The sequence below is a fragment of the Bacillus sp. EB106-07-01-XG149 genome, from assembly GCF_058791555.1.
The window spans coordinates 173,351-231,021 of record NZ_JBYTDP010000004.1; the positions used below are offsets into that span (position 1 = coordinate 173,351).

Genomic DNA, 57,671 nt, shown 5'->3' on the forward strand with positions numbered 1-57,671 from the left:
GAAAAAGGAAAGTAAGCAATTAGCTGCAGCGAAAACTTATACAATTGCTGAATTAAATCAATTAAGCAATCAGCAGTTAGTAGATTTACTTGTAACAATCAATTGGGAGCAAATTACGGGTCTATTTCAGTTTAATAAGGATAGTCTTGCATTCTATCAAAATGATAGTAGGATGCAGGCAATTATTGATAAATTGAAGCAGCAAGGACAAGCTTATACGAAAGATGATTCCAAAGGGATTGAGACTTTAGTAGAGGTATTACGTTCAGGGTTTTATTTAGGATTTTATCATACAGAATTAAGTAAACTAAATGAGCGGAGCTATCATGATAAATGCTTACCTGCATTAAAAACGATTGCGAATAACCCGAATTTTAAACTTGGTACGTTAGAACAAAATAGAGTTGTATCATCATACGGAAAATTAATAGGAAATGCTTCGAGTGATGTGGAAACGATAACATCAGCTGCAAAGATTTTCAAACAATATAACGATAATTTTTCTACATTGGTAGACAATCTATCAGCTGGAAATGCGATTTACGATATTATGCAAGGTGTTGATTACGACATTCAATCGTATTTGTACGATACGAGAAAAGCACCGAAAGATACAGTATGGTACCAAAAAATTGATAGCTATATTAATGAATTAAGTCGTTTTGCTTTAATTGGAACGGTGACAGAGAAGAATGGTTGGTTAATTAATAATGGTATTTATTATACAGGTAGAGTTGGTACGTTCCATAGTACAGGAACGAAAGGATTGCAAGTTGTAACAGACGCGATGAAAATGTATCCGTATTTAGGAGAGCAATATTTCGTAGCGGCTGAGCAAATCGCGACGAATTATGGCGGGAAAGATGCAAATGGAAATGTTGTTAATTTAGATCAAATACGAGAAGATGGGAAGAAAAAGTATTTGCCGAAAACGTATACGTTTGATGATGGTGCAATTGTTTTAAAAGCTGGAGATAAAGTGACAGAAGAAAAGGTAAAACGTCTATATTGGGCGGCAAAAGAAGTGAAGGCACAATTCCATCGTACGGTTGAAAGTGATCAACCTTTAGAAAAAGGAAATCCTGATGATGTATTAACGATGGTTATTTATAATAGTCCAGCTGAGTATCAATTTAACCGTCAATTGTACGGGTATGAAACGAATAACGGAGGTCTTTATATAGAAGGAACAGGTACGTTCTTTACTTATGAACGTACGCCAGAAGAAAGTATTTATAGTTTAGAAGAATTGTTCCGACACGAGTTCACGCATTACTTGCAAGGTAGATATGAAGTACCAGGGCTTTGGGGACAAGGTAAGATGTATGAGAACGAGAGATTATCCTGGTTTGAAGAAGGGAATGCGGAGTTTTTTGCAGGGGCAACGAGAACAGATAATGTTGTACCGAGAAAGAGTATTATAGGAGGGATATCTTCAAATCCAGCAGAACGTTATACGGCAGAGCGAACGTTAAATGCAAAGTATGGAACGTGGGATTTCTATAATTATTCCTTCGCTTTACAATCGTATATGTACAATAAGAGATATGATATGTTTGACAAAGTTCATGATCTTATTAGAAAAAATGATGTAACAGCATATGATGCATACCGCTCTGCATTAAGTAAAGATACGAATTTAAATAAAGAGTATCAAGACTATATGCAAATGTTAGTCGATAACCGAGAGAAATATAATGTTCCATTAGTATCAGATGATTATTTAGCAACTCACGCACCAAAACCAGTTTCAGATATTGCGGCAGAAATTACAGCAGAAGCAAAATTAAGTAATGTGTCAGTTAAGAAAAATAAATCACAGTTCTTTAATACATTTACACTGCAAGGAACGTATACAGGTACTACTGTAAAAGGGGAATATGAAGACTGGAAAACAATTACACAAAACGTAAATGATACGTTAAAACGTTTAAGTGCAAAAGAATGGACAGGTTATAAAACAGTAACAGCTTATTTTGTGAATTATCGTGTGAATGCATCAGGACAATTTGAATATGATGTTGTATTCCATGGTATGAATACAGAAGAAGGTGCTGTGAATAAAGCACCAGTTGCGGTTATAAATGGTCCATATAACGGAAATGTAAATGAAGCAATTTCGTTTAAAAGCGATGGATCAAGAGATGAAGATGGGAAAATTGTTGCTTATAAATGGGAGTTTGGTGATGGTACTGTAAGTAATGAACAAAATCCGACCCATGTATACACAAAAGAAGGAACATATACGGCAAAATTAACAGTAACAGATGACAAAGGATTAACGAATACGGTTACAACGAATGTAACGGTTCAAAAGAAAGAAGATAACAGTGTCGAAAAAGAGCCAAATAACTCATTCCAGACAGCGAATAAACTGCAATTAAATCAAGTTTTACGTGCTAGTTTAGGAAATGGTGATACGAGTGATTACTTTGAAATAAATGTGGAAACTGCGAAAAACCTACAAATTAATGTAACGAAGGAAAATAATATCGGAGTAAACTGGGTTCTTTATTCAGAAGCGGATTTAAATAATTATGTTACGTATGCCCAGCAAGACGGGAATAAGTTAGTAGGAAGTTACTACACATATCCAGGAAAATATTATTTACATGTGTATCAGTATGGCGGAGGAACAGGGGGTTATACGGTAGAAGTGAAATAGCAAAAGAGAAATTGTCTTTCAATGAATGGAAATCAATTTAAGTCTATATCAAGTAATACAGGTTACAATATCAGTTATGAAGATATTGTATCTTTACGAATGTTAAAAATTTAATATTTAAAATAAAAAATAACTATAGGTAATGTATCTAATGATATTAAGAAATCAAGTATTAAGAGACCTTATCTTGAAGTTAAGTAGACCTAATCAGTAAATGAGATACAATCGATGAATTATGATTTCATAGAGATGTGAGCAAAATAATAAAATTTAAGTATGTTTGATTTAATTAAAGGACTAGAGTTTATCAGTAAAAACAGATATACTCTGGTCCTTATTACGTTTAACTTATTACGTCATATTAGCAGGGGATACTAATGGAAAATCGTGTACCTTGACCTAATTTACTCTCTATTTCTATATCACCGTTTAATTCTTTAATAATACTATAGGCAATCATAGTACCAAGCCCAGTTCCTTTTTCTGTTGTTGAATAGAATGGTAAAGCAATCCGCTTTATTTGTTGAGAGGACATTCCAACCCCTGAATCAATAATATCGATTATAATATTACCTTTAATTTTCTGTATATTTATTTGTAATACTCCACCATTTATCATGGCCTCAATTCCGTTTTGTATGATGTTGTTTAGACAGATCCTGAATTTTTCGGGGTCTCCATTTATATAAAAGGAATTTGTACTATTTTGTATTATTTCAACTTTGTATGATAGAGCGAGTGGTGAAATAGTGTCTTTCACTTGATTTAAAATATGATTAATATCTATTTTCTCTTTTAGGGTGTTCTGTGGTTTTGTTAAAGATAAATAGTTATTAATAGTAGATTGTATATGTTGCATTTCAATTAACATGATTTCTAAGTACTGATCCTGAGGTAGCTTAGAGGCATGTTTTTCATTTAACAATTGAGTGAATCCGTGTACTGTGGTTAGTGGATTGTGGATTTCGTGTGCAATGGACGCGGCTAGTTCGCTAGCTATATAAAATTTTTCAGCCCGTTGCAGCTTTTCTTTCATTTTATATTTCTCGATCATTCCCTCAATTAAATACACTGATAATAATACTGTAAATATATTAATGATTATATAATTTAATAAAAATTCTATGAGAGTAGAGTCAATTTTACCACCTGTATTTATTTGAGTTACAATACCGCAGATAGAAAGTGAAGTTGTACATACTAAAATAAGAAGCAAGCTTAATAATATCTTTTTTTCTTTAACATACATTGGTAATAAGTAACGAAAGAGCATTGTTATAACAGAAATAATAGTAAAGATAATAAATGATGGAAGAACTCCATTTCCGCCTAAGAAAAATCGATAAGAAAGATATAAAATTCCTATAAAAACAATGTTTTTTGTATTTCCATATAGAAAAACTAATATGATAGGAATAAAACGTAAATCATAAATAAATCCAGCATGTAGATGAAAAGGAAAAGTCATGCAAAAAATAATAGCAATGGAGGAAAGGATAGAAATCAATATATTATTACATGTTATTTTTTCTTTAAATTCTAGCCAAAATACGTGGTAGCTAAGGATACAAATTATTATTATAAAGGTATTTAATAAAAGAGTAGATATTCCCATAGTTTTGCATCTCCGATAGTTTGTATATTGGGTTATGTATGAGTTAAACTTAGATGTTTAGTATCAGTAGACTTTTTATCTAAAAAAGGAAGGGCACTTGAAAAGTACTATTATATTAATCGTATTAGAATTGATAAGGAAGTTAGGAAAAATAATAGATAAAAAACCTACTTAGATATTTATACATATGAAACTAGTAATTGACTTTTGTATAGGTAAAACTGGGATTGAGTTACTAATAAAATAATGGGTTTTTAAGTATGGATATTCTGTGAAAAAATATATCTTGTGAATCATATTTTGTAGCCTACGTTATATTAACATGGAATATATCAAATTATAAAGTGGAAATTTCAAAATTTTTCATTAGTATATTTTATCTAAAATGGAAATGCTATTTATTTGAGTGCTTTGGTACTTAGTTGTATGAATTTTTGTTAAAAAGGACTTTGAAATTTGCATGTTCTTTTTTAGTATCATAATACTGTAGCTTTATCAATGTGAGTTTTTCAATAACTATTAAGGTATAAAGTTAAAATATATAGGTTTAAAGATATGAATTATTACATAAAAACGCACTTGAAAAAAAAGGTATGATGGTAATAGATTACAAACATCAAGGGGGAACTTAAAATGAAGTTAAATAAACTAGTGCTTAGTTGTGGAGTAATTTCAGCATTAACACTTGGTGTGTTAGGAAATAATACTTATGCTGAAGAAATACACAAAACGAATGATACAATTCATATAGTCGAACATGTTCCTGTAGACTTATTATTAACTCAAACAATGGATTATAGTGGAGAGGCTGTAACTTCTTTTGTATATAATGGGAGTGAAAATTTAAGCTTCTTTATGAAAAATAATGGACAAAATACAATGGGATATAGTGTGAAAGGTCCAAATATGGAGCTAATCGTTGGTGGTTATATAAAACCTGGAGAACAAAAAATTAATGTTACAAATGTACGGAATGCTTTATCTCCATTACCAATTGGAACGTATAAAATTTACGTTTCAAATGATGATGGTTCTAAGGGACAATTCCAGGTTGCAGTAAAATCTATAAATTAAATTTAAAAAGCCTTGTTTATAAGTTAATTTAGTTTTTACTTACTAGAAAGTAACTATATTAAATCGAGAATTACACATGAAAATAAAAACGAGCACCTTATGTAATTACGAGAAGGTGCTCGCTTTTTACTATTAAACAGAAGGGAATTGTTTTCAACAATTTATAAATACATTTTGATATTTTTATAGCTAATTTACTAGTTTGTGTAAAAAAAGAGGATGTCGGTTGTGAGTAATCTTAAAATAAAAATAACTCAGTATTCAGCTGAATTACATAGGAAGCTAGAAAAATCCCCTTATATAAGTGGTTTTTTCTAGTTTTAGGCTATACATTTAAAATTAGGCTAAGTTAAAGTAATAAGCATTTTATTTGTTTTGATTATTTGGTTCTGGATAATGATTGTAGTACGAAATTCTAATAAATTCTTGGTATACATTTGTTAATTTAGCAGCTCTAAGGGCATCATTGAATTTTTGCATACGGACACTACCTTGAGCATAGCCTCCACCAGGAACATAAGGATTTCTAGCTTCAAAGTCATCCATAAAGGCTTTTAATTTTTTATAGTCCTGAGATTGATAAAAAGCAGCTGCTTCTTCGGGAGTGACATCAAAGTAAGAAGATGATGTTGAGTTATAAGAAGCTGCTTGAGCAGTAGGTGTTTCTAGCATAGTTGCAGCCCCACCCAACATAGTAAGCGCCATAGAAGATACAATAATTTTTTTAAACATAATAAAACCTCCACGTAGAGTATTTGGATTAATAGCATTACTGTAATCAGTATAGTTACAACGAAAATAGTTATCAAATGCAATGATGCATAATTTATTATTTGAACGAGAAGTCTCCCTTATCTCTACATGAAGGAGCGTAATAGGGGATTAATAGATTAAAAGAGGTTTACATATCATTGGGGTTAACAAGATAATGAAATAAAAAGGATATTTTAATTGAGGAAAGTTAAAAAGCCCTGTAATTAAAGAAAAGGGTCTTTTAAAAAGGAATGACAGCTACCATCTGGAGGTACCATTATAGGGGATTTAGCTACGTTTATTGGTGTTGAGAAATACATAATATATGCTGTATAAGATGAAATGAAGAAACATTTCATCTTAATTTTACAATGTGAGAAAGAAAAATCAGAATTTAAATTTGTACTTAAACTAGGGAGAAAAGTATTACTTTTTATGTAACAAAGAATGTTAAGTCTCATTTAAAATCATATAATAGACTATAAAATAATCCTTTTAAAACAAAATATAGTTTGGCTAAAAATTAGAGGGCATCAATTCATTGGAACAGTAAAAGCTGTTTATTGGATTGGTGTCTTTTTTTGTTTAAGAACGAGAATACATTTTCTCAACAGGACAAATGGTAAATATCTATAAGTACTACTTATAAGGATAATTGGAAAATAGAAATTAATAATAAAGGGGAATGCGAAATGACAACATTAATATCTAATAGAGATCTAGCTAAAATCCGAGAGGAAGATGTATATGTATTAAAGGTAATGGCACATCCCGTTCGATTAAAAATTGTAAATGAATTAATGCACCATAAACTGTGTAATGTTACACAGTTGACAGAAATATTAGGAATCCCACAATCCACTGTTTCACAGCATCTATCAAAATTAAGGGGAACTGTGCTCCGTGTACAAAGACGAGGATTAGAGATGCATTATTATATTGATAATGTTAAGGCTCGCCAGATTGTAGGAATTCTAGGTTTGTAGCTTCATAATTCTTAAAAAGAGCACTTTTCAAAAGTGCCCTTTTTAAGAGGGACATTAGGAATTGAAAGAGGCATCAATGATAATTTAGAAGGAGTGTGCTTAAATCAATCTGTTCTTAAAATAAAAGATAATTATTTACATTATTTAATAATTACTTGATATATTATTAATTTGGTTACCTTACAAAAATGTAAGGTTGTTTTAATTGACACTCATATATATAAGTAACTATACTAGTTACACAATGTTGGTGAATAAATGTAATAGTCTCAATCTATAAGTGTATGTCGAAGGATTCTTTTCGGAATGATAATTCTATACTAGATTCTTTATCTTATAATATAGTGATGACGCCAACTTAATCTATACTTTATTCGAATTCATATTATTTAAAGATTAACTATAGTACACATAATTTACCAACTTGTAATAATTTTTTAGAGGTGCTAAATTTTGAAGAACAAATTAATTGCTACAGGAATTCTTGCTGGAAGTTTACTATCTTATTCTACTAGTATTTTTGCAGATACTCACAAATTCCCAGATGTTCCTGCATGGGCTGACAAATCCGTTAATTATTTAGTTGATAAACAAGTATTGAGTGGTTATCCAGATGGAACTTTTGGTTCAAGTGATACACTAGATAGAGCTTCTGCAGCAACCATTATGACAAGGGCTCTTGGTATACACATTGATTTAAATGCAAAACCATCTTTTAAAGATTCACAAAACCACTGGGGAACCCCTTATATCGCCGCAGCTGAAAAGGCAGGAATAATTAAAGGTGAAGGAAATGGAATATTTAATCCTTCTGGAAAAGTTACTCGTGCTGCTATGGCTACTATGCTAGTGAATGCATATAAACTACAAAATAAAAACACTAGCAATGGACAAAGTAAATTTGAAGATTTAAAGGGACATTGGGGTGAAAAGTTTGCAAATACTTTAATTGATTTAAAAATTTCAGTTGGTACAGATAATGGTTGGCAACCAAATAGGTTCATAACACGCGCTGAAGCTGCACAACTAACCGCAAAAACAGATATGCTTCAATATAGTCAAAGTAATCCTTTAGAAAATAAGACAATAATTATTGATCCCGGACATGGTGGCGCAGATCCTGGAAAAGACACAAAGGGATTACCTGAAAGTAAGATTGTACTTGACACTTCTTTACGTCTACAACAATTGCTTGAAAAACATACACCATTTACAGTTTTACTAACTCGTGAATCTGATAATAGACCTGGACATGATCAAAAAAGCTCTTTACAGGAACGTGTTAAATTTGCTAAACAAAATCAGGGGGATATCTTTATAAGTGTTCATGCAAATGCTTATAATGGTAATGCAAAAGGGACAGAAACATACTACTATAAATCTTCTAAATCTGAAAAAACAAATCCTCATGTGGAAGAAAGTCGTGTTTTAGCTGAAAAAATTCAAACTCGATTAGTAGACGCTCTTCAAACACGTGATAGAGGCGTTAAACATGGAGATCTTCATGTTATAAGAGAAAATGAAATGCCAGCTGTGTTAACGGAACTTGCTTTTATAGATAATGGTATCGATTATAGTAAGTTATCTACAGAAAACGGAAGGCAGGTCGCAGCAGAAGCCATTTATGAGGGGATTTTAGATTATTATGAATGGAAAGGGAATAATGTATCTGAATATAGGTTGCAATAAGTAAATGAAAATATAGTAATTCTCGAAATAAAGAATTCTATAATTTTTTTACACTTTTTTAAACAACAATTTTAAATACATATTTAAAATTGTTGTTTAAATCGTTATTATGTGTTTTAATAATATTGATAATAGTTATCAGTAAAAAAGAGATGGAAATTAGAAAAACAAGTGTTGATAGTTATTGTCATAAAGATTAATAAATTTCTACATTGTAAAGTTATGAACCTATCTCTAGTATTGAGAGCTAAAAATAATATGTTTATACCTTTTAAATGTTTAAGAAGGAGTGGATGTCTGTATGAAAAAAGCAAAGGGAATAGTTAAAAGTGTTGCGGTAGCGTCCGTTATTATGTCTGGATCACTTGGTGTACAAGCAACATCTGCATTTGCAGATTCTAAAGGAACTGTAGAAAATCTTCAAAATGGTGGAAAAGTCTATAATAGTTTTAAAACTACTTATGACATGAAGCAGAATATCAAAAATTCAATAAAGGTTTCTTTTATTGAGGATCCTTATGCAGATAAAAAAATCGCAATTGTTACAACAGATGGTAGTAATATAGATGCTAAATATACAATTAATGGCGGATACTATAACGCAGGTTTAAAATGGCCATCAGCGTATCATACTGAAGCAGAAATAACAAGTGTTGATAGCGCTCAATTTCATAAAGCTGCCCCAGTTAATACAATGACTTCAGCAAAGGTTACTTCTGAAGTAGGGTATACACTTGGTGGAAGTGTTAAAGTTGGGGTAAATGATAAAGGGCCAAATGCCGATGCAAGTATTACAGGTAGCTTCGCTTGGAAAGAAAGTGTATCTTATGATCAAGTAGACTATAAAACGGTATTAGAGACTCACACAGATAAAAAATTAAATTGGAAAGTAGGATTCCAATCGTTTAATTTTCCAGAGTGGGGAATTTATAATCGTGATACATTTAATACTTTCTATGGTAATCAACTATTTATGAAATCACGTAGTTATAATGAAGGAACGAATAATTTTGTTTCAAAAGATACAGTACCAGCTTTAACAGGATACGGTTTTTCTCCTAATGTAGTAGCAGTTATTACTGCTGATAAAACAGAATCTACATCCGATTTAAAAATAACAAATCGTAGAATTTCAGATCAGTACAATATCGAATGGGTAAGTTCAAAATGGTGGGGAACAAATAATAAAGATACATATAATGAGTTCTTTACAAACAACTATAAATTAGACTGGAAAAACCATCAAGTTACTCTTGATAACCATAAAGCCCTTGAAGAACAAATGAGTAGTATCAACAATGTGAATAACCAACTTAACAAAGGAAAAGGGAAATTATCTTTTTCAATGAATGGAAACCAACTCAAAGCGACATCTAGCAATGCTGGTTATGGTATCAGTTACGAAGATAGAAATTGGGGTATCTTTGTAAATGGTGAAAAGGTCTACACGTTTAATGAAAAAACAACTGTAGGTAATATCTCAAATGACATTAACAAATTAAACATCAAAGGACCTTATATTGAGATTAAACAAATCTAATCAGTAAATGAGGTACAATTGATGGAGAATTATTTCATCAAGATATGAGTATAAAGGTTTTTGAAAATTTGTATAATGTAATGAAAGGATCCAAGTTTATCTGTAAAAATAGATAAACTCGGGTCCTTATTATTTTTTTGTTCATTTTTATACTCAATTAGAAAAGAGCATGAAGTATTTGAAAGCTATTCATGCTACACAGGGGGATATTGTTTTTAAGTATGGTGTTTATTTTTATTTCATTTTTAAAAGAATTCTTTGTATGGTGACATAGGGTAGGAGAGATTCAGGAGATGTTTCTTTTTGGGGTGTACGTTGTGTGGCGAATTGTTTAAAGTAATCAAGACTTCATCGGTTGTTAAGTTACTACTTTAAATATATAATTAAATTTCATTAAAAAGATACTCTATTCAAAGTCCTTATTGGATTTTTGAAGTGAAATATATATTATTTGAGGTGTGTGAAATGGGGAAATCTCGAGAGCAGACGATGGAAAATATTTTGAAGGCTGCTAAGAAAAAATTTGGAGAGCGTGGTTACGAAGGTACAAGCATACAAGAAATTGCAAAAGAAGCGAAAGTAAATGTTGCTATGGCTTCATACTATTTTAATGGGAAAGAAAACCTGTATTATGAAGTGTTTAAGAAATATGGCCTTGCTAATGAGTTACCTAATTTTCTTGAGAAGAATCAATTTAATCCTATCAATGCTCTTAAAGAATATTTAACAGTCTTTGCTACACATATAAAAGAAAATCCTGAAATTGGAGCATTGGCATATGAGGAGATTATTAAGGAAAGTGCAAGATTAGAAAAGATTAAACCATATTTCATAGGTAATTTTGAACAGTTAAAAGAAATATTACAGGAGGGCGAAAAACAAGGAGTTTTTCATTTCTTCTCTATAGATCATACGATACATTGGATCACTTCAATTGTTTTATTTCCAAAGTTCAAAAAGTTCATTGATTCTTTAGGACCAAATGAAACGAATGATACGAATCATGAATGGATGCCAGAAGACTTAGTGAACAGGATTATTTCTGCTTTAACAGATAAGCCTAATATATAAATTACGCATTGTTTATGAATCCTAATTTTCCTATTAAAAAGCCTAATTTCTCAATGTATTGTAGAGAAATTAGGCTTTTTTCGACACTTCATTCAAATACTTTATAGATTAATGGCTTGATTTATTAATTATTCGAGTGAAGTTACATAGATATAGTTTTCGTTGCGATGGTTTGTTGAAACGCCTTATCATGCTCAACAATAATCATTGTGGGATTAAATTGTTGAATCAGCTCTTCGATCTGCATACGTGAATAAATATCTATAAAGTTTAATGGTTCATCCCATATATACATATGGGCTTTTTTACATAAACTTTTAGCGATAAGCAGTTTTTTCTTTTGTCCACCAGAATAATGAGATATATCTTTCTCAAATTGAATTCGGTCAAAATCCATCTTTCGTAGGATGGATTTAAATAACGTCTCATCAATCTTGTGCTCTTCAATAAAGTCTGATAGCGATCCCTTCAAATGAGAAGTATCTTGTTGGACATAGGAAATGGTGAGTCCTGTACCTAAAGTAACTAAACCTGAATGCTGTATCGGATGCCCTAGAATTAGTTTTAAGATACTGCTTTTCCCGCTCCCATTCTTGCCATCAAGCACAATTCGGTCACCTTGTTCAACTACGAAGTTAATTGGCTCATTCACGACTTGGTCATCGTACTTAACAGACACGTCAGCCAAAGTAACTAATTCATTTGACTTAAACTTCAATGCTTCTAATTTTAATGACTCAGTTTTCTCCACATTTTTTAGTAATTTTGACTTTTCTTCAATAGCTTTTTGTTGCCTTGATTCTAGGTTTTTTGCTCTTTTCATCATCTTGGCTGCTTTATGTCCTACAAATCCCTTATCCAACTTAGAACCTGAATTCCTTGTTCCATTTTTTGAAGCTTCTACATCATGAGACCAACTTGCTGAACGCTTGAAAGATTGTTTTAATCTTCCTATGTCTTTTTGTAGACGCTCATTTGTAGCCTCTTCGTGCTCTTGCTGTCTTTCAAAATTTAATTTCCAAGAAGAATAGTTCCCACTTTGAACTTCAATATTCGCTCTATTTATAGATAAGATATGGTCAACGCATCCATCTAAAAAGATTCTGTCGTGTGAAATTAAAACAAAGCCTTTTTTCTTCCTTAGATAATCAGAGACTACTTTTCGTGCATCAGTGTCTAGGTGATTTGTTGGTTCATCAATTAATAGAAATTGACCTTCATTTAAAAACAGTGCAGCGAGCAACACCTTTGTTTGTTCTCCATTTGATAAAGTTTTAAACGGTCTGTACATGACCTCGGCATCAACATTTAAATAGGATATTTCACGTAGAAATTCCCAATCTTCGGCTTGGGGGCAAATTTTTTCAAGAATTTCATGAGTAAATTTGTTCTTATCTGCAACAGGGTAGGGGAAGTAATTGAATTCTACCGAAGCAAGGATCTTTCCACTATACTCATAATTCCCTAATAATAAATTAAAGAAAGTCGTTTTACCTCGTCCGTTTCTACCGATAAATCCTAGTTTCCAATCCGTATCTATTTGAAAGTTTACATCTTCAAAAATATTATCAAAGCTACCTGGGTATGAAAAAGTTAAGTTTTGAACTTTTATCATTGACATAATAATTCCTCCTTTATATATCGAAACGTTTCATATAAAGTCGGAACATCCATCCATTTTTTTAATTCCTCTATATAAGTTTGATGGATATTAACGACTTATATAGAGCATTACATGTGTAACAATAGTGTCTGAATTATCCATTTTTCTCGCTCCTTTATTTGTTAGGTAAATTTAGCGATTAATAAATTTCAACTTACATAAAAGGGAATAAAAAAATCCCCCAATTTTTAATCGGAAGGATTAGTCTCTCGCTTATACTAATAAGTACTTATTAATCATTTGAATCATGACAAATAAAGTATGAAGTGAATTATAAAAATGGATAGACTAACCCTATATTTTGTAGTTTGAAGTTATAAAATTCAACTTAAAATATAAATTAGTTAATCATTATTCATCCATCATTCCTTTCATCATTCTATTTTTAGAGTAACATTCTTTTGGTGGAGATGCAATATCATCTTCACTTAATGCTAGATCATTTATATTTCTTTGGTTAGGTCGATATAACATTACATCTTTTTTATAAACATCGTATTTTTGTTCCAGATGTCACGTCTTTTGTCCATTAAAAGGGGAGGTATTTGAAATTGACATCACCTCTAGTTGTAACTATAATGGTTTCAGTTAGTTTGGTAATTTAATTCGAATTTCTAAGTTAATGATAGTATATTTTCCTTCTTTCTAAGTGTGACAATAAGCGACTAACTATGTTGCAATGGAAGGTTAGATGCTATCTCATATTTAAAGAACAGTTAAGTTGTATCATTCAAATTTACGATGAGTAAATAAGACTGCGGTATGTAGAAAGAAATCTTTTAAAAAAGGTCATAATATGGAATGATAGGTAACACTCATTTTAATGAATACGAGCTGTGCCTTATCAAGTCATTTTTAATAAAAATCAAGAAGGTGGTCCATTGCGCAAATATTCACATGTACAATTTTATGTATTGATATTAGCTCTAATAGCTTATTTAAGCTTTTGCTTTATATTTTTATTTGTTTTTCCGAATCACTATTTTGTATCAGATTTTAATATACGACTATCATCCTTAGTTGTTGAAATTACAGTATTTATCTCATTACTTTACTCTATAGCGTCAAGAAAAATTAAACTAGGAGTCTTTTGGGTTTGTATTACAATTGCAATAGGGTGTTTCTTGATAGGGAATTTTATATCTGCTTTTCGAGTACTTAATGTAGAATTACCAATAGAAAATTTTAATATCTCTGATGTATTTTTGTTGTTTTTCTTATTCTTCTTTCTCCTTGCGTTCTTTTATAAAATCATTATGGAATGTAACAAGTGGGAAAAAGCGTATTTAATTTGTGATTTATGTATTGTTGTTACTGCTATTTTTACCTTAGAGTGGTACCTATTTAATAAACCTTCTGCAAATATCTTATTCTTATCAATTGGAGATGTTTTTCTTTCATTTATTTTCCCAATTATAGATCTATTGCTTCTTTTACTAGGAGTTAGCCTTATCTTCCGACCAGCAATTTTTAATGCGAAAAGTAAATTATTTATTTTTATTTTAGTATTAACAGGATTGTCCATTACAGACTACTTATATTTCTATTTACAAGATGGTTTATCATATCGTTCACTCATATTATTAAGGTGTTTGTATAGAGTTTTTCTATTATTTATTGCCATTGCAGCTACTATCCCAAGGAGTGCAACTTCTAGAAGAAATTATTTTATTATTAATCCGACATTTGGAAAGAAACTTCTTGTCATATTCCCTTATCTTGCAGTTGCAATCTTAATTGGTTTTACTTTGAAAGAGCAAACTTCTTCATCTACACTGATTACGGGAAATTGTATTGCCTTTGTATTTGTACTGATTCGTCATACAATTGTACGCATGCAAAACAAAGATTTAACCGAAACATTAAAAGTGTTTAATAATCAATTAGAGCAAAAAGTATCTCAAAGAACAGCAGATTTAATAAAAAAATCTAATGATTTGGTAAAAAATCAAGAGAGGTTTAAATCCTTATATGAGTATCATCCAGATCCTATATTAACAATTGATCCAAATGGTATCGTATTAAATATAAACAAGTCTGGAAGTATATTATTAGGAAAAGATAGTGGTGCATTAATAGGAAAAGAGTGCTTCTCTATTTTTTTAGATGAAGATAAACTTGAATTGGAAGCAGCTCTAAAGAAGGGGAAACGATGTAGTTCGTCTTCATTACAGTTACGTGTGAAAAATAATAATGAGAAGGATATACATTTTTGGTATGTCACCATTGTTCCTATTATGATAGAAGGACAAACTTTTGGGAGTTATGTAATGGTAAAAGACATAACAAGGATGAAGCAACAACAGGATGAGATAAACTATCTAGCATTTCATGATACGGTGACGGAGATTAGGAATCGAATATTCTTCCAACAAGAATTAGACAGATCCATTGAGCGTGTACAAAAAACACAGGATAAGTTTGGACTCCTGTATATAGATTTAAACCGCTTTAAGACCATTAATGATACACTGGGTCATGCAATTGGTGACAGTGTTTTAAAAGAAGTTGCCAAACGTTTTAGGACATGTCTGTCACCAACTATTCCTTTAGCAAGAATAGGGGGAGATGAGTTTGCAATCATTGTCCATAACAAAACAGAGCAACAGCTATTGGATTTGAGCGGAATACTATTTCGTATAACTGAAAAACCATTTGTAGTAAATCAACATAGCTTTTACTTATCTCTTAGTATAGGAATAGCGTTGTATCCATTTGGAGGAACAAATGCCAAAACACTTTTACAACATGCTGATATCGCCATGTATAGTGCAAAGGAAAAAGGTAGCAATGCTGTTTGTATGTACGACGAGACATTATCTCAAAAAATAACAAGACGATTACGATTAGAGCAGGATTTACCAAATGCAATTGAGAATAATGAATTGTTTTTATTGTATCAACCTCAAATTGATAGTAGGGCAGGTAAGGTTATTGGCGCAGAGGCATTAATACGTTGGCAACATCCAGAGCTGGGGCTAATTTCACCTTTTGAGTTTATACCTATCGCGGAAGAAACATCGCAAATTATTTCAATTGGAAAATGGACGCTACAGCAAGCGTGTCTACAGCTGAAAGAATGGCATTCTGCAGGTTATACAAATCTAAAAATGGGGATAAATTTATCAGCTATAGAGTTTGAACAGAAAGATTTTGTTCAAACGATTATATCTACCATAGAAGAAATAGGAGTACCAGCTAATTTGATTGATTTGGAATTAACAGAGCGAATTGCCATGGTAGATGAAAAAGAAACTTTATCGAAGTTAAAAGCATTAAAATCATATGGTGTACATTTATCAATTGATGACTTTGGTACAGGATATTCTTCATTAGCGTATCTACCTTTATATCCAATTGATACTTTGAAAATTCCAAGAGAATTTGTGAATAGGATTGGAACTTCAAATGATGGAGATGAAATTATACAAACTATTATTTCGCTAGCCCATACTTTAAATATGAAAGTGATTGCGGAAGGAGTAGAAACGAAGAAACAATTAACAGTGTTACAACAAAATGCATGCTATTTAATTCAAGGCTATTATTACAGTAAACCTGTAAATGAAGATGAGTTTCTCAAGTTTTTAAGCAAGGAATAAGTGAGAACTATGTACATGTGAAGTAAAGGGAAAAGAAGTTCTACCTATATTAAGTAGAACTTCTTTTTGAGTTAACTAGCAGTTAGGTTTCCAAAATATTTTGCATCAAGATGTATCATTATTCAAGCTGTTATCTTGTTCTTCAGTGATTCCTTTTTTATGACTTGTCTTCTCGTCTAGAAATTTGAAGGAATAGTATTACAGTTGCAGGTCATACTATCTAAAGTTATTTTATTATTTATCGTTTATTACATTTGAAATGACTTTTAATGTGTATCAGCACGTGATAAGTAAATTAAATAAACAAAGGCCCTGTAAAAAATCCAGGGCCGGATACAGGGTTAAGGGAACGCATAGTTTCTTAGTAACATATTAGCATAAACTTTTCATTTAACTACATAAGAGTTTTGACAACTTTAAGAACAAGATAGAGGGTTTTTAAGAATAAATACAGTACTGAAAATCAGAGTTGTGATTTAAATTAGTGTGGTTATAACGTTAAAAAATAGATGAGTATTTTAATTATAATAACTTTTAGGAATGTATATGTAAGAAATGTTTTTTGATTAGATTAAAAGAGAAATCTGATAATTTATTATATGTTATACCCGAATAATTTTAAATCTTCTCCTGAGTCCGAAATTATCTTTTCGAACTGCAATCCTACTTTTTCTAAAAGCTTTCCTGAATTGATGTTATCAATAGTAGTAATCGCTACAATTCGTTTCATACCTAGGTTCTGTACACCGTAGTCTATTACAGCAGAAGCGGATTCAAAGCCATACCCCTTTGAACGGAATTTCTCTAAAAAGGCAAAGCCGATATCGACATCTTCTAATGAATCTCTTTTAATAAGACCGCACATACCAAGTGGAGTGAAATCTTCTTTTCGCTCTACTAAGTAAAGACCAAATCCCATTTTATTATACATATCAACGGGTCCGTTTAAGATGTATTTTTTTGCATCTTCTAAGTTTTTAATCCTTTTATCACCAATAAACTGAATCCATGCAGGATCGTTTACTAATTCTAGAATAAATGGAGCGTCTTTTATATCAAACCAGCGAAGAACGAGGCGTTCAGTTTCAAGAACTATCAATCCATTGCACCACCTTTAATAGTTATAACAATTAGTATGGGTTGCGAAATACAAAAGTGCAACATATTTTAATTATGCTCTACTTGTTCACATAAAGTTCGTTTGTTTTGTATAAAGGGATATTTTATAATTAGGATTGATTGTAAAGAGTGAGATACTTATACAATGACTCCTAGGTAACTAGGAGTTTTTACTATATAACTATCATTATTACTAAATATGACACACTATACATTCTACTCAAGGAGGTACATAATGAAAAAATTATATAATGCATCTTTTACGTATTTGATTATCGGCTTATTATCAGGGATTTTCGCTAGGGAGTATGGAAAGTATAAGGGGATTGTAGGATCTACTTTGTTAAATCTTTTGCATACACATACACTTGTACTCGGCTTTTTCTTCTTTTTAATTGCTTTAGGATTAGCAAAAGTATTCGCGTTTCATGAAGCGAAAAGTTTTAATAAGTGGTTTGTTTTACATAACATTGCATTAACTTTAATGTTAGGTTCATTAGCAGCGAGAGGGCTACTTCAGCTAAATGGAGCGGACTTTAAGGGGTTAACTTATATTGTAGGATTTTCCCATTCGTTAATGGCAGTTACTTTAGTTTGGTTTATGTTGTTAATAAAGAAGTCATTTAAAATATAGTTTTATAGAAAAGAACTTGCAATATTTATTGCAAGTTCTTTTTGTTTATTCGACAGTAGGAAACGAATTTCATATGTATAAAACTTGAATTATTTAATTTTTCGGATTATTATGTATGAAATAGTTAACATATTTTGTAATTCAAATTTATAGAAAGTAGGCGAGTGTACGATGGAAATAACGGTAGAGCGTTTAGTAAATGAATTAAAGAGTGTACTTCCCGAAGATCGAGTAGTTGTGAATACGACAGTAAGAGAGTTACATAGTAAAGATGAATCTTATCATACTAGTAGTTTACCTGATGTAGTTGTTTTTCCGAAAACGACTGAAGAGGTTAGTAGGATAATGAAAGTAGCGAGTGAGCATGGAAAACCTGTCGTTCCTTTTGGGGTAGGTTCTAGTTTAGAGGGACATGTTATTCCATATGAAAAAGGAATTACAATGGACTTTTCGCTTATGAATAAAATACTCGAAATAAGAGAGAAAGATTTCCTTGTAAGAGTACAGCCAGGAGTGACTCGCTCTCAGCTTAATAAAGAATTGAAAAAGTATGGATTGTTTTTTAGTGTAGACCCAGGTGCAGATGCAACGTTAGGTGGAATGGCTGCCACAAATGCGAGCGGAACGACAGCAGTTAAGTATGGGGTAATGCGTGATCAAGTTCGTGATTTAGAAGTCGTTCTTGCTGATGGGGAAGTAATACATACTGGAAATTTAGCAGCAAAGTCATCATCAGGTTACCATTTAAATGGTGTTTTCGTAGGATCAGAAGGTACGCTCGGATGCTTTACAGAGTTAACATTAAAAGTATACGGCATACCAGAACATGTTATGGCTGCGAGAGCATCGTTTCCAACTATAAATAATGCAGTAGAAGCTGTTATTAACATACTACAAGCGGGTATTCCAATTGCAAGAATTGAACTTGTAGATGAATTATCTATGAAACAAGTAAATCATTATAATGAAACAAGTTACAGGGAAGAGCCTACACTGTTTTTAGAGTTTCACGGTAATGAAGCAGGGCTAAAGCAAGATATTGAATTCACGAAGGAAATTGTTTTTGATCATACATGTAAAGAAGTTGCTTTTGAAACGGAAACTGCGGCGAGAAATAAATTATGGGATGCACGGCATAATTTAGCGTACTCTTACGTTCATAGTTATCCTGGTAAAAAGCTTATGAGTACAGACGTATGTGTACCAATTTCAGAATTAGCTGGTGCAATCCAACATGCGAAAGAGACATTAGATAAAGTAGGTCTTGTCGGTGGTATTCTTGGGCATGTAGGAGACGGGAATTTCCACGTGCTTTTAATGGTTGATCCGAACGATAAAGAAGAAGTGGAAAAAGCGGACGAAATAAACGAAAGTATCGTTTTATATGCTCTTAAACGAGGTGGAACGTGTACGGGAGAACATGGTGTTGGAATTGGAAAACGGAAGTACCAAGAAGAAGAACATGGGGCGGCATTACTCGTAATGGAAAAAATAAAGAAAGCTCTTGACCCACAAAACATTTTGAATCCGAATAAAGTTTTTCAGTTGAAGGATAGGGGATGATTGGGTGAAAGTACTAGAAGCGATAAGTAATATAGCTGGAAAGTATTTTGCATTTTGGGTTATTTGTATGGCAGCTATTGCATATTTCATTCCTGGACCATTTCTCGGGTTAACTAGTTACATAACAATTTTACTCGGGGTTGTAATGTTTGGGATGGGATTAACATTAAAGGCTGTTGATTTTAAAATCATTGCTACAAAACCATTGCCAGTTATTATCGGTGTATGTGCTCAGTTTATCATTATGCCACTTGTCGCATACGTACTAGCCTACGTTATGAAGTTACCAGCCGAATTAGCAGCTGGATTAGTGTTGCTCGGTTCAGTACCGGGTGGCACTGCATCAAATGTTATGGTTTATTTAGCAAAAGGGAACTTAGCGTTGTCTATTGCAATGACGTCATTATCAACGTTACTAGCACCAATTGCTACACCTCTTATTTTATTATTACTTGCGGGACAATGGATGCCAGTAAATGCTATGTCTATGTTTCTTTCTATCGTACAAGTCATTATCCTACCTATTATTTTAGGATTAGTAGTGAAGAAGTTTTTCCCTACAACTGTTACGAAAGGAATGACTGTTATTCCTTTAATATCAGTTGTAGCAATTATTATTATTGTTTCTGCAGTTGTTTCAGCGAATGTAAGTAGCATTACTTCTTCAGGCCTGCTTATCTTTATTGCAGTGATGCTTCATAATGCATTTGGTTTTTTACTCGGATATATAACAGCATTCGTACTTGGACTAGACGAAGGAACAAGAAGGGCTATTTCAATAGAAGTAGGAATGCAAAATTCAGGCTTAGGTGTTGCGCTGGCAACGGCGCATTTTGGACCAGCAGCTGCACTTCCAAGTGTATTAGCAGCAGTATGGCATAATATTGCAGGGCCGATATTAGCAACCATCTGGTCAAAAAATGCAAAGAATACTTTCAGTGATGAAAATTTATCGGTAAATATAGAAAAATAGGAATGATAAAGAATGCAAAAACGTATTGTACATTTTGAAGGGCTGGTTGTTTTCGTAGCCACAATTTATGCGTATTCAATATATGAATTTAGTTGGATTATATTTTTGGTTTTCCTTTTAGCCCCGGATATATCCATGTTAGCATATGGTATAAATAATCGTGTTGGTGCTAAAGTTTATAATATATGTCACACATATACTATATCTATATTAATAGCTATCATAGGTGTCTATTTTAAGATAGATACCGTTATAATGATTGGCTTAATATGGACAGCACATATTGGGATGGATCGAATGTTTGGATATGGATTGAAATATGAGACGGATTTTAAAGATACTCATATTCAAAGGTTATAAATTGTTTTGGGGAGATAGATACATTGAAACAGAGAATAACTATCGAAGAATATAATATCCTATGGGAAAGTGAATTTTATAAACTACAATCGCTCATTAATAATGTAATAAAAGAACTTGTTTTGTCCATTGAACATGTTGGGAGCACATCTGTTACAGGACTTGCAACAAAACCAATATTAGATATTGATATAGTAATAGCAGAGTACAAAATTTTTCCTGAAGTAGTAAAAAGGCTTGAAGCGATAGGATACTACCATCAGGCAGAATGGAGCTTCAAAGGAAGAGAGACGTTTGGCAGAAAGGATGCTTTCGTTCCGTGGCACGTGGAAAGTACAGTTTGGATGGAACATCATTTATATGTTTGTGATAAAAATAGCGAAGAGTTAAGAAAACATTTAGCGTTTCGGGATTATCTTCGTGAACATGAAGATGTTGCTGGTGAATATGGGCGTTTAAAGGAAGAATTAGCAAGAGAGTCGAAAAATAGAGCGAGCTATAGCGAAGGTAAGACGGCATTTATTACAAATATATTAGAAAAAATAAACTAAGGCGGCATGGAATACATGCTGCCTATTCTTTTGAAATAGAACGCTGCCATTATAAAACAAATACAAACTGGCCCTGTTGAATGCTACGAGACTTAAATATAATGAGAAATAAAAGACCGGAAAAGAGGGAGCTTATGTACATACCAAAATATTTCGCAATACAAGATGAAGAAATGAAGTACGAAATAATTGAACAAAATAGCTTTGCGACATTATTTTCTCAACATAACGGGGAACCATATGCAACGCATTTGCCGTTGTTATTAAATAGGGAGACTCTAACTTTACATGGCCATTTCGCACGTCCGAATGAACAGTGGAAAGATAGTGGGAATCAACAAGTACTAGCTATATTCCAAGGGCCACACAGTTACATATCGCCTTCATGGTATGAAACAAACGATGCAGTACCAACATGGAATTATGTTACAGTGCATGTATATGGAGAGTTGGAAATTGTTGAGGATGAACAGGAATTAATAGATTCTCTTCAAGATTTAGTACATAAATATGAAAATCCACAGAGTACCTACTCGCTAAATGAGGTAGATTCGAATTATAGGGCAGGATTAAGTAAAGGTATAGTGGGCTTTAAAATAAAGATAAATAAAATAGAAGGAAAAGCGAAGTTAAGTCAAAATCATTCTGTAGAGAGACGGAATTTAGTTGTGGAGGAACTTGAGAAAGTTGGTAGTGAGGGGAGTAGGGGGATTGCGGAGTTGATGAGAAAATAAAGTTTACTTGAAAGGGAAACATTCTAAATAAGCATATTTAAAAAAGACCTTCTAAATTGAAGGTCTTTCGTTTTTTAAAGTGCTTTTACAGCTGCTGTTGAGTTGTAGTCTTTACTTACGTCAACGGATTGAACAAAGTCAGGTCTTTGTGGTGCAGGGAAATCTGCATGACTTGCTTGGTATGTAAACGAGCTATTTACCCCAATAGACACAATTCCAATAACAGATAATCCTAGTAAGATAGAACTGATTTTTTTTATCATTTTAATGCCCCTTTCTCAAAAGTTTTTTCTTTTGCTTGTAACGCTTTATGAAAATACTCACTTGCCTTTATGTGATTATTTTCATTGTAAAGTTTAATCGCTAATTTTTCTGAGTATTCTTGAGTGTAGTTATATAAAAATTCTTTGTCGAAATACGCAATTCCTTCAAGAATAATATTTTCTAAGTCTTCAGTTGACTCATTATTGTTAAGAGACTCTAAAATTTTAAAGTGAAGCATATATTCTTCATTGTTTAGTTCTGTACAAATTTTTAATCCTTTTTTTATGAATTGATCAGCAATATTTATTTCATCAAGTTTAGAATGTTCCCTGGCTTGTAAGAAAATTGCTTTGAAATGGGTAGGCATTTTTGTCGTTACTTCAGATAGATGACGAATAGCTAGTGTCGATAAGTTTTGATTGGCATATAACCATCCTAAATTATTACGTACTCTTAAAAGTAAAGATTCTTCATTTTGTTTTTGTAAAATATTGATTGCAGAGTTGTAGTGTTCTTCAGCTTGCTCGTACTGTCTTAATTGTACACAGGCTGCTCCTATAACACTTTCGCATGAAGCGACATTTTTTTCGTAATCTCTATGCATGAAAAAGATTTCTCGTGCTTTATTAGCATATTGAATTGCTTCAATAGGTTTATAAAAATGTTGATTAAAGATAGCGAACCGGTAATTAAATTCTGCTTCCTCTAGTTTATCTGAAACATTTCCTAGTAGTTTTTCAGCATTTTCGTAATGTTCGCTAGCTAAGTTATAGTTTGTTGTTATGGTAGCATGAATAGCTTTAAATAAATGATAGTAGTAAGAAAGTGAATGGTTAGATGAGATGGCATAAGAATCTATCTTATCAAAACTATGTTTTGAAATGCTTAAACCATCTACTAAAACTTTATATCGAAAATCTAGTAAGGAATGATATAATGCTAAGTTTTCATCTTCCTCAAAGTTTAGTTCCTTTTCCTCAATTTCATGCTTTAAGTTTGTCGCCTGAGACACATCTTGTTTAAGCATAGCTAAATACCAATCATTAAATAATTTCGTAATTTGTTCATTACCTTGTAGTTGAACGTTCATGAAATCCCCTTGCTTTTTGAATATTCTTATAAAATATAGTATCAAAAATAACAATATTTAGAAATGATGTTTTATATTTCTCAACATTTGTATAGTAGAGTTATTATTAAGCTCATTGGAATAGAGTGGATTTTATTTTGGGTTAAAGAAAGAGCAGAGGAAAGAGTATAAAAAAGATGTGTTTATACAATTTGTATGAACACATCTTTATATATATTAAACAATCAAGTCCCACAAAAAGTACGATAAGGACGATTCGTCGGTACAGGTGGAACGCAGTATTCTTCTTGATCTGTAGCATACGCATAAGGATTGGATAGCGCTTCAAGAAGTTTTTCCATTACGCTATAGTCGCCATTTGTGACAGCTGCTTCTAGTGCTTCTTCTACGCGGTGGTTCCTTGGGATGATGGATGGGTTATTATTTTTCATCATTTCGTAGGCGTTTTCCTTCGATTCTTCTTGTCTTTCTAATCGAGATTGCCACAGTTTGTACCATTCTTTAAATTCAGGACTTTCAAATAGGGCTGTATTTTCGATCGTATGAAGAGTTAATGAACGGAATGTATTTGTGTAATCTGCTTTATGTTTCTCCATCATTTTTAAAAGTTGCTCAATAAGTGATTGATCTTGGTCCTCATTGCTAAATAGTCCTAATTTCTTTTTCATTCCAAGGAACCATTGGTTTTCATACTGTACGCTAAATTTTGAAATTTCGTCTTGAGCAATCTTTAATGCTTCTTCTTCATCTTCATGTAGGATCGGTATTAAAGATTCTGCTAATCGCGCAAGGTCCCATGCGGCCATATATGGTTGATTTCCATATGCGTAGCGACCTTGTGTATCAATAGAGCTAAATACAGTTCCTTGGTCGTAATTGTCCATAAATGCACAAGGGCCGTAATCAATCGTTTCTCCACTAATCGTTATATTGTCAGTATTCATTACGCCATGTATAAATCCAACAAGTTGCCATTTAGCGATGAGACTCGCTTGTTTCTTTATGACTTCTTGTAGTAATGCAGTATATCGGTTTTCATGAGCCTCAATTTCTGGATAATGCCTTTTTATCGTATAGTCAGCTAGTGATTGAAGATCCTCGATAGAACCGCGAGCTGCAGCATATTGAAATGTGCCGACGCGTATATGACTGCTAGCGACTCTAGTTAAAATTGCTCCAGGTAACTTTGTTTCACGATATGTTGGTTCGCCAGTTGTGACAACTGCTAAACTGCGGGTAGTTGGAATATCGAGTGCATACATTGCTTCACTAATAATATACTCGCGTAGCATCGGGCCGAGTGCCGCACGACCATCGCCGCGGCGTGAATACGGAGTAGGACCAGAACCTTTCAGTTGAATGTCAAAACGTTTACCTGAAGGAGTAATTTGTTCACCTATTAAAAGCGCGCGACCGTCGCCTAACATATTAAAATGTCCAAATTGATGACCTGCATACGCTTGTGCTAATGGATGAGCTCCTTCTGGGAGTGCATTACCAGCGAAAATAGCAATTTCAACTTCTTTTTTCAATTCTTCAGGATTAAATCCAAGAGATATAGCTAGTGAATGATTTAGTTTAACTAGCTCTGGTGAACTTACGGGAGTAGGGGGGATTTCTGTATAAAATGATTGTGGTAAAGTCGTATAACTATTATCTAAATTCCAACCAGCTTCATTATTTTTAGTCATTTTATCTCCTCCTTGTTTATTTTTTTATTATGTATTTGTACGTATGTATTCTTTGTAAAATTAGCTAAAAGTATAATATGATATTTCCCCTTGCAATCTATTGTAAGGACTTCACTGTACTATGTCTATTTAACAGTAATAATATAAACTCCATTTTAAGAAAATGGAGTTTATATTATTACTTTATTTTTACAATTATTTTTCCTTTTGCTCTTCCAGCCTCTGAATATTCCATTGCTTTTTGAGCATCTTCAAAAGGGAAAACTCGATCGATTACTGGTTTGATTTTTCCTGCCTCAATATAATTTGCGATAGTGCGTAATTGATCCCCGCTTGGCTTCATAAATAAAAATGAATATTGCGCAGTATGATTCTTTTCAAGTGCAGTAAGTTTTCTACTTGCTAATGAAAATAAGAGTGTTTTGAAAAATCCGGAACCAAATTCTTTACCGAAACGAGCATTCGGCATTCCTGAAACGGAAACGATGTTGCCGCCGCTTTTTATAATATTGAATGATTTTTCAAGTGTTGTCCCGCCGATTGTATCAAATACTGCATCATATTCTTTTAGTATTTCTTCAAAATTCTCTGTTTTGTAATTGATAATCTCATCTGCGCCAAGAGACTTTACTAAATCAGAACCAGCTTCACTAGCAGTCGTTGTAACAGTGGCACCCATTATTTTTGCTAACTGAATTGCGAAAGTACCAACACCACCAGATCCAGCGTGAATTAATATTTTTTGTCCTTTTTGTAAGTGCATGATGTCATGTAGTGCTTGATATGATGTTAAGCCAACGAGTGGAATCGACGCCGCTTCCTCAAAACTTAAATTCTTTGGTTTTAAAGCTATATCATCTTCATGAATGGCTATATATTCCGCGAAAGTACCGATTTTATTTTTTCTTGGACGTGCATATATTTCATCACCAACTTTAAAACGAGTCACTTTTGATCCAACTTTTACGATGACACCGGAAAAGTCATTACCAAGGATTAGGGGCATTTCATATTTAAGTAACATTTTTACTTTTCCATCCCGTATTTTAAAGTCAATTGGGTTAATACTAGCTGCATGAATTTCTGCGAGCACTTCATGTTCATTTATTTCAGGAGTAGGTACCTTTGCCATACGCATAGGAACTTTTCCATACTTATCAATTATCATTGCTTTCATTTCTTATACCTCCACATTTCAATAAAAGTTGTGCAATAGCTTTTCAATATCCAGTACAAGATTTTTTAATACGCCTAATTTTGTACGTATATCAATATAATAAAAATTTTTTGTACCTTCTTTTCGCATTAAAATAATACCGGCTTCTCGTAAAATTCTAAGGTGATGTGATACCGCTGGTCGAGAAAGGTGTGTTTGTTTCGTAATTTCTCCTACACGTAATCCGGTTTGACATTCCGTTTCCATGAGAACTAACAAAATAGCTTGACGAGTTTCATCGCCAATTGCCAATAATACTTTTTGAGAATCAATAAAATCTTTTTTTATAACATTTAATTGTTCTTGTTTATTCATTTCAATCACTTTACCTCCTGGTAATTAGTCGAAAGGTTTAAGATGATGAACCATTACATCGATACGGTAATGCTACATGATTGTTGTATGAGCTGCAATATTGGGAAAGAAAATCGAGATGAATGAAATTTTATGTGTTGAAAATGGTAGGGGATAGAAAAGGATAGCATATTAAAATGGATGAAGTTTAAAAATAAAAAATGATTTAATAATACGTTGTTTATAAATGATAGAGGGTAAGGATTTTTAAAAAATACGCGGTCGTAACCCCTTATAACTTTACAGGGTTACGACCGCGTATAATGTTTTTATTATTTTGGTGTCTATAAAGTGAGTTCTTTTGTTTTACTCTTTCATACATGCATAATTCAATCAGATTATAGATGTATGAAAAAGTAAAAGAATTTGGGGTGTAATCTATCTATATGATAATTTAAAATGAAATATAAGTCTATATCTTTGTTGTTTTTTTGATTATATTTATGTCACTGAGCTCAGAACAATGATGTGGAGGGTAAATTTATGAAATCGAATTACGTACCAGTTTTAATTGTTGGAGGAGGAGTATCAGGATTAGCATCTGCGCTATTCCTTGCAAAACATAACGTTGATTATTTACTGGTTGAAAGGCACCCGTCTACTGCAATTCATCCGAAAGCAGGTGGAATCACTTTTCGTACGATGGAGTTATTTCGAGAATTAGGTTTAGAACAAAGAATTAGATCGGCGGGTAAAGCGTTAGAAAATTGCCGAGGAAGAATAGCAGTTCATACAATAGTTGAGGCGAATAAGGAAGAATTGGCACAAATGAGGGCCAATCAGTATGGAAACGATGAAAAGTTACTTCAAAAAATAGAAGAGATTAGTCCATCAAAACAAACGGCTTGTTATCAAATTATTTTAGAAGAGATGATGTTACAAAAAGCGAGAACATTAGGCGGAGAATTATCTTTTTATCATGAATTAGTTTCTTATGAACAAAATGAGCACGGAGTAATAGCAACGATTCGGAATCGTGAAACGGAAGAAGAAAGTATTATTCATTGTGACTATGTAATTGCAGCGGATGGAGCGAAAAGTAAAATACGTGAGCAGCTAGGGATAAGTACCGAGGGACGAGGTACAATCGGTGGCTATTATATGAATATTTATTTTGAAGCGGATTTAAATGAGTTTATACAAGGAGATGCATTTGGTTTTTCTATGGTACTTCATCCGGAAGTTCTTGGTGCGCTTATTCCAGTTGATAACGAAAGAAAATGGATTTACCATGTATCCTACGATCCATTAAAAGGAGAGGAGCCAGAGGATTTCACTATAGAACGTTGTAAACAAATTATTCAAACAGCAATTGGAAGTACAAAAATCGAGTCAGAAATAGTAAGTGTTTTACCGTGGGAAGCGACTGAAAGTACAGCCGTGAAATTTCAAGATAATCGAATCTTTTTAGTTGGTGATTCAGCACATATTATGCCGCCAACAGGAGGATTTGGTTCAAATACAGGCATACAAGATGCACATAATTTAGCTTGGAAATTAGCGGCTGTTATAAAAGGGAAAGCAAATCCAAAATTGTTAGAAACATATTATGAAGAGAGATATCCTGTTGCAAAATTAACGACGGAGTATGCGAGTAGTTTATTGTTCCGTGCTGCGAATAGAGAGGAAGGCAGTTTGAATAATATGGATGGATTAGCTGTAACTGTTGGGTATCACTATTGTTCAGAGGCGATAGTAGATGACTCAGCTACTCCACATAGAATGGATATCGTAGAGTTGAACGGAAGACCTGGAACGCGAGCACCACACTTTTGTGGAACGTATGATGGAAAAGAAATTTCTATACTTGATTTATTAGGAAATGATTTTGTGTTACTTATTGGAGCAGAAAATCACGCTTGGGCCGAGTGTGCACAAGATGTTTCATCTGAATTAGGAATAAATATAAAAGTGTATCGAGTAGGTTTAACCGGAGACTTTATTGCTCAAGAAAATGTTTTTCGTGAATTATATGGGATAGAGAATGAAGGAGTTGTACTAATTAGACCAGATGGATTTATTGGATGGCGTTCCAAAAAAGCGGTGGTAGATTCAGCTGTAATGCTGGAGGAGGTAATGAGTAATTTATTATGTGATTTTTAAGTAACTATGGGAGCATTGTCTTATATGCTCCACTGCACTGAAAAAATAATATTCACAAATTTTAATAGGTTTGGTATGATTAATTTCGACAAGTTAATCGAGGCCGGAGATATTTGAGATAAGCCATAGATTTATTTAGGGATACAGAAGTGTCCTCTAAATAAATTATGGCTTTTTTTTATTGGTGAACTGTAATCAATAGGAAGTTCCATGTGAATAGGAGGGATATAGAAAATAAATAGTATAGTAATAACATAGGGGAATTGTATTTGTAAGATTGGAATTTTCATATAAGCTTATAAAAATAATGAAAGTATATCTTCTATTTCGTGTAAATCTCATTAACTTGTTGAAATTTGCAACGTAGGAAGGGTTAGAAGGATGAGAAAAATTATTAGCGTGTTAGTTATTTTCTTTATGACGGGAAGTATCTTTGCTGGGGGAGCTGTTCATGCAAAAGCAGAAGGGAAGCATGAATGGAATACGAATAAGTTTTTAAATATTGCACATCGCGGAGCAAGTGGACATGCACCTGAGCATACTTTTACTTCTTATGATCTTGTGAAAAAAATGAAAGCGGATTATTTGGAGTTAGATATTCAGTTAACTAAGGATGGCCAGTTGATTGCAATGCATGATACAGCAGTTGACCGCACTACAAATGGTACAGGTGAAGTACGAGATAAAACATTAAGTGAAATAAAGAGCTTAGATGCAGGATCTTGGTTCAATAAAGCTTATCCAGAAAAGGCTAAGCAAGAGTATGTTGGGCAGAAAGTTCCGACTCTTGAAGAAATCTTCCAAAAGTACGGAAGAAGCATGAAGTATTACATTGAAACAAAATCACCAGATGTGTATCCAGGAATGGAAGAAAAATTGTTAGCGTTGTTAAATAAATATAATTTAGTAGGTCAAAACATGTCTTCTAGCCGTGTTATGATTCAATCATTTAGTAAAGACAGTTTAACAAAGATTCATAGTATGAATAAAAATATTCCGTTAGTTCAATTGCTTTGGTATTATCCAAATGAAAACAATGAGATTGTTGAATGGTCTGGAATTACACATGAACCGAAAAGTGTAACGAATGATGATTTTCAAGAAATTAAAAAGTATGCAGTTGGTATTGGTCCAAACTTACGTAATGATGACGGAGAACTAATTATTGATGAGTCATATATGAAAATGGCTAGGAAAAATGGACTGTTAATTCACCCTTATACAATAAATGAGAAACCAGATATGAGATTGTTAATTAAATGGGGTGCTACAGGAATGTTTACAAATTATCTTGATCGATTACATAGTGTACTAAAAGAAAAATAAGTGAGATAGGATAAAAGGTATACCGACGTTTTGGTATACCTTTTTCTATTATGCTAGATTATAGTAGTAGGATACATATTCTTCTAAGCCTTGAACTTCTTTTTCAGGTGGCACAATACCGCCTTTTCTACCGTAGCAAATATTTCTCAAGTATTCTCCAAAAATCATAGAGCGACTCTTCTCATTATCCATCCAATTATATCTATTAATGATAAACTCATCATCGAAACTTGTATCAAATGTATATGGAATACAAGTAACAGTGTTAGGTAGATGTTTTTTTAATACTCGATATTGTCGACCAGCTCCTAAACTTTTACATACAAAGAGTAACCGATTAATTTTTGTGAAATCAAAAATCTTTTTCGCTTCCATTACATTAGCGATAGAATGAAGGGAGTTTGTCTCGAAGATGATAGCGTCTTTTGGTATGCCATGTTCAATTAATTTATGTACAATTACTTCTGCTTCTGACAAATCCCCGTAATTCCAGCTCGGATGTTTCATGCCATGTAAACTAGTACCACCTGTAACGATAATTTGATTTCCTAAACCTTGTTGATAAGCTTCTAGAGGAGCTTGCCAATTGCCGGGATGAGAACCGCCGAAAACGAAAATAGCATCACATTTGTGTGGTGTTATTTCTTTTAGAAAAGCGATTTCTGTAATTTGATCGATTTGTTTTTTCGTAAGAGTAGGGACATCAGGATATTTAGGTATTAACATTTAAAAACCTCCTATATAGTAAAATGATAGATTCATTATATAGCGATTTTGTTAAGTGGAAAAAGGGAAGCTTTTCATTTGAAAGTACCCCTTTTAAGATAACTCTCCAATAAACCAAATCTCTTTTTTATCGATTGCATCTTCATCATAAATGACTTCTTGAAAGTGCAACATTTGGGCAGTAGGACAAATTGAAATTCCCCATGTCTTCCAAAAATCAGATTCATTTGCAAGAGGAATCCATTTTTGAAATTCACTATTTCTATTAAAGAAATTATGAAAGTACCCCTCATTTTTAAATATAATGATTTGCGAATCCCACAACCTTTCTATAGAAATCAAAACAACAACTCTATATGTATGTGTATCGCTCGGTTTTATTTTTATTAAATGATTTGCTTGATTTAATAGAGTTTGTATACATAATCGTTTTACTTTTCTAGGCGTTTTACACGAATTGATAAAAGCTTGGGAAACTGGTAATGGCATATACCAATATTCATCGTCATAGAAAGCAGAAGGGAACGTTTTTGTATGTTCTTCAATTCGCTGTATCATAGTGTTTGTTTTACGCTTCATCCCACGCATTTTCTTTTCACGCACTGTTAAATCATCTCCATAAATTTTTGTAATGCAGCTGAGTGATATATGTCTTTTCTAGTAACAAAAGTAGTAGGAACATTTTTGAATCTATTAGGTAAAGGATTAAATGATAAGTTATGTGCATGACCATTTAATATAGATTTCATCATAATTGCTACGCCCATATTTGATTTTACACAGGCGAGTATCGCTTCAATTGTTCCAAACTCTAATACTCGTTTAGGCGAGATGCCTTCTTCTTGAAGCCAATCTTCTAATAAACTTCTATAATAGCAACCGTGACTAAAAGCGAGTAAATTCATATCTTCTATATTTTTAAGAGAGGATAAAGTTTTTTTACTAATGAGAACTAATTCTTCTTCACGAAATACATTTGTATGAAGTTCAGTATGCTGAGTAGATCCTGCTATAAACGCTCCGTCTAGTTTTCGTTCTAACACAAGCCTAATTAGTTGTTCGGTCGTATTTGTTTCTAAAATCAATTCGACTTCTCTGTATTTCTCATAATAGGCCGTTAATATAGATGGCAGTCTTACCGCGGTTGTAGATTCTGTACATCCGATTTTCAAAGTACCTTTAGGATCAGTTCCATTACTTTGAACTGCTTTTATAGATTGATCCATTAAGTGGATAATTTGTTTGGCGTATGTTAATAAAATCTCACCGTTAGAAGTTAAAGTTACCCCTTTCCCGTTACGGTAAAATAAAGGCACACCTAATTCATTTTCTAGATGTTTCATACGCATTGTTACGCCTGATTGTACATAGTTCAAATTTTTCGCAGCGTGAGAAATATTACTCTCCTTAGCAACTTCGTAAAATACAGTTAAATCTTTTATGTCCACGTATTTTCCCTCCGAAAAGGTATCAATTTTTTTGATGGATTATATGATGAACCTTTATTTTATATGATATCAGAACTTTCATACAATGAAAGGGGATGGAGGGATTATTGTGTTAATTGAAGAAAGGATGAAAAGTAATCATAAGTGGGTTATGTTAATGTTTGCGACGATTGCTCAAACGACAGCGACACTTATAACATATGGTGTCGGAGCTTTCTCTTTATTTTGGAAAGAAGAATATGGGCTTACAAATATGGAGAGTGGATTGTTAGTAAGTGTTGTAAATGTGGGACCGTTATTTTGTATGCTTTTTGTTGGGCGGTTAATCGATCAATATAATGAAAAGTTGTTGATTTCTATCAGTTCATTTTTGCTAGGAGGTTCGTTTTTACTAACTAATATAGTAAATGGATTTAATGGTCTGTTATTTGTACTTTTATTAGTAGGAATGTTTTATAGTGTTTCCCAGCCAGGAGGAAGTAAAGTGATTTTAAAATGGTTCCCAAAAGAAAATCGCGGATTAGCGATGGGAATAAGGCAAGCTGGTATACCGATTGGTGGTGCGTTAGCGGGAGTGCTAATCCCGTTTTTTACAATACAATATAATGTGACTTACGCAATAAATAGTATGGCATGCATTTGTATAATTGGAGGATTATTATTTTTTATGTTATATAAAGAGCCATATGTTCAAGAGGATGATAGGAAAGAACATATTAAAATTTCTTTTTGGATGCAGCTAAAAGTAGTGATACGTAAAAAAGAGTTGTATCCAATATATATAACGGGTATTTGCATGATTTCATTACAAATGGTGTTAGTTGGACACTTCATGAAATTTTTAGTAAGAGAACAATCTATTACATCTATTGTAGCTGGAACAGTATTTTCAGTTATGTTCTTTTCTGGAATGATTGGCCGTGTTGCATTAGCAGCTATTAGTGATGTGTTTTATAAGGGAAATCGGAGCACTCCATTATTTATAGCTGTCTGTGCTTCTATCGGTTTGATTCTATTGTTAGTAATGAGCATACATACAGTAACAAGTGGAGTATTGTATGGTGTAAGTGTATTGTTAGGTTTCTTTTCAATTGGTTGGTTTAGTCTTTTTATCGTCGAAGTTGCTGAATTGGCAAGTGAAGAATGTGTTGGAATAACAGTTAGTTTGGCACTTACATTAAATCAAATTGCTATTATTGTTGCACCTGTTTTATTTGGTTATATTGTCGATGAGAAAGGGTATACGTGTGCGTGGTTGTGTATAGTGGTATTATTAAGTATTTCGGCAGTGAGTTTATATAGTAAAAGCAAAAAATAAAAGAAAGTTAGCAATGTAAATTTTTTATGAAGAAAGTCTAAAGAAATGCCGAATGAGCGACATTTCTTTTTTTATATGTTGTATAATCAAAATATAAATGATATTCGTTTTCAATGACGTTCATTGCCTCTTTTGAAATTTCCTGTAACTTTAGCCATAATGAGTTGTTTTTCTGTATCGTTATGTGCATGATTTATTTTGTTTAAAAATTTTTCAGCATCATTTCCTTTTAATACGGAAATCTACTTTCCGTAATATTCAATTAAAACTATGTTATTTTTTGTTACCCTGTAATGAAACATCATGTCATCTAAACGATTGCGTCTATCAGTATTTTTTATGTTTACAACTCCGTTCTATATGATATGTAACAAATGTTACATAAGATGTTGAAATTATAGTAGGGTGTATACGATTGTAAGGTGGAAATTTTGCAAGAAAGAAATACAATAAAGAGTAGCCAAAAACTGAATATGAGAAAAAGGAATCTAGTTGACTTGGGTGAATAACAGATAGATAATATTATAAAATATTTCAAAATTAAAAGATATAGAATAGAATGGATGCATGTTAAGTGAAACTAGATAAAAGAGGGTTCCTATTATGTTAAAGAAATGGTTAATCGTTTTCTTTATTTTTGCTATTTTTTGTGGGAGTGTCGTTACACTAATACATGCAAATAAAGGTAAGAAATATGATATAAAGGCATTTTCTAATTTAAATAGTAAGAAAAAGGGCGATATGCAAGAAGTTGATGCGAATGAGAAAAAGCGCTATGAAGTTGCAGCTGGAAAACTAGATCAATATTTAAAAGATAAAGGATTTAATGGGAGTGTTCTTGTAGCTAGTAAAGATCATGTAATTTTACGAAAAGGTTATGGATATGCGAATGTGAAAGATAAAGTAGTAACAACGCCAAGAACGAAATATCGCATTGGTTCTATTACGAAAACAGTCGTTGCAATATCTATTATGCAGCTAAAAGAAAAAGGGAAATTAAATATTGAAGACAATGTAAATAAGTATATTCCATCATTTCCGGCAGATAAAAACATAACGTTACGAAATTTGTTAACACACACGTCTGGGTTGCCAGATCAGGGACAAGGTAGGGTTGATGCGGCGTCACGATTAAAGTTAGTAACGTGGATTGGTGCACAAAAATTGCAATTTCCTGCAGGGACTGGGTGGAAATATACAGATTATAATTATATGGTGCTTGCGTATATTGTAGAAAAGATATCGAATAAACCGCTCGCTGAATATGTGAAAGAAAATATTTTTACGCCTGTTGAAATGCATGAATCTGGAATGGGTGCAACTCTCCCTGAAGATATTTTTTTAGCAGAAGGTTATACGAAAAAAGATAACGAGTTAATAGCTGCGCCTCGGTTAAAAATGAATTGGCTGTATGGGTGTGGTGAAATGTATACGACTGTTGAAGATATGAAAAGATTAGATGAGGCTATTATGGATGGAAAGTTGATTTCTAAACAAAGTGTATCAGATATGTTTACTGCATCATCTGTAAGAAAATATGGATTTAGTTTCTATACTAATCCAGATTATTATCATAATCATGGTGTATTAGCTGGTTGGAATACATTTAATAATTTTAACCGGGATAAACGAACGTTTGTAATATTATTCTCTAACGTACAAAATGGTATGAATGATACGTTTAATCAGGAGTTTAGGAAAATGGCGAATGATTTAATAGAAGGAAAATAATAATTTTAAAATCGGTATTGATATGTAATTATCAATACCGATTTTTTTTATTTCGGAAAGTTCGGCTTGTTAAATAAGTAGGTAAGGAAGGTAGTTGAATAAATACATATAGTTAGTTAAATGATAGGAATGCAAAAAAGAATTGGTAATTTTTACATTGTAGAAAAAGCTTGAGCTTCACACTATGTGAAGCTTTACATTATTGGAGATAAGAACAGGAGGTTGAAAAAATGAAAAAAATAGTAAAGTTTTGCTTAATAGCTACATTATCCACTGCGATTATTAGTGGTTGTTCTTTTGAAGGTGGTAATGAAAATACAAAAGGGAAAGAGAATGTAAAAATAGAGGTACAGAAAAAAGTCGGAAAATATACGATGCCAGATGAAAAAGATAAACATGAAGGTACATGGCTGCAATGGCCTCATGAATACACATATGGTGAAGAGTATAAGCAGGAAGTTGAGCCGATTTGGGTTAAGATGGCAAGCGCTTTAACCGAGGGTGAAAAAGTCCATATTGTTGCATATGATGAGGAAGAGAAAGAGCGTATCAATAATCTTTTAACAGATAAAGGACTGAATATGGATAAAATTGATTTCTTTATCGCTCCTACTGATGATGTATGGGCAAGAGATAGTGGGCCGATTTTTGTTTATGACAATAATAAAAATCTCAAAATATTAGATCCGGCATTTAATGGTTGGGGAAAGAAAACTCCTTATAAAAATGATGCTCGTATACGTGAGAATGTTAGTAAACAAGTAGGGATTGAAAGGATTGATTGGGGGGGATTTGTCCTTGAGGGCGGTGCGATTGAATTAGACAGCAATGGGACTGCTTTATTAACTCGAAGTGCAGTAACAAATAAAAATAGAAATCCAAATTTATCAGAAAAGGAAATTGAAAAATATATAAGTGACCTTGGAGTAACAAACTTTATTTGGTTAGACGGAGTACCTAATTTAGATATTACGGACTTTCATATTGATGGATTTGCTAAATTTCATAATAAATCCACCATCGTAACGATGAAAGAAGATGACCTAGCCGAGTGGGGGGTATCAAACAAAGATATGGACACATTGTTAGATGCAAAAAATGCATTAGGACAGAAATATAAGTACGAATACTTACCCCTTAGTAAAGATAAAGTTACTTTAGAAAATGGAAAAGCTCTCGATTATAAGGGATCATATATTAATTATTATATTGGGAATACAGTGGTGTTGGTGCCTAATTATAATGATCCAAATGATAAAATCGCAAACGATATGATTCAGAAGTTATACCCAAATCGTAAAGTAGTTGGTATTGATGTGAGAGAGCTTTATAAAAATGGTGGCATGATACATTGTATTACACAGCAACAACCGATTCATTTGAAGTAATTGATTGAAATGTAGCAACGTAAGGACAAAATAGGTACATTGTTACTTTTACCTATTTTGTCATGTTTTATTTTTTGTAAAAAGGGAGTAAGGGCATTGAAAGGAATAATCTTAACTAGCTTCATAATGATAGGATTTATGATGCTATTATTCAATTTCATATTTTCATATAAATTTCTATTATTGTATTTTAAAATTCTGTCAAGAGTCAATTTTTCGCTCAACAACAGGGATATATTTTTTATATAAATATATAATATTTCTCCGTGCTATAATCCATTCATGAAATGTGCACGTTTCGAAAAGTGTTATGAAGAGGGAAGTAATTGGCATAGTGAAATTAGTTATTCAACCATTATTAAAAAGCGAGGTAAATAATATGGAACAAAAACAAAATGGAATTATTTTTACTGCAATACCAGATAAATCAAATGATTATTATCGTCCATTTTATGAAGACCTGATTTGTTTTAATGAATATTTAGATGAAAATAAATCATTTACTGATCAACTTGTTTCTTTATCTGTTGAAGAGCAAGACTTTCATACAAGCTTTTTTGAGTATGATGATATTTGGCTAAGAGATGTTGCACCAGTCGTCACAAATCATTTAGTTAAATTTAAATATCGACCAAATTACTTACCGAAAGATCAATGGCGATATTTAGATCAACAATTTAATAAATGGTTGAAAAAGAACGATTTTGAATATGTGAAGTCTCCATTGATATTAGACGGTGGAAATCTTATTTGGAATAAAAAAGATACAGTTATATTAACGGAACGCATATTTGATGATAATTATGATTGGACGGAAGAAGAAATTATAGAGCAACTGGAATGGGATCTAGATGTGAGCCGAGTTATTATTATTCCTGCTGAAGAAGGGGATGTACTCGCACATGCAGACGGAATGGTTAAATTTATTGATGAACATACGATGTTTATTAGTGATTTTTTAGGGGATCATGAATTTAGATATAATGTTCAAGAGATTATTCAAGATCAAATGCCAGAAGCTAAATTTATAGTTGTTCCATCGTCATATACAGAAAAGGGACAATATGATCAAGAAATAGCATCGGCAAAAGGGTTGTATATAAATATGTTAGAAACATGTGATACGATTTACGTTCCTAAGTTTGGACTACCTAAAGATAGGGAAGTTTTACGACATATTCAACAGCATACGGAGAAACAAGCTATTCAAATTCATGTAGGAGAAATATCGACAATGGGAGGCGCAATAAATTGTTTAACTTGGTATTGTCCTTATCATTTGTTACCTTCAAAAATAAAAAGATTGAACAATCAGAATGAAGAATTTTCAATTAGGAAAATTTTTGATTGGTTTTAAAATAAGCGTATAAGAAAATGTATTCAAGGGGTAAGTATATGTATACAATTACTGAGTTTTCGCGGATTTGTAAAATGAGTACACGGATGCTAAGGCATTATGACAAAGAAGATATATTAAAACCAGCATATGTGAACCCGGAGAATGGGTATAGATATTATGAGCAAGGGCAGTTAGAAATAGCATTGAAAATAAAAAAGTTAAGGGAGTATAAGTTCCCTCTACCGAAAATTAAAATCATTCTTCAGTCGTCAGATCAAGATTCATTTATTAAACATATGCAAGCGCAAATTATAGAGTTATCTCATGAAGTAAAACAAAATTTACAGGTTATTTCAGAAATGAATGAAATGGTAAATATGAATTCTGCTTTAAATACTGCTTGCCATAGAAATTACGATATATTAATTGGGATGAGAAATGAAATAACAGTAATTTCTCAAAGGTTACAAATAAATATAGATGATATGGATGATTATTTTTATGACTTATATGAAAAAGCACACAAGAATAACTTCCGAATAGTCGGCTCGCCTTCTACAGTTTTTTATGATGAAGAGTATATCCCAAATGAAAGCGATATTGAATTAAGAATTCCAGTTATGCATGAGAACGATAAAGACGTAGTACAAGAATATGAAATAAAAAAATTAAATCCGCATCAAATCGTTACTACTATGCATTATGGAAGTTACGACTATATAGGTTACGCTTATATAGCGTTAGAAAAATGGATTGAAAGAAATGGTTATGTAATAGATGATTCACCATATGAGGTTTACATCAAGGGATCTGAATGTGATTGTTTAGTAGAGGAGTATGTGACACAAATTTGTTTTTTAGTTATGAAAATAAACTAAGAATAAGGATTGACATTAACATTATGTCAATCCTTATTCTATTTATGTAAGTAATTCATCGTAATAAAAAGGAGAAAGAATATGAAAAAAACAATTATGATTATTTGCCTGATTCTAAGTATGACATGGGTTTCAGCATGTACTCCTGGAGGAGGAGAAGGTGAGAATGGTAGTTTTGTTCTACCTAAGGAATTGCCCAAAAATGTAGTGTTTAAAAATGGTACAATCTATACTTCAAATGGCAAGCAAGACATTGTAGAGGCTGTAGCCGTTAAAGAAGGGAAAATTACATTTGTTGGTTCAAACAAAGATGTAGAAGAATTTATAAATGAAGATACGAAAGTGGTGGATTTACAAGGACGTTTTATTCTTCCTGGTTTTGTGGACAATCATAATCATATATTTGAGGCGAAATCACCAGCAGCAGGGAATTGTAGTGTCTCACCAGATGCTTCGCTGCAAGAACAACGCTCGTATTTAAAGGCTTGTAAAAAAGATGTGAAAGATGGCGAATGGGTAAGTGGAACAGGATTTAGTTTGGAAGAGCTGTTAAAAGATATGGACGAAAAATCAGAACAGCAAACGCCATTACAAGTTCTTGATGAGTTATTTCCTAATAACCCTGTATTAATTATGGAAAGAACTTCTCATTCTGTATGGGTTAACTCAAAAGCATTGGAAGTAGCGGGAATAAATAAAGAGACGAAAGATCCGCAAGGCGGAAGAATCATCCGGGATCCAGAAACAGGAGAACCTTTCGGGCTACTGTATGATACAGCAGGGGATATCGTAATGGAAAAAGCGTGGAATTCTCAGCCTAAACTCTTTGAAAAAAATTATGAAGGTTTGTTAGACGGTTTAGATGAAGTTGCGAAGAATGGTATTACTACAGTCGGAGATGGACGTCTTTATTGGAAACGAGGCTGGTTAGATGTTTGGAATAAAGTTAACGATGAGAAAAAGTTAACGTCACGAGTAGTACTGCGTCCGTGGGTATATCCGAACTTAAATGAAGCAGAGCAAATGGAATATTTCAAAAAAATCAAGCGGGATGATGTATCATCTAGAATGCTTATTAATCAAGTGAAGATGTATAGTGATGGAATTAGCATTAACAGCACAGCTAAAATACTAGAAAAATATAAATTTGAGTGGTTTAAAGGAACGCCGTACGGTTTGAACTATATTCCAGAAGAAAAAATGAAGTGGTGGTTGAGTGAACTCAATAAAATTGGTTACGGTGCACTCATTCATACGATTGGAGATGGCGGGGTAAGAGAGAGTTTAAATGCAATTGAAGCAGCGAAAAAAGAAGGGGCGAATCAGCCTTATACACTTACGCATGTTGAAATGGTAGAAGATAGTGATATAAATCGTTTTGCAAAATTAGGAATTAGTGCTGATTTCCAAGTAGGTCATGATTTTGCAGAAGATCCGAAACAAAGCTGGGCAAGTGCGTATTTTACAAATCAACAGATGGAACGAATTATGCCGTTAGGACGCATTTGGAAAACAGGAGCAAACGTATCACTTAGTAGTGATTGGGATGTAAATGAACTAAATCCACTTGTGACGATTTCGAATGCGCTAAGTATTGAAGAGAAAGGCTTATCTGATATATATGCAGCTATTGATGCTTATACGATTAAGCCCGCCAAAGCATTAGGCCTTGATACTATTACTGGTTCAATTGAAGTAGGTAAATCAGCCGATATGATATTACTAAATGAAGATATTACTAAAATGAGTGTCGATAAGATTCCAGATGCAAAAGTTTTAGTGACGGTTTTACAAGGAGAAGTAGTGTATCACAAGGAGAAATAAAGAGACACCTTATAATGTAGTTACAAGTACATGAATATATTTCTGTTGACCTTAACACGATGTCAAAGTTTAGACTAAACTTACATTCGAAGAAGGGGTGAACACGTATGAGAAATATAGAAAGTAGTTTGTTTTATATGCCAGCTGAGTGGGAAAAGCATGAGGGGACATGGCTCCAATGGCCTCATGATAAAGCTCATAGAGGTGAAGGTTACAGGAGTAAGCTAGATGATATTTGGGTAACGATGGCAAAGGAGCTTCATTACGGAGAAATTGTGCATATTGTTGTATATGATGAAGTAGAAAAAGTGCATGTCCAATCCAAGTTAATGAAAGCGAAAGTGGATATGGATAAAATTGATTTCTTAGTCCAAGATACAGATGATGTGTGGATAAGAGATAATGGACCGATTTTTGTAAAAGATAAGGAAGGCAATCTCTGCTTAACACACTGGATTTTTAATGGGTGGGGCGAGAAATATCCGTATGAAAATGATGCTGTTATTCCGGCAAAAATAAGTGAAACGCATAGTATTCCAAAAGTTAATTCTAGTGTCTGTCTAGAGGGCGGAGGAATAGAGATAAACGGAAATGGAACCTTAATGGCGGCAAAAACTTCTATTATAAATGAAAATCGAAATCCTACACTAAGTCAGGAAGAGATTGAAATAGAGTTAACGAAGCATTTAGGGGTAACGAATTTTATATGGATATCGGGCATTCGTGGTGAGGATAATTATGATGAAGATACGGATTACCATATTGATGGGGCAGCACGTTTTGTAAATGAAAATACAATTCTTTATGAATATGATCCTTTCGGGGAAGGCGAATTCTACCTTTTGGAGGCATACGAAAAGCATTATCAAGAATTACGACAAGCAAGAAATATAGATGGAAAACCATTTCAACTCATACCAGTACCGGTGACAAGAAAAATGGTAAAAGAAGCAGACTGTAAGGGCTCATATTTGAACTTTTATATTGGAAATGAAGTTGTATTAGTTCCTATATATGGAGATGAGCATGACAAGTTAGGGCTTCAAATCATTGAAGGGCAGTTTCCAGGAAGAAGAATTGTCGGTATTTATGTAAATGAACTGTTTGCGTATGGTGGCATGATTCACTGTGTGACGCAGCAACATTTGGCATAAAGTAACCGAAATGAAAAAAGCATGCAGAGTATATACTCTGCATGCTTTTTATAATGCTGAAAACTCTTCAACAAGTGAGCTGAAACGATTTAGTGCACTTTCAATCGGTTCTGGCGTAGTTAAATCAACACCAGCTTTTTTCAATAGGTTTAATGGATAGTCAGAACTTCCGCCTTTAAGGAATTCAATATAATGTTTTTGAGCATTTGGATCACCGCTTAATAACTTATCGGCAATTTGGATTGCAGAAGCGAATCCAGTTGCATACTTGTACACGTAAAATGGACGATAGAAATGCGGTATTCTAGCCCATCCGTATTTTACCTCTTCGTCAAATACGAGAGAGTCGCCATTATACTCTCTAAACAAGTTTTCATAAACTTCGCTAAAGACTTGGGCATTTAATGGTTTACCTTGCTCAGCCATTGTATGTGTGATTTTTTCAAACTCAGCGAACATGATTTGTGTAAAGAAAGTGCCTTTAAATTTATCGATGAAATGGTTTACTAAATGATTACGTACAGCAGCATCTTTTGCTTCTTTTAATAAATGATGAATTAATAGCACTTCATTTACTGTAGAAGCGACTTCTGCGACAAAAATAGTATAGTGTGCAGAAATTCTTGGTTGGTATCCGTGTGAGTAGTGCGTATGCATACCGTGTCCACATTCATGAGTAAGAGTGAAAAGGCTATTTAAATCATCGTGATGATTTAAAAGAATGAAAGGATGAACGCCGTATACACCAAAGTTATAAGCGCCGGAACGTTTTCCTGGCGTTTCTCTCACGTCGATATAGCGTTTATCTTTAAAGCTTTTTAATGTCTCAATATATTCTCCACCTAATGGAGCTAGTGATTCGATCATCATGTCAAATGCTTTGTCATATGGAATGTCTTGTTTTACACCCGCTACTAAATCAACGCCCAAGTCGTATTGACGTAGTTCATCTACATTTAATTTTTCTTTTCGAAGTTCATTATAAGTATGTAGTGATTGAATATTTTTTTTTGTCGTCTCAATTAAATTTTCGTATACTTCTTTCGGAACCATGTCGCCAAATAATGACTTTTCTAAAGCTGATGGATAGTTTCTTAGCTTTGAAACAGTAACATTATTTTTAATAGCAGCAGATAAAGTAGAAGCGATAGAATTCTTTAATTGAACGTATGGTTTGTAATAAGCTTTATAGGCTTCTTTACGTTTCTCGCGATTTTCATCTTCTATTAACTTTGCATACATTCCACGCGTTAGAGTAACTTTTTCTCCTTCATCAGTAGTCACTTCACCAAATAGTATATCTGCATTATTTAACATGCCGTATGTATGCTGAGGAGAGGAAAGTGCTTCGCCCAATTGTGATAAAATCTCTTCTTGGTCCTTATTCAAGACGTGTTTTTTATAACGGTACAATTCAAATAAGTCTTCTTTATAATATTGTAAACCTTCTGCTTCTTCTATGTAAGAATGTAATGTGTTTTCATCTACGCTAAGTAAGAATGGGGAAAAGAAAGATTTAGCCGCACTTACTTTCACATGTAATTGTGATACTTTATCGACAAGAGATTGAGCGTCAGTATCGCGCGTATCAAGGTCAGATTGTAATCGTGCATAAGCGAACATTAAAGATATTATGCTAGAAATTTCTTCACTCTTTGTTAAATAAGCTAATAAACTATTGCCATCATGAATGTTTCCGTTAAACTCGTGTAATTCTTTCGTTAATACTTCAATTTTATGAAAATCGCTTTCCCAATCTTCAATTGTATGATAAATATCCGTTAAATCCCATTTCTCTTTATCATCTACTTGTAGTCGATCTTTAAGTTCAGTCATAATCATTTCCTTTCTAAATATGTAGTTATATTCCTATATAACTATGAAATACAACAAATTGCAAAAAATCCCTGCTGGAAAATGAAAAGCCTTGCTAAAATGGCAAGGCTTGAAAAATTATAATGTAATTCCGAATTTTGAATGTAAAAGATTTTTATATTGCCCATTTGTAACGTTTTCTTTCGTTTTTTTACCGTTTTTCGCTATTGTCAGACTATCCTTTGTTAAAGATGCATGCCCATCTTCAGTTAGTTTTACAATAAGAGGTACTTTGTTAAATGGTGAGCCTTCATGTTCAACGATAATTTTTTGTGCTGCATTTGCTTTTTCTTCAGTGACTTCTTCTAAATAAAATGCATAGCCTAACGTCCAATCATCAGCAGAAGATTGATCCAAAAACTCATTATTTTTACGCATCTCTAACATGTAGTTTCCCTTTTCGGTCATTTCTTTACGAATACGATAATCTCCTGTAACGGAGTGAATGACTTCACCTGAGAAAGGGACAGGTGCAAGTGGTAAGTATGATCCGAATCCTACTTCAATTAAATAAAGTTCATTATGATGTGTTAAAACGGTTGCGATATGTCCAGAATCAACAGCCCATGTAGAATTTGCTGCATTGTACACTGTTCCTGAAACGAGATGAACATCAAATCCAGCGTCTTTAAGGAAGTAGTACATAGTAGGATTAAGTTCATAACAAAGACCGCCACGGTTGTTTACTAAAATTTTTTCTTTTAGATTTTCTTTTGATATTTCTGTAAAGTTGTTTTCGAGTATATTTAAGTTTTCAAAAGGGACAGTTTGTGCCATCGCGTACATAATGTTAGGTAAATCTTCAAATGAAACATTGTGTTTTTCTTCTATATGTAATCTTGAAAAAAATTGTTTTTGAAAGTCGGTCATAGAAATCCCTCCATCATGCTTTTATAGATAAATTGTAAACAATCTTGAATAAGATGTGAAATGAAAATTACTTTGAAGTATTTGTTGAATATGTGAAGTTAGACTAAAAAATAATGTGGGAGAGTGAGAGATTGCTACTTTACTAATTGTAGAACGAATATTATAATAATTTCGATAAACTATGCAAACGTTTTCTTGAAAGGGGATGTTGTAAATATGTTAAAAAAAATAACAGTAGTCGGCTTGTCGGTTGTTTTGTTTTTACCTAGTATATATGAGAGGAGTAAAGCGTATGCAGATACGGTTAACAATGGAACGTTAATGCAGTATTTTGAGTGGTATGCTCCGAATGATGGGAATCTTTGGAACCGCTTGCATTCGGATGCTGGAAATTTAGCTCAGAAAGGAATTACATCTGTCTGGATACCGCCTGCATATAAAGGAACTACGCAAAATGACGTAGGATATGGAGCATATGATTTATATGACTTAGGGGAATTCAATCAAAAAGAAACGGTACGAACAAAATATGGGACGAAAGCACAATTGAAATCTGCAATTGAAGCTTTACATAAGCAAAACATCGATGTATACGGCGATGTAGTTATGAATCATAAAGGTGGAGCAGATTATACTGAAACTGTAACAGCTGTTGAGGTAGACCGTAACAATCGAAATATTGAGGTATCAGGTGATTATGAAATTAATGCATGGACAGGATTTAACTTTCCTGGGCGCGGAGATACTTATTCTAATTTTAAATGGAAATGGTATCATTTTGACGGAACGGATTGGGATGAAGGGAGGAAATTAAATCGAATTTATAAATTTAGAGGTATAGGTAAAGCATGGGACTGGGAAGTGTCTAGCGAGAATGGAAATTATGATTATTTGATGTATGCAGATCTTGATTTTGATCATCCAGATGTTGCGAATGAGATGAAAAATTGGGGGACGTGGTATGCGAATGAATTAAATTTAGATGGATTTCGTTTAGATGCTGTTAAACATATTGATCATGAATATTTACGCGATTGGGTAAATCATGTCAGACAACAAACGGGGAAAGAAATGTTTACAGTGGCTGAATATTGGCGAAATGATATCCAGACTTTAAATAATTATTTAGCGAAAGTCAATTATAATCAATCTGTATTTGATGCACCACTGCATTACAATTTTCATTATGCTTCAAAAGGAAATGGGAATTATGATATGAGAAATATTTTAAATGGAACAGTAATGCAAAATCACCCTGCACTTGCAGTCACTCTCGTTGAGAATCATGATTCTCAGCCTGGGCAGTCATTGGAATCTGTAGTAAGTCCGTGGTTTAAACCGTTGGCATATGCATTTATTTTAACTCGTGCAGAGGGCTATCCTTCAGTTTTCTATGGTGATTACTATGGGACAAACGGAAATAGTAGTTATGAAATTCCAGCGTTGAAAGATAAAATTGATCCGATTTTGACGGCACGAAAAAACTTTGCATATGGTACGCAGCGTGATTATTTAGACCATCCAGATGTAATTGGCTGGACAAGAGAAGGTGATGGTGTACATGCGGATGCTGGTCTAGCGACATTAATCTCAGATGGGCCAGGAGGATCAAAGTGGATGGAAGTTGGAAAGGATAACGCAGGGGAAGTATGGTACGATATGACGGGTAATCAAAAAAATACTGTAACAATTAATAAGGACGGATGGGGGCAGTTCCATGTAAGTGGAGGATCAGTTTCCATATATGTTCAGCAGTGAATTGGTGATAAAAAGAAGAGGAAGACTGAAATATAAGTCTTCCTCTTTTTTTTATATTGTTATCATTCCTAAATTTTTATTTTCATAAATGAACTAGTCGACTTTTAAAACAACGAGAGATGCGTTGGAATAAATAATGTCACCCGTGGCTTCTCTTATTCGTACTCGAAGAACATCCCCTTGGTTTAAAGGTAATAAATCAGTTCTGGCGGATGTAGCTCTTACCCCAGAACCACCACCAACTCGTGTTTCAATTGCGAATTGAATAGAATCGTTTATTGTAAGATTTAATATATTAGATGAGATAGCTTGTATCGCAAATACGATTGAAAAGGATACAGCGTATACACCAGTGGTATTAATTGTAATGGAGTTGTCTACTGGGTTTAGAGTAGTTCCACTAACAGGTCCTGGAACGTTAAAATTAACATTTGTATTAACTACTGCTGAAAAACCGATACCTATTTCAGAAGTTATTGTTCCAAATACGGGAAGAATCCCTAAACCAGTTGCACCAGTAGGACCAGTTATTCCAATTCCGGTAGGTCCTGTAATTCCAGTGGGACCAGTTATTCCAATTCCAGTGGGTCCTGTAACCCCAGTAGGACTAGTTGTTCCAATTCCGGTAGGTCCTGTAACTCCAGTAGGACCAGTTATTCCAATTCCAGTAAAACCTGTCGCACCGGTAGGTCCTGTAATTCCAGTAGGTCCGGTCGGGAATGTAAATGGTGGAATTGGTGGTAGTGTGGGGCCAATTAAATTTGGTTCAAGAGCAGGCCCATGTAAAATGATGTATTGTTCGCTCATATAGTAACCTCCTATGATTGCTTGTCATAATTATTAAATGTATTAGGGAAAGTAAATGACATTCGCAATAGCGGAGGCGCTAATTTAATTTTTTTTGCAGCGAAATTAAAGTTATTACTTTAAAGTTCGATACAATAAAAAACAGTATTGTGATTGCTATAGAACTAAATATTAGTATGTTTTTAACGTGATTTTAATAGTTTTTATATTTGTTTTACGATAAAATAAATTTAGTGTAAAATTACACTATAAGTGTAAAGTGATAATAAAAGGGTGTTTTTACACTTGTGGTTATGAGAAGAAGTTCTTTATATAAATCGTAATTTAAAATCCATAAGGACATTTCTGTATAGGCAGTAGTAGCAAAAGGAGAGGCAATATGAAAAGAACAATAATGAAATATAGCATAATGCTTAGTTTATTACTATTAACATCATGTGATATATCGGATGAAGAAATTGAACGAAAAGCACAAAGTTATACAAAATCGGAGCATGGTATTACTGTAAAACTAGATCGAATTGAAATACCCGAACAAGGTAAGGATTTTTTAGGACCAGATATACGAATAGCTTATGTACAGCAAGTAGATGAACCATATTTACAATTTCAAATGTATTTCGATGGACGAACCTCTCCAAAGGTAAATAATGATAACTATAAAATAAAAAAAGAAGCGAATGATTTACGAGAAAGATTCAATACATATTATGAAGAAAAAGGAAATGATACTATACTTACTTTCGAGCAAATGCAAACAGGGGATACCGTTTTCGGTAAGAATGAAGAGAAAAAAATAGCGAAGAAACATCCGAAGCATTATGTTACGGCAGTTTTCAAAAGTAATATCTTTTTGGACGTAAACAACCGTGCACATATGGAAACGTTAGCGGAGCTTGCGAGAAGTATTCAGGAATTTAATAAAACGATTGAAAATAGTAAGAGTAGTGTGGATGATATTACAATTCAGTTGCCAAATGCTAATAAGGAAATATTACAACATATTGCAGTAGATTATATAGTAACGGTTGAAGATGCGAAAAAGACCCTTGAGAAAAAGGTTGATTATATGAAAGCTTTACAATCTGCAAGGGAATAGTTTGACACCTTTACTTCTCACAAAACATATAGTATGATGATTTCAATAAATTAGATTTCAATGACTATAATATAAATTAATGAGAGGTGCTTTTTGTGAGTGCGGTAGGTACTAAATAGGAAAAATTTAATGAAATAAATCGGATAAGACCAGGGGATTTTTATGTACATCATACCCCTAATTTTGTCATGGATTTATTTCGAAACCTATGAAGATACCTACAATACTTTATAAAGCGTGTAATAAGGGGATTGCCATCTGTTTTTTATGGCTTATTTCCTCATATATTATTACACTTGCCTTGTAAATGTAAAAGCTGCGGTATCCCCGCAGCTTTTTTGTATACGTTTTTAGTGTATAAAAATGGTAATTGAATAATGTAGAACTCATTGGAATCTAATGAGTAGGTATCTTCATTTATGATATAAATCAATCATAGTGAGGAGAAACAAAATGAATACGATGACTTTTGAAAAGTTACAATATAACGAATTAAAAGAAATAGTGAAATCATATTGTGTAAGTGGATTAGGTAAGGAATTATTAAATAAATTAGAGCCGAGTACGAGTATAAAAGTAGTGAGAAATCGCTTAAATGAAACGACAGAAGCACGAGCTATAGTAGATGCAGAAGGGCATGTTCCTTTCTTCGGCATTTCGAATATTGCTAGTACAATTCAAAAATTAGAAAAAGGGATGATTTTAGATCCTGAAGAGTTAGTAAGTGTTTCAGACTTTTTACGTGGCTGTAGAAAGATTAAAAAGTTTATGTTAGATAAAGAATTTTTTGCGCCAGTATTAGCTTCTTATGCGAATTCAATGACTGAATATAAAAGTATTGAAGAGGAAATCAACTTTTCCATTAAAGGTAATAGTATTGATGCAGCTGCGAGTAAGGAATTAAAACGAATTCGCAATAACATTGATTCGGTAGACGGAAAAATAAAAGAGCGCTTAACGAAGTTTTTAAATAGTAGTGCAAATAAGAAGTATATTCAAGAGTTCTTTATTAGTAAGAAGGATGATAGGTATACGATTCCAATTAAATCTTCTTATAAAAATCAAGTTGCGGGAAGTATAGTTGAAGCGTCCGCTAAAGGCTCTACTGTATTTATAGAACCACACACGGTTACAAAGTTAAATGCGGAACTCGCTAGTTTGAAAGCAGAAGAAGCGATGGAAGAGTATCAAATTTTAGCGACTTTATCAGGAATGGTAGTAGAAAGTATTTATCATATAAAAATTAATATGGAATTGATTAGCCAATATGATATGGTGTTTGCGAAAGCGAAATTTAGTAAATCAATCGATGGAATAGAGCCGAAGTTAAATGATCATGGCTACATTCATTTAGTAAATTGTAAGCATCCGCTTTTAAGTGGAAAAGTAGTACCGTTACACTTTGAAATTGGTCAAAACTACCGTAGTTTAATTATTACAGGACCAAATGCGGGCGGGAAAACAATTGTATTAAAAACAATCGGATTGTTAACTTTAGCGACAATGTCAGGTCTGCACATCGCTGGAGATAAAGAAACAGAAATTGCTATTTTTGAAAATGTATTTGTAGATATTGGTGATAATCAAAGTATCGAAAACGCACTAAGTACATTTTCATCTCATATGAAAAATCTATCTGAAATTATGAGGATGTCAAATAATAATACGCTACTATTATTTGATGAGATAGGAAGCGGGACTGAACCGAATGAAGGGGCAGCACTTGCAATTTCTATTTTAGAGGAGTTTTATTTTGCAGGATGTATTACAGTTGCGAGTACGCATTACGGTGAAATTAAGCGCTTCTCAGAAATGCACGATGATTTTATGAATGCAGCAATGCAATTCAATAGTGAAACACTAGAGCCACTTTATAAATTAGTAATTGGAAAATCAGGTGAAAGTAATGCACTTTGGATTGCGAATAAAATGAACGTAAGAGAACATGTACTGAAAAGAGCGAAAGAGTACATGGAAAATAAAGAATATTGTTTTGAAAAACTGAATGAAAGCAAAATTAGAAAACCGAAATTTGTGCAAGAAAAAAGAGGAAATCATTACGAGTACAAAATCGGCGATCGTGTAAATTTATTAGATTATGATGATTTTGGTATCATCTATAAGGAAATAGATAATTTCTATAACGTCGTTGTATATTATAACGGTGAATTTGTTGAAGTGAATGTAAAACGTATTACGTTAGAGGTAGCGGCGAAGGAATTATACCCAGAGGGATATGATTTAAATACACTATTTGTCGATTATAAAGAAAGAAAAATACAGCATGATATAGAGCGCGGATCGAAAAAAGCGCTTCGTAAAATTCAAAAAGAAATAAGAAAGAATAGAGGATAATATAGAATGGTAACGATTAGACAAGAACAAAAAACCGATTATAGAAAAACAGAAGAAGTTGTACAACAAGCATTTTTACATGAAGAATTTAGTGATAAAAAAGAGCATGAACTTGTAAAACGTATTAGAGAATGTGACGCATTTATTCCAGAGTTATCAATCGTTGCAGTAGATGAGGAAATCGTTGGTCACATTCTGTTATCCAAAATTACGATAGAACAGGATGGAACTTCTGTAGAATCATTAGCGCTTGCACCTGTATCAGTTGCTAGGGGCCATCAGAAAAAAGGAATTGGTGGAAAACTTATTGGAGCTGCGTTAGAAAAAGCGAAAGAACTTGGATACGGGTCAGTTGTAGTATTAGGACATCCAGAGTACTATCCGAAATTTGGTTTTAAGAAAGCGAGTAAGTGGAATATAAAAGCACCATTTGAAGTGCCAGATGAAGTGTTTATGGTGATTGAGTTAAGTGAGAACACTCTGCAAGGTGTAGAAGGAATTGTACAATATTCGAGTGCTTTTGCTGAGTAGGAGTATCAGTTAAGAAATGTAATTATAAAAGATGCTATCTTTTTGTAGAGATATACAGAAAGATAGCTTTTTTTATTTAGCAAATTCACTTACGTATATTTTGCTCAATGAATAATTAAGGTGGTAAAATTGATATAGAAATGTAAAGGGAGAGAATAGAATGAAGAATCGAGAAACAGATAGCAATGAGAATGTAGTTACGTTATATGTTACAAGACACGGAAAAACAATATTAAATACGAATCATCGCGCGCAAGGTTGGGCAGACTCCCCGTTAGTAGAAAAAGGTGTTGAAGTTGCCTCTAATTTAGGAACAGGATTAAAAGATGTTCATTTTACGAATGCGTATAGTAGTGATAGCGGCCGAGCGATTGAAACTGCTAATTTAGTATTAAAATATAGTGAGCAATCAAAGTTAAAACTTGAGAAAAGAAAAAAATTACGAGAATTAAATTTTGGTATTTTTGAAGGTGAAAAACTTGAAAATATGTGGGATGTGGTTGGAAAAGCTGCAGGCGTTGCATCACCAGAAGAACTTATGAAGTTTTCTATTCAAGAAGTGATTAATCTTATTAGAGCAGCAGACCCTACGAAACAGGCGGAAGATTGGGAATTATTTTCTACTCGTATAAAAGCAGAAATTGATAAAATTAGTGAAGAATCTGCTAAAAGTGGTGGCGGTAACGTTTTAGTTGTCGTTCATGGGCTTTTAATTACTACCTTAATAGAAATGTTAGACAGTAGCAAAACAAAACTTGGAGTAGAAAATGCTAGTGTGACCAAGGTTGTATATAAAGACGGAACATACACAGTCGAGTCTGTTGGAGATATGAGTTACGTTGCAAAAGGGAAAGAAAGTGTGGAAATATAAAAATAAGAAAAGGAAGGTAGAGAAATCTAGCTTCCTTTTTATTTTGTGAATTACGGGATTAATAAAATCTTCCCAGTACTTTTTCTGCTCTCTAATAATTCATGTGCAAGAGCACCATCTTGTAAAGCGAATGTAGTTGGACTCGCGATATTTAATTCTCCTGCAGTGATCCAATCAAATAATTGAGTAGAGCGCTGCTTACGTTCTTCAAAAGTAGTAAGCACATTCCAAAGATCTCCGCCAGTTAAAGTTTTTGAAGTATCCATAAGCATACGCGGATCAACGGGCGTGGGATTACCACCGGCCATTCCGTAAAATACGACAGTACCACCAGTTTTAGTAGCGCTAAAACTTTCCTCTAATGTAGAACCTACTGATTCATATACAACATTTACTCCATCACCATTTGTTATTTCAACTACTTTTGTATGCCATGCTTCCGTATATAAAAAAACGTGCTCAGCACCAGCTAATGTAGCCATCTTTGCTTTTTCTTTTGATGACGTGAGGCCGATTACTTTTCCGCCTAGTAGTTTAATGATTTGAATAAGAAGTTGCCCAACACCGCCAGCTGCTGCGTGTACTAAAGCTATATCACCTTGTTTTATTTCATAGCTATCTTTCGTTAAATAATGTGCTGTTAATCCTTGTAATAAGACAGAAGCGGCTGTTTCAAAAGAGATAGAATCTGGAAGCTTAATTGCTTTCTCAGACGGAACAGCAACTAGCTCAGCATTTGCAAATGGAACGTCAGCAAATGCAATACGATCTCCAGGATTAATATTCGTAACGTCAGCTCCTACTTTTTCAACAACGCCAGCCCCTTCATAACCTAATATATACGGCGGGTTGCCAGCGAGATGATAATCACCGCGGCGTCTATAAATGTCGGCGAAATTTAAACCGATTGCTTTCGTGCGGACAAGAATTTCATTTGGATTTATGATTGGATTATTTAGTTCTTTATATTGTAGTACATCCGGATTTCCGAACTGTTCGAAACAAAGTGCTTTCATATGGAATACCTCCATTTTATTGTTTGTCGATGCTCTTTATCATACAATACAAATATCGATAGACAAAGAAGATTATTTCGATGAAATCAATCGGAAATATCGATTGAAAGAGGGACGATAAATGGAGATAAAACAATTAATTACATTTAAAATAGCCGCGGACACTTTGAATTTTACGCAAACTGCGAAGAAATTAAACTTTGCTCAATCGAGCGTAACAGCACAAATTAAAACGTTAGAAGCTGAGCTAGGTACGCCGTTATTTGAAAGATTAGGAAAACGCCTTTTCTTAACTGAAGCGGGCAGAAAGTTTCAATTATATGCCGACAAGATGATTGCACTCAGTAACGAAGCGAAAATGGCTGTGAAAGATGATGAAGAAATAGCAGGTACGTTAATAATCGGTGCGCAAGAAAGCCAATGTACATATAGACTTCCTTCTATATTAAAGAGGTTTAAAGCACAATTTCCTCAAATAAAGCTTATATTTAAACCAGCACATTCCAATAAAGATGCGAAGGAACAATTGATGGAGGGAAAAGTCGATCTTGCCTTTATTTTGGACGAATGTAAAACAGAAGATGTTTTACATGTGGAGCCGCTTATGAAAGAAGAATTAAAAGTAGTAGCTGCTCCAGGGCATCATTTACTCGAGCAAACTTCTGTTTCTACAAAAGATTTAGAAAGTGAGACGCTGTTGCTAACAGAGCTAGGGTGCTCGTACCGAACTTTATTTGAAGAGCTATTTCGTACAGAAGATGTGTATCCAGCAAATAAAATTGAGTTTGTTAGTGTAGAGGCAATTAAACAATGTGTTATTGCAGATTTAGGTATAGCCGTGTTACCAGCAATAGTAGTAGAAAAAGATATACGAGAGGGGACGATAAAAGAGTTACATCTAGAAAATACTATCAATCCAATTTTTACGCAAATTGCTTGGCATAAAGATAAGTGGATGACAGCACCGTTACAGCAATTTATTGATGTGACGAGGGAGTTTTTTACAACAGATTAAGTGGAGAAATATTTATTTATATAAAAGAAAAAATGGCACTTTTGTATAAAGAATGATATAAAATGTGTATTTCTCAACTTTTTTTCTCACAAGGATAAGTAAAATTCTTCGTATATTCCAATAATCATAAGGAAATTTACAACGTTTATCCGTTTCTGTAAGATGCCTCTAGGAAGCATGAAAGGAGGGCTTACATAGCGGTATAGCTTGTTTTTATGATACGTACTTATTTTTGGGGGGGAGATTTACAATGTTTAAAAAGTTAATGAAAGTATGTGTGTTAAGTGTAGCGAGTGTAGGTGTATTATTTAGTTTTCAAGGAAGTACATTTGCAGCTACTGATTTAAGTAGTTACTATGACGGAAAAAATCCGGCTACAACGAAAGTATACGGAGGCAGTACAACGTGCGATGCAGATGGATTTAATGCAAAGTCTACAGCGGTGTACGAAGGTAGTAAAAAAGTAGGGACAGTGTATTTACGTTACAGTAATAAATGTCATGCAGCATGGTCTAAGCTTGTTTTAGATCAACCAGCACCAGCTGTTTCTGGAGGAGTGTATGCGTACGCTGTTGTGAATAAATACAAAAATGGTGTATTCCAAAAATCAGTCACTTCTAATCAGGGAAACGGCACAATAAAAACAGGTCAAACGAGCACTTATACAGGAATGGTATTTGATTTAACTGCTGATTTCGGATACACAGCAGATGCTGAAGCGGTTACGTTTAATAACGGTTATGGAAAAACAGGACGCTATTAAAAAGGAGTGGAATACTTTGAAACTTTTAAAAAAGCTAAGCGCATGTTTTTGTCTATCATTGCTCGTTTTAACTAGTGTGTTTAGTACGACGAATAGCGATAAAGCATATGCAGAAGATCATTCGTATGATGGGAAAAGTCCTTACTATAATAGCTGTGATCAATCCGCTGTAACGAAAGAAAAGAAATGGATTGATTCAAATTCTTATGTAGAATTAAAGTTTAGCACGACGTGTAAGACAGCATGGGCGAAAGTTACAGTAACTCGTGCAGCAGTATATAATAACGAAGCTGATGCAAGAATCGTAAGAAAAACAGATGGAAAGGCATATACTTGCGGGAGTGCTGGAGGAAATGGTGTTGTGAATAAAGGGCAAACATCATGCTATACGCCAATGGTATATGATTTAGATCCAAGAAAGGCACAGGCGCAAGGGAAACATGCTATTCCGAATAGTGATGCATATAATTATGCGGAGACAATTTGGTATTAATACGATTACAAATGTGTTAAGAGCTGTTATTTGATATGAAAATGAAAGAGCCTTACTGCATTTTATTGTGGTAAGGTTCTTTCAAGTTGTTAATAGTTTAAGAACAGTTATTTACAATGATATATCTTTATAATCACTTTTAAGTATTGCCATAATAATTTCATCCGAGTATGTATCGTTATAAAATAAAGATTGACGTAAAGTTCCTTCTTTTATAAACCCAACCTTTTCATAAGCTCTAATTCCGCGTAAATTATGGCTAAACACTTCTAACTGTAAACGATTTAATGATAGTTGTTCAAAAACAAAACTTAAAACTATTTTAATAGCTTCAGTTCCATAGCCTTTTCCTGTTAATGACATAGAAAGCATCGATATTCGGAAGCCTGCTCTTTTGTTCCCCTCATCGATATCTAAAATCGACAACTCTCCAATCATTTCGTCATTGCTTTGTAAACAAATAGCGAAATCGTAGCGACTCGAATCATTATTTATATGAGCTATATGTGTCTTTATTTGTTCCAATGAAAAAGTAGGTTTGGTTCCAGTCATATAACGTATCTCTGTATCCATCGTACTTTCTAATATAATTGGGGCATCTAGTTCGCAAAGAGGTCTTAAATAAATTCTTTCACTCTCTAATCTCATTATAAATTTCTCCTTAAGTTTGGTGATAGAGTATATAAATATTTTTGCTCTACATGGAAGAAGAGTTTTATTTTGTGTATTGTTTGAAAAGTATGTGTCTTACTTTGATGTTACATGAATTTTATAATGATATGGTATACCTAAAACAAATGATAAAAGTTTTATACACAACAAAATGTATCAACAAGTTTTTTTATAATCGAATTAACTAAGGTCTGTATCAGGAGGAGTGTACCCAAGGTGACGAGCCATAGATACAATTTGTCCTTTATGATGAAACTCATGTGTCTCTGTATGAGTTAAAAGCCATATCGGTGTTGTACTCCAAGGTTCTTTTTGCCATTTCACTTCATTTGCTATATTTTCGAGCCAACGGTCATTGTATTCATCTAAAAAGTGTTGTACAGTCTCATCTACTAACTTAAATCTAGCACGGACTTTTGCGATATCTGCATGTTCAATTTCGTAATCGCTAGCAAATGAAAAATCTGCCCGTTTTTGCTTGAATGCGAACGATCCAAGCCAGTATCGATAGCAATCGGCTACATGAATATGTGTCTTTATGAGGCTACCGCTCCCGAAATTTGGAACAGTGCTATGTAATTTTTCTAGTGGGATTTCTTCCAAAAACGAAAATAGAGTTTCTCTTGTAGAACTAATAAGATTATATTGTTGTTTTAAAATATATAACATGCAAGAACACTCCTCTTTTATTTACTAAACTATTTGTGTAGTGAGTAATTCTATATGTACGAGGGGCGAACCTTTTTATTATTTTTACTGAGCATATTAGATGTATTTCTTCATTGTTTCTGATAGATTAAACAAGGTGAAACTTTAATAAGTTGAACATTCTTAGTTCATAATAAATGGTACATGAAGAAGGGGAACGATCAAATGAATAGAATAATTGGTTTAAAACAATTTGAAATAACGCGTGGGGCATTACTTAAATTTATGGAAACGTTAGATGATAAAACTGCAGATACACAGCCGGAGGGTTTTAATAATACAATTCGCTGGCATATTGGTCATGTGTTAACAGCAGCAGAAGTTTTCATGTTTGGAAAAGAATTCAAAAAATTACCAACTGAATATCCAGGTATGTTTGGGTATGGATCAAAACCG

Annotated in this window: 49 protein-coding genes and 1 pseudogene (2 of these 50 running past the window's edge); 31 read left to right on the forward strand and 19 right to left on the reverse strand. The window is 33.3% G+C overall.

What is annotated here, in order from left to right:
• Window positions 1-2,665: the 3' portion of a collagenase ColA gene (gene colA, locus AC3WTA_RS17920; RefSeq protein ID WP_492332948.1), read on the forward strand. The gene continues 251 nt to the left of window position 1, outside the view; the window shows 2,665 of its 2,916 coding nt (coding positions 252-2,916); the start codon falls outside the window, past its left edge; it ends in the stop codon at window positions 2,663-2,665.
• A 361-nt stretch (window positions 2,666-3,026) separates the two neighbouring features.
• Here colA and AC3WTA_RS17925 read toward each other — a convergent pair whose 3' ends face one another.
• Window positions 3,027-4,280, reverse strand: coding sequence for an ATP-binding protein (locus AC3WTA_RS17925; RefSeq protein ID WP_000513013.1), 1,254 nt, complete (start codon window positions 4,278-4,280; stop codon window positions 3,027-3,029).
• A 633-nt stretch (window positions 4,281-4,913) separates the two neighbouring features.
• Between AC3WTA_RS17925 and AC3WTA_RS17930 the strand changes: the two genes are divergently transcribed.
• The gene (locus tag AC3WTA_RS17930; RefSeq protein WP_000773513.1) at window positions 4,914-5,354 is read left to right on the forward strand and encodes a hypothetical protein; all 441 of its coding nucleotides are present in this window, start codon (window positions 4,914-4,916) and stop codon (window positions 5,352-5,354) included.
• Window positions 5,355-5,720: 366 nt separating this feature from the next.
• On the opposite strand, the gene AC3WTA_RS17935 is transcribed toward AC3WTA_RS17930, so the two are convergent.
• The gene (locus AC3WTA_RS17935) at window positions 5,721-6,086 is read right to left on the reverse strand and encodes a hypothetical protein (protein WP_000473493.1); all 366 of its coding nucleotides are present in this window, start codon (window positions 6,084-6,086) and stop codon (window positions 5,721-5,723) included.
• A 713-nt stretch (window positions 6,087-6,799) separates the two neighbouring features.
• Between AC3WTA_RS17935 and AC3WTA_RS17940 the strand changes: the two genes are divergently transcribed.
• The 4 genes from AC3WTA_RS17940 (at window position 6,800) to hlyIIR (ending at window position 11,393) form a co-directional block, all read left to right on the forward strand.
• On the forward strand, window positions 6,800-7,093 hold the full coding sequence (locus AC3WTA_RS17940) for an ArsR/SmtB family transcription factor (protein ID WP_000209273.1): 294 nt from the start codon (window positions 6,800-6,802) through the stop codon (window positions 7,091-7,093).
• 453 nt (window positions 7,094-7,546) lie between these two features.
• A complete protein-coding gene (locus AC3WTA_RS17945; RefSeq protein ID WP_000791595.1) occupies window positions 7,547-8,782 on the forward strand; it encodes an N-acetylmuramoyl-L-alanine amidase in 1,236 nt (411 codons plus the stop codon).
• A gap of 301 nt (window positions 8,783-9,083) precedes the next feature.
• Window positions 9,084-10,322, forward strand: a complete 1,239-nt coding sequence (gene hlyII, locus AC3WTA_RS17950; protein WP_000709379.1) for a hemolysin II HlyII — start codon at window positions 9,084-9,086, stop codon at window positions 10,320-10,322.
• A 465-nt stretch (window positions 10,323-10,787) separates the two neighbouring features.
• Window positions 10,788-11,393: a hemolysin II regulator HlyIIR gene (gene hlyIIR, locus AC3WTA_RS17955; RefSeq protein WP_000520487.1), complete on the forward strand. Its 606-nt coding sequence runs from the start codon at window positions 10,788-10,790 to the stop codon at window positions 11,391-11,393.
• A 142-nt stretch (window positions 11,394-11,535) separates the two neighbouring features.
• On the opposite strand, the gene AC3WTA_RS17960 is transcribed toward hlyIIR, so the two are convergent.
• Window positions 11,536-13,014, reverse strand: a complete 1,479-nt coding sequence (locus AC3WTA_RS17960) for an Lsa family ABC-F type ribosomal protection protein (RefSeq protein WP_000061806.1) — start codon at window positions 13,012-13,014, stop codon at window positions 11,536-11,538.
• Window positions 13,015-13,937: 923 nt separating this feature from the next.
• Here AC3WTA_RS17960 and AC3WTA_RS17965 point away from each other — a divergent pair.
• On the forward strand, window positions 13,938-16,658 hold the full coding sequence (locus AC3WTA_RS17965; RefSeq protein WP_001234102.1) for a sensor domain-containing protein: 2,721 nt from the start codon (window positions 13,938-13,940) through the stop codon (window positions 16,656-16,658).
• Window positions 16,659-17,253: 595 nt separating this feature from the next.
• Here the strand turns inward: AC3WTA_RS17965 and AC3WTA_RS17970 are convergent.
• Window positions 17,254-17,757 carry a GNAT family N-acetyltransferase gene (locus tag AC3WTA_RS17970; RefSeq protein ID WP_000636228.1) on the reverse strand — a complete coding sequence of 168 codons (504 nt, stop codon included), beginning with the start codon at window positions 17,755-17,757 and terminating at the stop codon, window positions 17,254-17,256.
• A gap of 255 nt (window positions 17,758-18,012) precedes the next feature.
• Here AC3WTA_RS17970 and AC3WTA_RS17975 point away from each other — a divergent pair, with 255 nt between their 5' ends.
• The 6 genes from AC3WTA_RS17975 to AC3WTA_RS18000 all read left to right on the forward strand — a co-directional run bounded on the left by AC3WTA_RS17975 (window position 18,013) and on the right by AC3WTA_RS18000 (window position 22,592).
• A complete protein-coding gene (locus tag AC3WTA_RS17975; RefSeq protein WP_000737901.1) occupies window positions 18,013-18,411 on the forward strand; it encodes a DUF2871 family protein in 399 nt (132 codons plus the stop codon).
• A 171-nt stretch (window positions 18,412-18,582) separates the two neighbouring features.
• A complete protein-coding gene (locus AC3WTA_RS17980) occupies window positions 18,583-19,974 on the forward strand; it encodes an FAD-binding oxidoreductase (protein ID WP_000406962.1) in 1,392 nt (463 codons plus the stop codon).
• A gap of 4 nt (window positions 19,975-19,978) precedes the next feature.
• Window positions 19,979-20,947: a bile acid:sodium symporter family protein gene (locus tag AC3WTA_RS17985; protein ID WP_098632194.1), complete on the forward strand. Its 969-nt coding sequence runs from the start codon at window positions 19,979-19,981 to the stop codon at window positions 20,945-20,947.
• Between the two features lie 12 nt (window positions 20,948-20,959).
• Window positions 20,960-21,307, forward strand: a complete 348-nt coding sequence (locus tag AC3WTA_RS17990; protein ID WP_001172050.1) for a DUF4260 domain-containing protein — start codon at window positions 20,960-20,962, stop codon at window positions 21,305-21,307.
• Between the two features lie 23 nt (window positions 21,308-21,330).
• On the forward strand, window positions 21,331-21,858 hold the full coding sequence (locus tag AC3WTA_RS17995; RefSeq protein ID WP_000813616.1) for a GrpB family protein: 528 nt from the start codon (window positions 21,331-21,333) through the stop codon (window positions 21,856-21,858).
• Window positions 21,859-21,992: 134 nt separating this feature from the next.
• Window positions 21,993-22,592 (forward strand): FMN-binding negative transcriptional regulator, encoded by a 600-nt coding sequence (locus AC3WTA_RS18000; protein ID WP_000275782.1) that lies wholly within the window; start codon window positions 21,993-21,995, stop codon window positions 22,590-22,592.
• Between the two features lie 74 nt (window positions 22,593-22,666).
• On the opposite strand, the gene AC3WTA_RS18005 is transcribed toward AC3WTA_RS18000, so the two are convergent.
• From AC3WTA_RS18005 to AC3WTA_RS18025, 5 genes are all read right to left on the reverse strand, one after another.
• A complete protein-coding gene (locus tag AC3WTA_RS18005; protein WP_000592006.1) occupies window positions 22,667-22,855 on the reverse strand; it encodes a Phr family secreted Rap phosphatase inhibitor in 189 nt (62 codons plus the stop codon).
• On the reverse strand, window positions 22,852-23,946 hold the full coding sequence (locus AC3WTA_RS18010; protein ID WP_001102706.1) for a response regulator aspartate phosphatase: 1,095 nt from the start codon (window positions 23,944-23,946) through the stop codon (window positions 22,852-22,854). Before AC3WTA_RS18010 ends, AC3WTA_RS18005 begins: the two co-directional genes overlap by 4 nt.
• Before the next feature lie 224 nt (window positions 23,947-24,170).
• On the reverse strand, window positions 24,171-25,637 hold the full coding sequence (locus AC3WTA_RS18015) for a protein adenylyltransferase SelO (RefSeq protein WP_309529222.1): 1,467 nt from the start codon (window positions 25,635-25,637) through the stop codon (window positions 24,171-24,173).
• 178 nt (window positions 25,638-25,815) lie between these two features.
• Complete coding sequence (locus tag AC3WTA_RS18020; protein WP_492332949.1) at window positions 25,816-26,814, reverse strand: NADP-dependent oxidoreductase; 999 nt, start codon at window positions 26,812-26,814, stop codon at window positions 25,816-25,818.
• An 18-nt stretch (window positions 26,815-26,832) separates the two neighbouring features.
• Window positions 26,833-27,177, reverse strand: a complete 345-nt coding sequence (locus AC3WTA_RS18025) for an ArsR/SmtB family transcription factor (RefSeq protein WP_000571880.1) — start codon at window positions 27,175-27,177, stop codon at window positions 26,833-26,835.
• A gap of 513 nt (window positions 27,178-27,690) precedes the next feature.
• Here AC3WTA_RS18025 and AC3WTA_RS18030 point away from each other — a divergent pair.
• Window positions 27,691-29,310: an FAD-dependent oxidoreductase gene (locus AC3WTA_RS18030; RefSeq protein WP_117616447.1), complete on the forward strand. Its 1,620-nt coding sequence runs from the start codon at window positions 27,691-27,693 to the stop codon at window positions 29,308-29,310.
• Window positions 29,311-29,691: 381 nt separating this feature from the next.
• Window positions 29,692-30,636 (forward strand): glycerophosphodiester phosphodiesterase, encoded by a 945-nt coding sequence (locus AC3WTA_RS18035; protein WP_492332950.1) that lies wholly within the window; start codon window positions 29,692-29,694, stop codon window positions 30,634-30,636.
• A 48-nt stretch (window positions 30,637-30,684) separates the two neighbouring features.
• Here AC3WTA_RS18035 and AC3WTA_RS18040 read toward each other — a convergent pair whose 3' ends face one another.
• The 3 genes from AC3WTA_RS18040 to AC3WTA_RS18050 form a co-directional block, all read right to left on the reverse strand.
• Window positions 30,685-31,362 carry a YdcF family protein gene (locus AC3WTA_RS18040; protein ID WP_000906904.1) on the reverse strand — a complete coding sequence of 226 codons (678 nt, stop codon included), beginning with the start codon at window positions 31,360-31,362 and terminating at the stop codon, window positions 30,685-30,687.
• A gap of 93 nt (window positions 31,363-31,455) precedes the next feature.
• Window positions 31,456-31,965, reverse strand: coding sequence for a DUF3916 domain-containing protein (locus tag AC3WTA_RS18045; RefSeq protein WP_001208354.1), 510 nt, complete (start codon window positions 31,963-31,965; stop codon window positions 31,456-31,458).
• Window positions 31,966-31,967: 2 nt separating this feature from the next.
• Window positions 31,968-32,810 carry a LysR family transcriptional regulator gene (locus tag AC3WTA_RS18050; RefSeq protein ID WP_000351720.1) on the reverse strand — a complete coding sequence of 281 codons (843 nt, stop codon included), beginning with the start codon at window positions 32,808-32,810 and terminating at the stop codon, window positions 31,968-31,970.
• Between the two features lie 85 nt (window positions 32,811-32,895).
• Here AC3WTA_RS18050 and AC3WTA_RS18055 point away from each other — a divergent pair, with 85 nt between their 5' ends.
• Window positions 32,896-34,128 carry an MFS transporter gene (locus AC3WTA_RS18055; RefSeq protein WP_492332951.1) on the forward strand — a complete coding sequence of 411 codons (1,233 nt, stop codon included), beginning with the start codon at window positions 32,896-32,898 and terminating at the stop codon, window positions 34,126-34,128.
• A gap of 110 nt (window positions 34,129-34,238) precedes the next feature.
• Here AC3WTA_RS18055 and AC3WTA_RS18060 read toward each other — a convergent pair.
• Window positions 34,239-34,469, reverse strand: a pseudogene (locus AC3WTA_RS18060) (hypothetical protein).
• A gap of 262 nt (window positions 34,470-34,731) precedes the next feature.
• Here AC3WTA_RS18060 and AC3WTA_RS18065 point away from each other — a divergent pair.
• From AC3WTA_RS18065 to AC3WTA_RS18090, 6 genes are all read left to right on the forward strand, one after another.
• A complete protein-coding gene (locus AC3WTA_RS18065) occupies window positions 34,732-35,859 on the forward strand; it encodes a serine hydrolase domain-containing protein (RefSeq protein ID WP_098654199.1) in 1,128 nt (375 codons plus the stop codon).
• A 230-nt stretch (window positions 35,860-36,089) separates the two neighbouring features.
• Window positions 36,090-37,247, forward strand: coding sequence for an agmatine deiminase family protein (locus AC3WTA_RS18070; protein ID WP_098708788.1), 1,158 nt, complete (start codon window positions 36,090-36,092; stop codon window positions 37,245-37,247).
• Window positions 37,248-37,626: 379 nt separating this feature from the next.
• Window positions 37,627-38,604 carry an agmatine deiminase family protein gene (locus AC3WTA_RS18075; RefSeq protein ID WP_002096400.1) on the forward strand — a complete coding sequence of 326 codons (978 nt, stop codon included), beginning with the start codon at window positions 37,627-37,629 and terminating at the stop codon, window positions 38,602-38,604.
• A gap of 38 nt (window positions 38,605-38,642) precedes the next feature.
• Window positions 38,643-39,464 (forward strand): MerR family transcriptional regulator, encoded by an 822-nt coding sequence (locus tag AC3WTA_RS18080; RefSeq protein WP_000288083.1) that lies wholly within the window; start codon window positions 38,643-38,645, stop codon window positions 39,462-39,464.
• 81 nt (window positions 39,465-39,545) lie between these two features.
• Window positions 39,546-41,288: an amidohydrolase gene (locus AC3WTA_RS18085; RefSeq protein ID WP_070168994.1), complete on the forward strand. Its 1,743-nt coding sequence runs from the start codon at window positions 39,546-39,548 to the stop codon at window positions 41,286-41,288.
• Window positions 41,289-41,395: 107 nt separating this feature from the next.
• Window positions 41,396-42,442: an agmatine deiminase family protein gene (locus AC3WTA_RS18090; protein WP_078183020.1), complete on the forward strand. Its 1,047-nt coding sequence runs from the start codon at window positions 41,396-41,398 to the stop codon at window positions 42,440-42,442.
• 48 nt (window positions 42,443-42,490) lie between these two features.
• Here the strand turns inward: AC3WTA_RS18090 and pepF are convergent, their stop codons facing one another.
• Together pepF and AC3WTA_RS18100 are read right to left on the reverse strand one after the other, a co-directional pair.
• Window positions 42,491-44,278 carry an oligoendopeptidase F gene (gene pepF, locus AC3WTA_RS18095; RefSeq protein WP_000137577.1) on the reverse strand — a complete coding sequence of 596 codons (1,788 nt, stop codon included), beginning with the start codon at window positions 44,276-44,278 and terminating at the stop codon, window positions 42,491-42,493.
• 117 nt (window positions 44,279-44,395) lie between these two features.
• Entirely contained in the window at window positions 44,396-45,187 is a 792-nt protein-coding gene (locus AC3WTA_RS18100; protein ID WP_000129224.1) for an arylamine N-acetyltransferase family protein, read from the reverse strand.
• A 216-nt stretch (window positions 45,188-45,403) separates the two neighbouring features.
• Between AC3WTA_RS18100 and amyS the strand changes: the two genes are divergently transcribed.
• On the forward strand, window positions 45,404-46,945 hold the full coding sequence (gene amyS / locus AC3WTA_RS18105; RefSeq protein ID WP_492332952.1) for an alpha-amylase: 1,542 nt from the start codon (window positions 45,404-45,406) through the stop codon (window positions 46,943-46,945).
• A 93-nt stretch (window positions 46,946-47,038) separates the two neighbouring features.
• Here amyS and AC3WTA_RS18110 read toward each other — a convergent pair whose 3' ends face one another.
• Complete coding sequence (locus tag AC3WTA_RS18110) at window positions 47,039-47,752, reverse strand: exosporium leader peptide-containing protein (protein WP_492332953.1); 714 nt, start codon at window positions 47,750-47,752, stop codon at window positions 47,039-47,041.
• A gap of 379 nt (window positions 47,753-48,131) precedes the next feature.
• Here AC3WTA_RS18110 and AC3WTA_RS18115 point away from each other — a divergent pair, with 379 nt between their 5' ends.
• From AC3WTA_RS18115 to AC3WTA_RS18130, 4 genes are all read left to right on the forward strand, one after another.
• Complete coding sequence (locus tag AC3WTA_RS18115) at window positions 48,132-48,851, forward strand: hypothetical protein (RefSeq protein WP_078183024.1); 720 nt, start codon at window positions 48,132-48,134, stop codon at window positions 48,849-48,851.
• A gap of 453 nt (window positions 48,852-49,304) precedes the next feature.
• On the forward strand, window positions 49,305-51,206 hold the full coding sequence (locus tag AC3WTA_RS18120; protein ID WP_492332954.1) for an endonuclease MutS2: 1,902 nt from the start codon (window positions 49,305-49,307) through the stop codon (window positions 51,204-51,206).
• A 6-nt stretch (window positions 51,207-51,212) separates the two neighbouring features.
• On the forward strand, window positions 51,213-51,737 hold the full coding sequence (locus AC3WTA_RS18125) for a GNAT family N-acetyltransferase (RefSeq protein ID WP_098632214.1): 525 nt from the start codon (window positions 51,213-51,215) through the stop codon (window positions 51,735-51,737).
• 160 nt (window positions 51,738-51,897) lie between these two features.
• Window positions 51,898-52,608: a histidine phosphatase family protein gene (locus AC3WTA_RS18130; protein ID WP_000797118.1), complete on the forward strand. Its 711-nt coding sequence runs from the start codon at window positions 51,898-51,900 to the stop codon at window positions 52,606-52,608.
• Window positions 52,609-52,658: 50 nt separating this feature from the next.
• On the opposite strand, the gene AC3WTA_RS18135 is transcribed toward AC3WTA_RS18130, so the two are convergent.
• Window positions 52,659-53,624, reverse strand: a complete 966-nt coding sequence (locus tag AC3WTA_RS18135) for a quinone oxidoreductase family protein (protein WP_088107055.1) — start codon at window positions 53,622-53,624, stop codon at window positions 52,659-52,661.
• 121 nt (window positions 53,625-53,745) lie between these two features.
• Here AC3WTA_RS18135 and AC3WTA_RS18140 point away from each other — a divergent pair, with 121 nt between their 5' ends.
• The 3 genes from AC3WTA_RS18140 (at window position 53,746) to AC3WTA_RS18150 (ending at window position 55,895) form a co-directional block, all read left to right on the forward strand.
• Entirely contained in the window at window positions 53,746-54,639 is an 894-nt protein-coding gene (locus AC3WTA_RS18140; protein ID WP_000403849.1) for a LysR family transcriptional regulator, read from the forward strand.
• Window positions 54,640-54,889: 250 nt separating this feature from the next.
• The gene (locus tag AC3WTA_RS18145; protein ID WP_000473753.1) at window positions 54,890-55,402 is read left to right on the forward strand and encodes a DUF2690 domain-containing protein; all 513 of its coding nucleotides are present in this window, start codon (window positions 54,890-54,892) and stop codon (window positions 55,400-55,402) included.
• A 16-nt stretch (window positions 55,403-55,418) separates the two neighbouring features.
• A complete protein-coding gene (locus AC3WTA_RS18150) occupies window positions 55,419-55,895 on the forward strand; it encodes a DUF2690 domain-containing protein (RefSeq protein ID WP_000771045.1) in 477 nt (158 codons plus the stop codon).
• Window positions 55,896-56,006: 111 nt separating this feature from the next.
• Here AC3WTA_RS18150 and AC3WTA_RS18155 read toward each other — a convergent pair whose 3' ends face one another.
• Window positions 56,007-56,543 (reverse strand): GNAT family N-acetyltransferase, encoded by a 537-nt coding sequence (locus AC3WTA_RS18155; protein ID WP_097860340.1) that lies wholly within the window; start codon window positions 56,541-56,543, stop codon window positions 56,007-56,009.
• 204 nt (window positions 56,544-56,747) lie between these two features.
• Window positions 56,748-57,236 (reverse strand): DinB family protein, encoded by a 489-nt coding sequence (locus tag AC3WTA_RS18160; protein WP_000965762.1) that lies wholly within the window; start codon window positions 57,234-57,236, stop codon window positions 56,748-56,750.
• A gap of 183 nt (window positions 57,237-57,419) precedes the next feature.
• Between AC3WTA_RS18160 and AC3WTA_RS18165 the strand changes: the two genes are divergently transcribed.
• On the forward strand, window positions 57,420-57,671 hold the 5' portion of the coding sequence (locus AC3WTA_RS18165; RefSeq protein ID WP_116480661.1) for a DinB family protein. 225 nt of this gene lie beyond the right edge of the window; 252 of the gene's 477 nt are visible here — the first part of the coding sequence; its start codon is at window positions 57,420-57,422; its stop codon lies off the right edge, out of view.

Coding starts and splice junctions, on each gene's coding strand:
- AC3WTA_RS18010 (WP_001102706.1), bottom strand. CDS start 23,946: ATGAACGTTCAACTACAAGGTAATGAACAAATTACGAAATTATTTAAT.
- AC3WTA_RS17980 (WP_000406962.1), top strand. CDS start 18,583: ATGGAAATAACGGTAGAGCGTTTAGTAAATGAATTAAAGAGTGTACTT.
- AC3WTA_RS18155 (WP_097860340.1), bottom strand. CDS start 56,543: ATGAGATTAGAGAGTGAAAGAATTTATTTAAGACCTCTTTGCGAACTA.
- hlyII (WP_000709379.1), top strand. CDS start 9,084: ATGAAAAAAGCAAAGGGAATAGTTAAAAGTGTTGCGGTAGCGTCCGTT.
- hlyIIR (WP_000520487.1), top strand. CDS start 10,788: ATGGGGAAATCTCGAGAGCAGACGATGGAAAATATTTTGAAGGCTGCT.
- AC3WTA_RS18040 (WP_000906904.1), bottom strand. CDS start 31,362: ATGTTAATACCTAAATATCCTGATGTCCCTACTCTTACGAAAAAACAA.
- AC3WTA_RS18075 (WP_002096400.1), top strand. CDS start 37,627: ATGGAACAAAAACAAAATGGAATTATTTTTACTGCAATACCAGATAAA.
- AC3WTA_RS18100 (WP_000129224.1), bottom strand. CDS start 45,187: ATGACCGACTTTCAAAAACAATTTTTTTCAAGATTACATATAGAAGAA.
- AC3WTA_RS18070 (WP_098708788.1), top strand. CDS start 36,090: ATGAAAAAAATAGTAAAGTTTTGCTTAATAGCTACATTATCCACTGCG.
- AC3WTA_RS18120 (WP_492332954.1), top strand. CDS start 49,305: ATGAATACGATGACTTTTGAAAAGTTACAATATAACGAATTAAAAGAA.
- AC3WTA_RS18135 (WP_088107055.1), bottom strand. CDS start 53,624: ATGAAAGCACTTTGTTTCGAACAGTTCGGAAATCCGGATGTACTACAA.
- AC3WTA_RS18110 (WP_492332953.1), bottom strand. CDS start 47,752: ATGAGCGAACAATACATCATTTTACATGGGCCTGCTCTTGAACCAAAT.
- AC3WTA_RS18000 (WP_000275782.1), top strand. CDS start 21,993: ATGTACATACCAAAATATTTCGCAATACAAGATGAAGAAATGAAGTAC.
- pepF (WP_000137577.1), bottom strand. CDS start 44,278: ATGACTGAACTTAAAGATCGACTACAAGTAGATGATAAAGAGAAATGG.
- AC3WTA_RS17925 (WP_000513013.1), bottom strand. CDS start 4,280: ATGGGAATATCTACTCTTTTATTAAATACCTTTATAATAATAATTTGT.
- AC3WTA_RS17930 (WP_000773513.1), top strand. CDS start 4,914: ATGAAGTTAAATAAACTAGTGCTTAGTTGTGGAGTAATTTCAGCATTA.
- AC3WTA_RS17935 (WP_000473493.1), bottom strand. CDS start 6,086: ATGTTTAAAAAAATTATTGTATCTTCTATGGCGCTTACTATGTTGGGT.
- AC3WTA_RS18065 (WP_098654199.1), top strand. CDS start 34,732: ATGTTAAAGAAATGGTTAATCGTTTTCTTTATTTTTGCTATTTTTTGT.
- AC3WTA_RS17975 (WP_000737901.1), top strand. CDS start 18,013: ATGAAAAAATTATATAATGCATCTTTTACGTATTTGATTATCGGCTTA.
- AC3WTA_RS18090 (WP_078183020.1), top strand. CDS start 41,396: ATGAGAAATATAGAAAGTAGTTTGTTTTATATGCCAGCTGAGTGGGAA.
- AC3WTA_RS18015 (WP_309529222.1), bottom strand. CDS start 25,637: ATGACTAAAAATAATGAAGCTGGTTGGAATTTAGATAATAGTTATACG.
- AC3WTA_RS18145 (WP_000473753.1), top strand. CDS start 54,890: ATGTTTAAAAAGTTAATGAAAGTATGTGTGTTAAGTGTAGCGAGTGTA.
- AC3WTA_RS18035 (WP_492332950.1), top strand. CDS start 29,692: ATGAGAAAAATTATTAGCGTGTTAGTTATTTTCTTTATGACGGGAAGT.
- AC3WTA_RS17990 (WP_001172050.1), top strand. CDS start 20,960: ATGCAAAAACGTATTGTACATTTTGAAGGGCTGGTTGTTTTCGTAGCC.
- AC3WTA_RS17940 (WP_000209273.1), top strand. CDS start 6,800: ATGACAACATTAATATCTAATAGAGATCTAGCTAAAATCCGAGAGGAA.
- AC3WTA_RS18085 (WP_070168994.1), top strand. CDS start 39,546: ATGAAAAAAACAATTATGATTATTTGCCTGATTCTAAGTATGACATGG.
- AC3WTA_RS18115 (WP_078183024.1), top strand. CDS start 48,132: ATGAAAAGAACAATAATGAAATATAGCATAATGCTTAGTTTATTACTA.
- AC3WTA_RS18125 (WP_098632214.1), top strand. CDS start 51,213: ATGGTAACGATTAGACAAGAACAAAAAACCGATTATAGAAAAACAGAA.
- AC3WTA_RS18160 (WP_000965762.1), bottom strand. CDS start 57,236: ATGTTATATATTTTAAAACAACAATATAATCTTATTAGTTCTACAAGA.
- AC3WTA_RS18005 (WP_000592006.1), bottom strand. CDS start 22,855: ATGATAAAAAAAATCAGTTCTATCTTACTAGGATTATCTGTTATTGGA.
- AC3WTA_RS18140 (WP_000403849.1), top strand. CDS start 53,746: ATGGAGATAAAACAATTAATTACATTTAAAATAGCCGCGGACACTTTG.
- AC3WTA_RS17960 (WP_000061806.1), bottom strand. CDS start 13,014: ATGTCAATGATAAAAGTTCAAAACTTAACTTTTTCATACCCAGGTAGC.
- amyS (WP_492332952.1), top strand. CDS start 45,404: ATGTTAAAAAAAATAACAGTAGTCGGCTTGTCGGTTGTTTTGTTTTTA.
- AC3WTA_RS18020 (WP_492332949.1), bottom strand. CDS start 26,814: ATGAAAGCAATGATAATTGATAAGTATGGAAAAGTTCCTATGCGTATG.
- AC3WTA_RS18080 (WP_000288083.1), top strand. CDS start 38,643: ATGTATACAATTACTGAGTTTTCGCGGATTTGTAAAATGAGTACACGG.
- AC3WTA_RS18130 (WP_000797118.1), top strand. CDS start 51,898: ATGAAGAATCGAGAAACAGATAGCAATGAGAATGTAGTTACGTTATAT.
- AC3WTA_RS18030 (WP_117616447.1), top strand. CDS start 27,691: ATGAAATCGAATTACGTACCAGTTTTAATTGTTGGAGGAGGAGTATCA.
- AC3WTA_RS18055 (WP_492332951.1), top strand. CDS start 32,896: ATGAAAGGGGATGGAGGGATTATTGTGTTAATTGAAGAAAGGATGAAA.